The following is a 57,671-nucleotide window of genomic DNA, read 5'->3' as shown; positions in this document are numbered from 1 at the left end:
CTCATGATTTTTGGTGCGTCTAAAACCTGCTCTAAAAAGGTATATAGAATCATATCTCCAAGGGTATCGCCTGTTAATTGACCAGCTCCGCTATATTTTTTTAGTTTAGCCAATGCTGTGAGTCCCACACTTTCAACATCATCCTCTATAACAAATCGCTCTAGCTCGGCCCTTGAGTAGACATATCTTCCAATATTGCGTAGAAGAAATCTTTTTAACTCCCTATCAGAGAATTTATTATTAATCACATTCAAATGAAAAACTCTAAGCTCGTTATTATTTTTTAACGCAAGTGCCTCTGAATGCTTGACCTCATTAAATATCCCATTGAAATTTTTATCTTTGATAGTTTTCTGTATTGAGGCAGTAGATGAAACTTTATTTTTTCTAAGAGAAATACTATCTATCATTGGAGTAAATGAATTTAAATATTCATCTGTTACTTCTTTGATTTCATTTTTCAATTCAGAACTTTTTACATTGGCAACAGTATATAAAAAAACATTAGCTATTAGTTCTGCTGGATCAAATACAGTTTCATTAATGATCTCATCTTTAGTCTTAAAGCTTTCAAGATATATCGGAGTATCCCCTGGAATAGAATTATCATCGGCAAGAATATCCCTCAATGCTAAAATTGCAGTCTTAATCTTCGCTTTATTGAGTAAAGGGATGACATTATCTCTAAAATAATCGACAACGATAGAGACTTCGACATTCCTTGCCTCTGCTCCAGCTTCAGAAGAAACATTTCTATGTCCTGTAGCCATCCTTGATGCAGCATTATCATCTCCAGTCAAATCTTCGTAATCGTCTAATATTAGAAGCATTGTACCATTGATTAAGCTTTGCGAAACATTGTAAGGTTTACAATGATATAGGACTTTTAATAAAGAAGCATAACAAAGCCGTTTCATCTAATTCTCCTTTCTAGAAAACTATCATTTATCTTCGTTTATCACCTCTACAATATCCCCTATATTACAATCTAACGCTTTGCAAATACGTGCCAAAACTTCCATGCTAACTGGTAGGTCCTTTCCCATCTTAGCCATTGTAGATGAAGTTATATTTGTCATAGCCATTAAATCCTTTTTCATTAACTTCTTATCAATTAGCAATTTCCATAATTTATTATAGCTAAATCTCACAATCTCGCCTCCACATAAAACAGATTCAACTAATAATTTCTCGTATTAATTTACATTTTATCATGCAACTATATATCTTACAATCTTTTTTCTGTATTTCTGTATTTGTCCTTTACATTCTCAAAGTTGAATATAGGCTCTTTAAAATTAAAGTGATAGTAAAGTCAAAGTAAAGTCGCAGCCATGTAAACTCAATTTCATAACTTATAAACTGTTATTGTACAAGCCAATAGCAGTTTTTTTATTTCGATTTATTAAAGATTCTTCTGTACTTATAAATCTATGAAAGGAGGAAGCCACCATGCAGGAAGTCAGAAACATCAACAACAAACGTATCTGTGATATCAGTAATGACCAAAAAGTAATAGAAATTCGTCTCAAAAACTGCCTTACAATAATTACTGCAAACCCAGATGGAACTCTAAACATCACTCATGAACTTATAGAGTCTGTGGCATAAAGCCATTTAACAACAACTTAATAACTGGAATCCGCCAGAACGCTAAGACGGCCGTGCGGGACACTTTTATAGGTGTTCCCCCCTGCCGTCTTTTTGTTTTGAGGATTTCAGGGCTCTGGCGGATTTCAAATTTGAAAACCAAAGGAGCCAATCTAATGAAAAACTATCAAAGAGTAAATTACAGAAAATACTATGCACAAGATGAAAATGGAAACTATGTGGAAGTAGACAGGAAAACATGCTTTGCCTCTTCCGAACCACCTACTGAGGACAACCCCTATAAACAAAGATGGTTCTACGATGAAGAGGCTGGTTATGTAGTTAGGCTTAGCAGGACCAAAGAAAGTGAAGATATTCATAGATTCAATAGTACCTCACTAAAAAGGGAAGAACGATATCGTAATAGAAAATTCGCCTGCATCTATAAAGACACGAATAAATGTAACCAAGACTGCGATAGATGCAAATGTAAAAACACTAGCCGTACTGTAGAGCTAGATAAGAATTGGGCTAATGACAATGATGAAAAGGACAGCTTTTTCACTCCAGCTGATGATAGCCAGGATATTCTTAACATTTTAGAAGATAAAGAATTAAGGAGTATTTTACAGTCAGCTTTTGAAAGTCTGTCCTTTGAAGATCAGCTACTATTTAATTGCCTCATTGAAAAGAAGGCTAAAAAAGTAGTAGCTAAACTCTTAGGCATCACAGTTGATGGTGTTCGATACAGAGAACTTCAGCTTCGTAAAAAACTCCTTTCCAACAAAAATTTAAAAGATTTTTTAGAGAAATAAAAAGTTTTACTACGGATTTTGCCCTTCGATGTCCTTTAGATATTGAAGGGCAAAAAAAATTATGAAAGGAGTAAATCTATATGAGTAAAATGAACGAACTATCCCAAACCGTAGACGAGTTAAAGAGTGCTGCTAATTTACTTTTGTCTGTAGCTGATTCACTTCTAGACTTATTTTCTGGAACTGGTGAATCCCCAGAAGAAGCGAAAGAAGCTAAAAAGCAACCTGCAGCAACTAAAGAAAATCTTACCCTCGAATCGGTTAGAGCTGTTCTAGCAGAAAAATCTCGTAGTGGTTATACAGATGAAATTAAAGCTTTATTAGAAAAACATGGTGCTAGTAAGTTAAGTGAGATTGACCCAAAAAAGTATAAGAAACTACTGGAAGAAGTGAAGGTATTAGGTGATGGGTAAACATGCTCTCCTCTCACCTTCTTCAAGTCATCGCTGGTTGAACTGCCCTCCGTCTTTAAGACTTGGCCAGCAATATGAAGATACAACAAGTTCTTATGCCGCTGAAGGAACGGAAGCTCATACCCTATGTGAATATAAACTAAAAACTATTTTAGGTATGAAGGCTAAAGACCCTACTGCTAATCTTGAGTATTACAATGAAGAAATGGAAGAATGTGCAACAGATTATGCAACCTATATTCTAGAACTTTTAGAAGATGCAAAAGCCAAATGCTCTGACCCTTTAATTCTAATAGAGCAAAGACTAGATTATTCAAAATATGCTGAAGGTGGCTTTGGAACTGGTGACTGCATCATTGTTTCAGATGACACTCTTCGTGTAGTAGATTACAAGCATGGGACTGGCATTTTAGTTGATGCCAATGACAACTCGCAGATGAAATTATATGGACTTGGGGCATTGGAGCTTTTCGATGGTATTTATGATATTGAAACTGTAGCTATGACCATCTATCAGCCTAGAAGAAACAATATCAGCACCTTTACTCTTTCAAAAGATGAACTTTATAAATGGGCTAATGCAGTTTTAAAGCCTACTGCAAAACTAGCACTTGAAGGTGAAGGCGAGTTTAGATGTGGCGACTGGTGTACTTTTTGCAAGATTAAACATGAGTGCAGACATAGAGCTGATCATAATCTTGAACTTGCAAAATATGAGTTTAAACTCCCACCTCTATTAGAAGATGAAGATATAGAAGAAATCCTTGGAAAAATTGATGAACTCACATCTTGGGCTTCTAATATTAAGGACTATGCTCTTCAATCAGCACTTCAAGGAAAGAAGTGGCACGGTTTTAAGCTAGTCGAAGGAAGAAGTAATAGAAAATATATCAACCCAGAAAAAGTGATTGAAGTTGTTACATTGAACGGCTATGACCCCTACGAACATAAAATCAAAGGGATCACAGCCATGGAAAAAACTCTAGGAAAAGCTAGGTTTTCAGAACTTCTATCTGATTTAGTCGAGAAACCTCAAGGCAAACCTACTCTCGTTCCAGAGAGTGATAAACGTCCAGCTATTAATACAGCTGTAGATGATTTTAAAGAAAATTAAGGAGGACAAACATATGTCTAAAAATGCAAATCCAATGAAAGTTATAACAGGACCAGATACAAGGTGGTCTTATGCAAATGTGTGGGAAGCAAAATCAATTAATGGTGGTACACCAAAGTTTTCAGTATCACTCATTATCCCAAAATCTGATACTAGAACTCTTAATAAGATTAAAGCTGCTATTGAGGCTGCTTATAAAGAAGGCGAAGGCAAACTAAAAGGCAATGGTAAAACCGTACCGCCTCTATCTTCTATTAAGCAACCTTTAAGAGACGGGGATATTGAAAGACCTGATGACGAAGCTTATGCTAATGCCTATTTTGTTAACGCAAATTCAGCAACTGCCCCAGGCATTGTAGATAGCAATCTAGACCCTATTCTTGAACGTTCTGAAGTTTACAGTGGTGTATATGGTAGAGCAAGTATAAACTTCTATGCTTTTAATAGTAACGGAAATAAGGGAATTGCTTGTGGTCTTAATAACCTACAAAAAATAAGAGATGGTGAATCACTTGGAGGTAAATCAAGAGCCGAGGATGATTTTGCAACAGATGTAGATGATGATTTCCTTTCATAAAAACTTTAGGGGCAGCAGGATTAAATCTTGCTGCTCTATTTCTATCTAGGAAAGGAGAATTTAATGAAAACATTAGAAATTGATATTGAAACCTTTAGTAGTGTAAATCTTTCTAAGTCTGGAGTCTATCGCTACTGTGAGTCACCCGATTTTGAAATCTTACTATTTGCCTATTCCGTTGATGGCGGAGATGTTAAAGTTGTGGATTTAGCTATGGAAGAAAAATTACCTCAAAATATATTAAATGCTTTATCCGACCCACATATTATCAAATGGGCTTTTAATGCTAACTTTGAACGGATATGCCTATCAAGGTTTTTAGGATACCCTACTGGAAAATATCTAGATCCCAAATCATTTAGGTGCAGTATGATTTGGTCTGCCTATATGGGCCTTCCTCTATCTCTTGACAGTGTCGGTACGGTTTTAGGACTAGAAAAACAAAAGCTTAAGGAAGGAAAAGATTTGATTAGATACTTTTGTACTCCTTGTAAGCCTACTATCTCTAATGGAAAAAGAACTAGAAACTTCCCCTACCATGACCTTGATAAATGGTCAGCATTTAAAGAATATAACAAACGTGATGTGGAGACTGAATTAGAAATACAGATGAAACTATCAAAGTTCCCTGTTCCAGAACAAATATGGAATGAATATCACCTAGATCAAGAAATTAATGATAGAGGCGTTCTTCTTGATTTAGATTTTATAAAAAACGCAATTGAAATAGACGACTACTCTCGCACTAAGTTAATTGATGAAATGAAGGCACTAACAAATCTTGATAACCCCAATTCAGTGCAACAATTAAAAGGCTGGCTCTCTTATAATGGCCTTGAAACTGAAAGCCTTGGAAAAAAGATTGTTTCCGAGTTATTAGAAACAGCCACAGGAGATTTATCAAAAGTACTAACTCTTAGGCAGCAGATATCAAAATCATCTGTAAAGAAATATCAGACCATGAAAAATGCCATAGGTTCTGATAATCGTGCTAGAGGAATGTTCCAGTTTTATGGTGCAAATAGGACAGGACGATTTGCAGGGAGGATTTTGCAACCTCAGAATCTCCCAAGAAACAATATCCCTGATTTATCTGAAGCTAGAGAATTAGTTCTTAATAAAGACACTAAGGCCTTAGATATGCTTTATGATTCCACACCAGAAGTCTTGTCCCAGCTTATTCGTACATCATTTATTCCAAAAGCCAATCATAAGTTGATAGTCGCAGACTTTTCTTCAATAGAAAGAGTTGTCCTAGCTTGGCTTGCAAATGAAAAATGGGTTCTTGATGCCTACGGAAGAAAAGAAGATTTATATATTGCTACAGCAAGTCAAATGTTTGATGTACCTATTGAGAAGATAGATAAAAGAGATCCTTTAAGAGATAAAGGAAAAGTTGCTGATTTAGCATGTGGTTATGGTGGTTCTGTCGGTGCTTTAATTTCAATGGGTGCTCTTGATATGGGGCTTACTGAAGAAGAATTAAAACCCTTAGTTAATTCCTGGAGAGCTGCCAATTCTAAAATTGTCGAATTTTGGTGGAGCGTTGATAGAGCTGCCCTTAAAACTGTTAGGGAAAGAACTACTACCGATACTCATGGTATTGAGTTTTCTTACAGAAGTGGAATGCTCTTTATTACTCTTCCATCTGGCAGAAAATTATCCTATGTAAAACCTCGTATTGGTCTAAATCAGTTTGGCTCAGATTGTGTTACTTATGAAGGCCTTGGCGGGACTAAAAAATGGGAAAGAATACAGTCCTATGGTCCAAAATTTGTGGAGAATATTGTTCAAGCGATTAGTAGGGATGTTCTTGTTTTTTCTATGGAGAAATTAAGACACTTTCCTATCGTCATGCATATTCATGATGAGATAGTTATTGAGGCAGAAAAGCATATTACTGTAGATGAGATATGTGAAATTATGAGTCAAGCTCCTCCTTGGGCTGGTGACTTGAAGCTACGTGCTGAAGGCTTTGAGGGAAGTTTTTATAAAAAAGATTAAAAAACACTACGGATTTTGGCAGGTGCTGTCCTTTAGATAATAAGGGCAGTACCTGCCTATTAAATTTTGGAGGTGTTTTTATGTTTTATGTAAAGGAAAAAGTAAGTCCCAGTCTTGATGTCACTGTAGAGATTCATGATGATAATGTCTTTTGTACCTGTCCTGAATGTGGTTGTGAAGTTGAAATAGACCTAGCCCAGCTTTTTAGCGATGGTGAAGGCGATCTTTATGGTACTTCTGTCTTTTGTCGTGATTGTAGTAAATCCAAGCTAGAAGCTTTAAGAAAGTAAAGGAGGTTGTTTAGATGAAGCTTGAAGTTTATAAAAATCCAGAGTTCGGTTCTATCCGCACTGCCCTTGTTAATGAACAAATCTATTTTGTAGGCAAAGATGTAGCTGAAAGTCTAGGCTATTCAAATACAAAGGATGCCCTTTTAACCCATGTTGATAAGGAAGATAAGACAATACTTCAAAGGTCGGAAAACACGACCTTTGCTATTCCAAATAGAGGTCTGACAATAATTAATGAATCTGGTCTATACAGCCTTATTCTTTCTAGCAAGATGCCCAAAGCTAAGGAATTTAAACATTGGGTAACCAGCGAAGTCCTCCCTTCTATTCGCAAACATGGTTTGTATGCAACAGATGAATTATTAAATGACCCTGATCTCGCTATTGCAGCTTTTACTGCACTAAAAAAAGAAAGAGAAAAGGCAAAAGCACTTGAAGAAACTATTGCCATTCAAAATCAACAGATTGTGGAGATGAAACCAAAGGCATCTTATTATGATTTAGTTCTTAACTGCAAGGATTTAGTAGCCATTTCTGTTATTGCTAAGGATTATGGCTGGAGTGCTAAAAGAATGAATAGTTACCTAAAAGAAAAAGGAGTCCAGTTTAAGCAGAGTTCTATATGGCTCTTATATCAAAAGTATGCCCAGATGGGATACACCAGTACAAAGACTCATTCCTATAACGGGAACGATGGAACAATACACACTAGGCCACATACCTATTGGACACAAAAAGGAAGATTGTTTATTTACAGTCTCTTAAAGGAAGATGGGATTTTCCCAATTATAGAGAAGGAGGAAGCCTAATGACTATAAATAAATTCAACGGAGATGGTTATTATGACCCTACTCCCTACGAAGCTTTAAAGAAGAAGTACAGACCTCTTGTTTACATTGCTTCTCCCTTCTCTGGTGATATGGAAAGAAACACAAGAAAAGCACAGGGCTATTGCAGATTTGCAGTTAGTGAAGGATATCTCCCTCTAGCACCTCACCTGCACTACCCTCAATTTTTAGATGATGAGGATATTAAGGAAAGAGAACTTGGACTTCACTTTGCCCTTGTCCTACTTGGTAAATGTGAAGAACTGTGGGTCTTTGACAAAGTTTCTGAGGGAATGGCTGAAGAAATTGCTAAAGCAAAAAGAAGGAACATGCCAATAAGATATTTCGATTCTAAATGCGAGGAGGTGCTTGAATGATTAGATTTACTCTATATACATCAAACACCTCAGGGAATCTTTCAAACTGTATCTATCCCAAAGAAATTATAGTTACAGATAAATCATCGATGATAGACGCAATTAAATATGATCATGTTTCAGCTAAATTTGAAAATAACTATCGAAGCACAAGTAATTTTATCAAATCAGATAATGCTGTACTTGATTGTGATAACGATCATTCAGATGACCCAAAGGATTGGGTCACTGTGGCTGATGTGGCTACAACATTTGAAGATATTCCTTTTGTTGCTGCCTACAGTAGAAACCATATGAAACAAAAAGGGGTAAGAACACCAAGGCCGAGGTTTCATGTATATTTCATGATTAAGGAAATAACTGACCCAGCCGAATATGCAAAGTTAAAACAAAAAATAGCGACCGCTTTCCCCTACTTTGATAACAACGCCCTTGATAGTGCAAGGTTCATCTTTGGTACTAGCACTCCCAACATAGAAATTCATGATGGTACTAAAAGTATTGAAGATTATTTAGATGCTGCAAGCTTTGAAGATTGGGATAGTTCTACTGAGGAAGTTCCTGAAGGAACAAGAAATAGCACCATGTCCCGATATGCTGGACGAGTTATAGTTCGTCTTGGAAATACAGATGAAGCCTATGCCCTCTTCCTTAAAGAGGCTGAAAAATGCAATCCGCCCCTAGACGAGGATGAATTAAATCTTATATGGCATAGTGCTGTTAATTTTGGTAAAAGAGTATCTTCTCAAAAGGATTACATTCCCCCAGAAGATTATGGTGGAGAACTTCAGTTAAAGCCAGAAGATTTCTCAGATGTAGGTCAAGCCATTGTTCTTTCCAATGAATATAAAGAAATTCTTAGGTACTCCCCTGCTACTGATTTTTTAGTATATAACGGTAGCTTTTGGGAGGAATCAAAACCTAAAGCACAAGCTGTTGCACAAGAATTAACCACTAGACAGCTTAAAGAGGCTGAACTCGAAATCAATAATGCTTTAAATGAAATGACTGATAACGGTGCTCTTGACATTGTTATGGAAAAAGGTGCAAAAAAGGCTGCACAAGACTTTGGCGAGGACCAAGATGAGTCTTTTAAAAGGTATGAATCTGCTATTGCCTATAAAAAATATGTCATCGCTAGAAGAGATTCCAAAAAGATATCTTCCGCACTAAAAGAAGCACAGCCTATGCTTGAGATTCTCCCTAAGGATCTGGACACAGATGGCTTTCTACTGAACACACCAGAGGCTACTTTTGATTTAAGACAAGGTATCCAATCAAAAATGGAATCAAACTACTCCCACTTTATAACAAAGCAAACATCTGTAAGTCCAGATGATGTAGGAATGGATAAGTGGCTTGATGCCCTTGATGTGTTTTTTAGCAAAGATAAAGCTCTCATTGAATATGTGCAAAGGATTGTGGGGCTTGCTGCTATAGGAAAAGTTTATGTTGAGGCTTTAATCATAGCCTACGGTGAAGGCCGTAATGGTAAATCTACGTTTTGGAATGCCATCGCCAGGGTTTTAGGAAGCTATAGTGGTAATATTTCAGCCGACATTCTTACTGTTGGCTGCAGAAGAAATGTTAAGCCAGAGCTTGCCGAGGCAAAAGGAAAAAGACTCCTTATTGCAGCTGAACTTGAAGAAGGTATGAGGCTAAATACTTCTAATATAAAACAGCTTTGTTCTACTGATGAAATCTATGCAGAGAAAAAATATAAAGATCCTTTTAGCTATATCCCGACTCACACATTGGTTTTATATACGAACCACCTGCCAAAGGTTGGAGCTATTGATGAGGGAACTTGGAGAAGACTTATTGTGATTCCTTTTGAGGCAAAGATTGAAGGAAATAATGATATAAAAAATTACACGGACTATCTCATTGAAAATGCTGGTGGTGCAATTCTTACATGGATAATTGAAGGGGCCAAGAAAGTAATTGATGATAATTACAACATAACTCCACCTAAGAAAGTTCAAGATGCCATTGATATTTATAGAGAAAATAATAACTGGTTAGCACACTTTCTAAATGAGTGTTGTGAAGTTGATGGAAGCTACACAGCCAAGTCGGGTGAAATCTATGATGAGTACCGTGCTTTTTGTTTAAGGGTTGGTGAATTTACAAGAAGTACAGCAGATTTCTATACAGCTCTTGAATCAGAAAACTTTGAAAGAAAGCGAACTAATAAAGGCGTTATCGTTAAGGGTTTAAGGCTAAAATCAGAGTTTATTTAAGTAAGTATTTTGTAATTAGTGTAGGTCGGTGTATGTCTATATTACAACTTTTTCATATAGACAAAAATAAATTTAAAAAAATATATAAAAGTTATATAGACAGCCTACACCGACCTACACTCCCCCTAAAATTCTGATGAATCTATTTGCCAAAAAAGCCGATGAATAAAGGCTTTATAGCTAAAAACGATTTCTTGGATTCATTAACTAAAATATGTAGCAAGGTGAAGGTCAATGCGTGAAAAACAAATTGAGCAAAAACTTGTAAAAGAAATTAAAAAGTTGAATGGTCTTTGTCTTAAACTTACCTGTCCAGGTTTTGCTGGGATGCCCGATAGACTTATCCTTCTTCCTACAGGAAGGATTGGATTTGTAGAAGTGAAAAGGAAAGGTGAAAAACCTAGACCAATCCAAATTACAAGGCATAAACTTCTTAAATCCTTAGGTTTTAAAGTATATGTTCTTGATGATGAAAAACAAATAAAAGAAGTAATTAGAAATATTCTAGGAGGTGATGCCTGATGAAGTTCATACCCCATGATTATCAGAGATATGCTACTGAATATATTGAAAGAAATCCTATCTCAGCTATCTTTTTGGATATGGGCTTAGGTTAGGAAAAACAGTCTTAACTCTTACAGCTTTAAACAATTTATTATTTGATAGCTTTGATGCACATAAGATTTTAGTTATCGCACCACTTCGAGTTGCTAGAGATACATGGCCAACAGAGATTGAAAAATGGAATCACCTAAAAGATTTAAAATATTCTGTTGCTGTAGGAAGTGAAAAGATAAGGAAATCAGCTTTTATGCAAAAAGCAGATATTTATATTATAAATCGTGAAAATGTAAAATGGCTTATAGAAGATAGCTCTCTTCCCTTTGACTTTGACACAGTAATTATAGACGAGCTTTCATCATTTAAAAATCATCAAGCCAAACGCTTTAGATGTCTTATGAAAGTAAGGCCAAAGATAAAAAGAATTGTAGGCTTAACTGGAACTCCTGCAAGTAACGGACTTATGGATTTATGGGCTGAGTTTAGACTTTTAGATATGGGAGAAAGGCTTGGGCGATTCATCGGAAAATATAGAGATGAGTATTTCCTTCCAGATAAACGAAATCAACAGATTATATTTTCTTATAAGCCTAAACCAGGAGCAGAAAAAGCCATATATAAAAAGATTTCAGATATTAGCATAAGCATGAAAGGATCCGATTATCTTAAGCTTCCAAAGCTTACTATAAATGAAGTCGAAGTGAAATTATCTGAAAAAGAGAGTAAAACCTTAGATGCAATGAAAAAGGATTTAGTAGCAACCATTGATGAGGATGAAATCACCGCTTCTAATGCTGCTGCCTTATCTAATAAACTTCTTCAAATGGCAAATGGAGCTGTATATGGAGATGAGAAAAATGTAGTTCATATCCATGATAAAAAACTAGATGCTTTAGAAGATTTAGTAGAAGCGGCCAACGGTAAACCTGTTTTAATCGCTTACTGGTTTAAACATGATTTGCTTCGAATTACTAAAAGATTTAAGGTGGAGAACTTGGATAGTTCCGACTCAATAAAAAAATGGAATAAGGGAGAAATCCCTATAGCAGTTATCCACCCTGCATCTGCTGGACATGGACTCAACCTACAATCTGGTGGTTCTACTCTGATTTGGTTTAGCCTTACATGGAGTTTGGAGCTTTACCAACAAACAAATGCCAGGCTATGGAGACAGGGACAAGAAAAGACAGTTATTATCCATCACCTCATTGCAAAGGACACAATCGACAAGCAAGTGATGAAAGCTTTAAAAAACAAGGATAATACCCAGTCTGCATTAATCGATGCTGTTAAAGTCAACTTGCAAATGGGAGGTAAAAGCAATGAATAAAAAATATGAAGATTTGGCTAATGCCATTGTTCTAGCAGCAGTTAAGGATTACCGTGCTGCACTTAGAAAACTAAATAAACATCCACGAAATCAAGCTGCTTTAAATACAAAAGAAGAAGTTGAACGTTTCTTTCATTCTGGCTGGTATAGACTTCTTACCAGCCTTGACCCAGATATGCTTATAAAACAACTGAATGAGGAGGTAGCATCATGAACGCAAAAGATTATTTAAATAAAGCTTATCGTCTAGACCAAAGAATTAATAGCAAGCTTGAGCAAGTGGAGTCTTTAAATGCACTTGCTACTAAAGCCACTTCTACCCTATCCGATATGCCAAGAAGTCCTAACAGAGCTACCTCCAAAATGGCAGATGCTATAGATAAAATTATTGACCTTCAAGCTGAAATCAATAAAGACATTGATATGCTTATCGATTTGAAAACTGAAATTGTAGCTCTTATAAAGAAAGTAAAGAACCAGGAGTATCAAACCTTACTTGAGAAACGATACCTTTGCTTCGAAACTTGGGAGCAGATTGCAGTTGATATGGATTATAGCATTCAGCATATTTATAGACTTAGAGACAGAGCTTTAGAAGAAACAACCACTCTTTTGAAAAATGATAGGAAATGTTAGTAGATGTTCATAGACTTACTTGATACTATTAAGATAGAAAAACTTTAAACCTTCACAGAAAATCTGTGGGGGTTTTTTCATGCCCAAAAAGGAGGTGCTAGAATGCCAAGGAAACCTAAGAGTCCTTGTTCCTATCCTGGCTGTCCTAAGCTTACTGATGATAGGTACTGTGAAAAACATAAGCGGTTAACAAATAAAAACTATAACAAGTACCAAAGAGATCCTAAGTCCAACAAAAGATACGGCAGGGCTTGGAAACGAATCAGAGACAGATACGTCAAAGAGTATCCCCTTTGTGAGGAATGTAAGAAACACGGAAAGCTTACTCCTGTGGAGGAAGTGCATCACATCGTACCACTGTCCAAAGGTGGTGGCAATGAGTTTAGTAATCTTATGTCTCTTTGCAAGTCTTGTCACTCAAGCATCACAGCTAAAAGTGGTGAGCGGTGGGGGTAGTAAATCTCTAAAACTTTCATAAGCGGACAGCGGCGTGGGGCATCGTGTAAAAAAATGCAGTTTCAAAGGGGGTAATAGGGCAAGTGGAAAGTGAGGTGTTTTAATATATGGCCAAGGACGGCACTAATAGAGGTGGTGCTCGCATAGGAGCAGGAGCCAAAAAGAAAGCATTAGCAGAAAAAATAGCAGAAGGAAATCCTGGTGGAAGACCTCTTACAGTTATGGAATTTCAGAACACCGCAGACTTAAAAGGTGAAGAAATGCCAGAGCCAAACAAAATGTTAGAGGCAGTCCAAAAAGATGGAAAGACTTTAGTTGCTGGAGAAGTCTATAAAGATACATGGAAATGGCTACATGAAAGAGGTTGTTCCTCCCTCGTCTCCCCCCAGCTCTTAGAAAGATATGCTATGAGTGTTGCAAGATGGATTCAATGCGAAGAGGCAATCACTGAATATGGCTTTTTAGCAAAACATCCTACTACAGGAAATGCTATTCAAAGTCCATATGTTGCAATGGGACAAAATTATATGACTCAAACAAATAGACTGTGGTTTGAGATATTTCAAATCGTAAAAGAAAACTCTCTATCAGAATACACAGGAAACAATCCTCAAGATAATGTAATGGAAAGGCTGCTTACTGCCCGCAAAGGAAAATAAATAATTGGAGGTAGAAATGAAAAGACAATTAACAGCTGAAAGTGTGTGTATCGGTCATCCAGATAAGCTATGCGATTTAATCGCTGATAATATTTTAGATGCTGCTTTTAGAAAAGATAAAGCTTCTAGAGTAGCTTGTGAAGTTATGGCGACCAAAGGAAAAATTATCGTGGCGGGCGAAATCACCTGTAGCGAGAAACTAGATATCAGATACATTGTTAGGCAAACTCTAAGGGAAATTGGATACAATCCACTTAAATTTTTAATATATGTGTATGTACAAAAACAAAGTCCCGATATAAAGGCTGGAGTTGATAATGCTATAGAAATGCGAAATGGCACAGATGACCCTTATAACTTAATCGGTGCTGGTGATCAAGGAACTATGTATGGCTATGCTACAAATGAAACTAGAGAAATGCTCCCCCTCCCTCTTGTTTTATCCCATAGAATAACTAAAAGGTTAGATAAAGCAAGAAAAGATAAATTAATAAAAGGGATATTTCCAGATGGTAAGGCACAGGTTACTGTAGAATATGATGGTGATAAACCAGTAAGAGTTAAAACTATAGTTATATCTATTCACCATCATAAAGATAAATCCTATGATGAATTAAAAAGAGAGATTTTAACCTTTGTCCTACTGCCTGCTTTTGAAGTTTTTCCTTTTGATGAGGATACTGAAATTCTTATCAATCCTTCTGGTAGATTTGTTATTGGTGGACCAAGTGCTGATACAGGTTTAACAGGTAGAAAACTTATGGTTGATACTTACGGTGGTCTTGCCTCCCACGGTGGTGGTGCTCTATGTGGCAAAGACCCGACCAAGGTAGATAGAAGTGGTGCTTATATGGCTAGATATATAGCAAAACATATTGTATGGAGCGATTTTGCAGATAAATGCGAGGTCGCTCTTTCTTATGCCATTGGAAAAGCAAATCCAGTGGCTTTTTCTATTAATACTTTTGGAACAGGTAAAGTATCAGATGAAGTATTAACCCTTGCTGCAAAAGAGGTCTTTAATTTAAAACCTGCAGCAATTATTGAAAACCTAAGGCTTAGAGATATCCATTATTCTGACACAGCTACTTATGGTCACTTTAATTCCTCTCTCCTTCCTTGGGAAGATGTAAATAGATATGACGAGTTTAAAAAGGCGGTGAAAAAATATGAAGATAGAAAAGATTAAAATTGAAAAGCTTAATCCTGCCGAGTACAACCCAAGGAAGGATTTAAAACCTGGAGACCCCGAGTATGAAAAGTTGAAAAACTCTATTCTTACCTTTGGATATGTTGAGCCAGTTCTTTGGAATAAAAGAACTGGCAATATTATAGGTGGCCATCAAAGATATAAAGTTCTAGTAGAGCTTGGCGAAAAAGAAATTGATTGTGTCGTTGTAGATATGGATAATGAAAATGAAAAGGCATTAAATATTGCTCTTAATAAAGTCAGTGGTGATTGGGATAAAGATAAACTAATGCTTTTAATCGAAGATTTGCAAGGAGTAGACTTTGATGTCTCCCTTACTGGTTTTGACCCTGCTGAACTTGATGATCTATTTAAAGATTCTCTAAAGGACAATATTAAAGAAGATGATTTTGATGTTGAAGAAGAACTTAAAAAACCAGCCATTTCACAGTTAGGAGATTTGTGGCTGCTTGGCGAACACAGACTTATCTGTGGCGATAGTACTAACCCTAAAACCTATGAAGATTTAATGGATGGAAAGTTGGCTAATTTAACGATTACTGACCCTCCCTATAATGTAAATTATGAAGGTACTGCTGGAAAAATTAAAAATGACAATATGGGAAACCAGGCCTTCTACGACTTCCTCCTTGCTTCCTTTCAAGGAATGGAAACTGTTATGGCTAAGGACGCATCCATTTATGTATTCCATGCAGATACTGAAGGCTTAAACTTTAGAAAGGCATTCTCTGATGCGGGCTTTTATCTTTCAGGTACTTGTATATGGAAAAAGCAATCCTTAGTTTTAGGTCGCTCCCCTTACCAATGGCAACATGAACCCGTTCTCTTCGGCTGGAAAAAGAAAGGCAAGCATAACTGGTACTCTGACAGAAAACAAACCACTATTTGGGAATTTGAAAAACCTAAAAAGAACAAGGATCATCCAACAATGAAACCCGTGGCACTTGTAGCTTATCCTATTTTAAACTCAAGCTTAACTAACTGTATTGTTCTTGATCCCTTTGGCGGTTCGGGAAGTACATTAATTGCCTGTGAGCAAACAGATAGAATTTGCCATATGATTGAGCTTGATGAAAAATACGCGGATGTTATTGTGAAGCGTTATATTGAACAAGTCGGTTCTGATCAAGATGTTTATTTAATTAGAAACGGTAAAAAGACTAAATATGCAAATATCTCAAAGGATTAGTATTATATGAGGCTACTGTTTTCCCTGTATCATCTTTAATAGTTACTTAGAAATAAACCATAAGAATATCTGAAATATAACTTGCATAATACATGCTTTTGAGTGATGTATAGACGTACTACATTACTTGGAGGTATTAAATATGGATAGAAAAGAAAAAGTCAAAATTCTGGGAAAACATCTAGGAATAAAGCCTAAATATTTAGGAGTTCCAAGCTTTGCTTATGAAGTTGGAGATTTTACCATTACAAGGGACGGCACAATAATTAATAAGGCAGGTGATGAAATGGAACTTGATGAAATACTAAATTCTTCAGAAGAAACCACGGAGACTGAATTTGATTCTATTGAAATATCCTTCCCCATGGAAGGTCACGATGAAAGAACTATTAAAAACCTTCTAAACATGATTTATAGCAAACAGTCACTTATTAAAAAGGTTTTTGACTGCTCTGAAAACATAGTAGAAAAAGAATTAATTGATGAAATCTCTACTCTTGAATCCTTGAGTGAAATACTTACAACCATAAACAAGGAAAATTGTAAAGGCATTGATTTTAACGATGAAAAACTAACCTTTAATTTCATAAAGGGAGATATTCAAACTTCATCAGAATTTCTAAGCCTTTTAATTAAAAAAGCTAAAGAGCTACAATATACTTCTTCAAAGCCAATTGTAACAGACAATGATAAATATACTTTTAGAACATGGCTTATAAGACTTGGAATGATTGGTCCAGAATACAAAGCCCACAGAAAGACACTCCTTTCAAGTCTTACTGGAAGCTCTGCATTTAGAAATGGGCTACCAGCCAATAAGGAGGTCAAATAACCATGAAAGAAATACACAGAGAAATATTAGAAAGACTTAAAAAGGAGTTTCCTAGTGGCACAAGAGTTGCTCTTGTAAAAATGGATGACCCCTACTCTACATTAAAAGCTGGTGATAAAGGAACAGTTACGGGAGTTGATGATATCGGTACAATTCATGTTAACTGGGATAAAGGAAGTTCTCTTGGCATAGCTTTTGGCGAAGATATCTGCAGAAAAATTACAGAATAAAAACAGGCATAAACCCTTGATAATACTGTGTTTATTCTGAAAATAGTACTTGCTATTTATCCCCTTCTGAGTGATATATGTATGTAACAAAAAAACACACTGAAAGGGGATAAACCATGCTTAGAAGAAACTTTGGAATTGAAATTGAGCTTACAGGAATCACTAGGGAAAAAACAGCTCGAACCATAGCTACACATTTAGAAGGAATCATGCAAAAACAAGGACGTAACTACAAAGTAGTAGAGCCTAGCGGTAGAATTTGGGAAGTTGTTTATGACGGAAGCATAAAGTGTCAAAGGAAAATAAATGGACAAAAAGCTTCAGCAGGAAGTGAATATAGCGTAGAAATAGTTAGCCCAATCTTAACCTATGAAAGAGACATTAAAAGCCTTCAAGAAATGGTTAGGAAAATTAGGAAAGCTGGAGGTTTTACTAACAAAACTACTGGGATACATATCCACCTTGATGGCGAGGAACATACTCCAAGGAGCCTTAGAAATTTCCTAAACATTATTTACTCAAGAAATGACCTGCTCTACACTAGCCTTGAGATAGAAAGAGAAAGAATGAGATATTGCAAGAAAATGGATAAGAGCTTAGTTCAGAAAATGAATAAGAAAAAACCAACAACCTTTAAAGGAATCGAGGATATTTGGTACGAAGGCTACTATCAAAGTAGGGATAGACATTATCACGACAGCAGGTACCACTTCCTAAACCTTCACAGCTTTTTTAACGGAGTAGGAACAGTTGAACTTAGAGGCTTTAATGGAACACTACACGCTGGGAAAATAAGAACCTATATCCTTTTAAGCCTAGCCATGAACCGACAAGCATTAACACAAAAAAGTGCCAGTAGCAAAAAGCCACAGATTGAAAACCCAAAATTCGCAATGAGAACCTGGCTTAACAGAATCGGCTTTATTGGTGAAGAATTTAAAAACCCAAGAGAGCACCTATGCAAACACTTAGAAGGTTCTGCAGCTTGGAGGTTTCGAGAATCCGCCTAGATAGGCGGTTACTTAAAGCCACGAGGGGTAAATCCCCTCTTAAGCTGGTAGAAGGGTATGAAAGTACCTACTTCAAATAAAAAGCCAACACAGGCGAAACTGTGGCAAGAGAAAGGAAGATTTAGAATGGATAAAAAACTTTATGTAGCTTACGGTTCGAATTTAAACCTACCCCAAATGGCAAACAGATGCCCAACTGCAAAACTTGTAGGAGCTAGTGAACTTAAGGGTTTCAAACTTTTATTTAGAGGTGGTCACGGTAGTGCAGTTGCTACTGTTGAACCTTCTAAAGATAGTAAAGTCCCAGTACTTATCTGGGAAATCACTGCAACCGATGAAAAAGCCCTTGATAGATATGAAGGTTATCCTTTCCTCTATCGAAAGGAAAATGTCAAAGTAAAGCTAAACGGAAGAAATGTAAAAGCAATGGCCTATATTATGAATGAAGGTAAAGCTCTCGGTCAGCCTAGTATGTACTATTATTCAGTTATCTATGATGGGTATAAGGCACAAAACTTTGATATAGAAACACTTCGTACCGCTTTAGAAGATTCTGTAGAAAGGGCTGGAACTACCAATGACCGAGAAGATTAAGGAGCAAATATTATCAATTAGAGATAGTGGAGTTACCAATATGTTTGATATTAATAGAGTTCAATACGAAGCCAATGAACGAAAGTTTTATGAACTAGTTATTTTCCTAGAAGATCATAAGGCTGAATATGTACACTTTATAATGACTGGGGAGTTTAAGAAATAATTCCTACCCCATTTCAAAATTGGAAAACTTTTTTTTAAGGACTATTCAAATCGATAGTCCTTTTTATTTTAGAAAGGAGGCGGCTCTAATTAGAAAACTAAAAAATTATAAGCCAACTAAATTCATGGCCAAAGATTCAGTATATGATGAAGATGCCGCTGATTATGCTGTTTCATTTATTCAAGCACTTACCCACACTAAAGGCAGATGGGCAGGGAAACAGTTTGAATTAATAGACTGGCAAGAAAAAATTATAAGAGACATATTTGGAACTATAAAACCTAATGGTTATCGACAATTTAATACAGCCTATGTTGAGATTCCAAAGAAGATGGGAAAATCAGAACTTGCTGCAGCTATTGCTCTCCTTCTTACCTGTGGTGATGGTGAAGAACGGGCTGAAGTTTATGGCTGTGCTGCAGACAGAAATCAAGCTTCTATTGTTTTTAATGTTGCAGCCGATATGGTTAGAATGTGTCCCCCCTTAGCTAAAAGGGTTAAAATTTTAGATTCGATGAAAAGATTAATCTATCAGCCGACAGGAAGTGTCTATCAAGTCCTGTCTGCTGATGTAAAAAATAAACATGGCTTTAATACCCATGGAGTTGTATTTGATGAGCTTCATACACAGCCTAATAGAAAGCTTTACGATGTTATGACTAAAGGAAGTGGTGATGCTAGAACCCAGCCACTTTATTTTCTTATTACCACTGCTGGAGATAATCAAAATAGCATCTGCTGGGAAGTTCATCAAAAAGCTGTTGATTTACTTGAAGGAAGAAAAACTGACCCTACATTCTACCCTGTTATTTATGGTGCAGATATGGATGATGATTGGACAGACCCAGAGGTTTGGAAAAAGGCTAATCCTTCCCTTGGAATTACTGTTACCATGGATAAAGTTAAAGCAGCTTTTGAATCAGCTAGGCAAAATCCTGCTGAAGAAAATAGTTTTAGGCAATTAAGGTTAAATCAATGGGTAAAACAGGCAGTACGTTGGATGCCTATGGACAAATGGGATGCCTGTGCATTTAAAGTTAACCCCGATGATTTAAAAGGTAGAGTTTGTTATGGCGGCCTTGATCTATCATCTTCTACAGATATAACAGCCTTTGTTTTAGTATTCCCCCCAGAAGATGAGGATGATAAATACAGTATCCTTCCATACTTTTGGATACCAGAAGAAAATATTGATCTCCGAGTTAGAAGGGATCATGTTAATTATGATTTATGGGAAAAGCAAGGTTTTATTAAAACCACTGATGGTAATGTCGTTCACTATGGTTTCATAGAAAACTTTATTGAAGAATTAGGGATGGACTATAACATTAGAGAAATCGCCTTTGACCGCTGGGGTGCTGTTCAGATGACTCAAAACTTAGAAGGTATGGGCTTTACAGTTGTACCTTTTGGTCAAGGCTTTAAAGATATGAGTCCTCCAACTAAAGAATTAATGAAACTTACCTTAGAAGAAAAATTAGCCCATGGTGGCCACCCTGTCCTTAGGTGGATGATGGATAATATATTCGTTAGAACTGACCCTGCTGGAAACATTAAGCCAGACAAGGAAAAGTCTAGTGAAAAAATTGATGGTGCTGTTGCCACAATAATGGCATTAGATAGAGCTTTGAGAAATGATGGAGTTAGTACTGGTAGTGTATATGATGAAAGAGGGATATTGGTCTTTTAATATCGTGAATCATTTGGTATACTTATTGTTGGTTACGAATTAAGTTGATATACGACTTAATACACAAGAAATAAGTGGTTATAATGAATTGATAAATGAAAATTCATTATAACCGTGACAGAGAGGGTTATAATGAATAGAATAAATATAAAATATAGTCAAAATTTTATTACTTCGAAGAGAAATATAAATAAAATCTTGAAAAATATAAATTTAAACGAAGAAGATAACGTATTTGAAATAGGCTCGGGCAAAGGTCATACTACATTAGAATTGGCTAAAATATGTAACCATGTAACTGCAATTGAAATTGACCCTGACTTGTGTCTAGCAACTCAACAGAAATTAGTACATCAAAGGAACTTTCAAATAGTTAACCAGGATATACTAAAATTTAAATTTCCTAAAAATATAAGATATAAAATATACGGTAATATTCCTTACAACATTAGTACAGATATAATACGAAAAATTGTATTTGAAAGTACAGCTGTTGAAAGTTATTTAATCGTGGAATACGGATTTGCTAAAAGGTTATTGGATATAAAGCGAGCATTAGCATTACTTTTGATGACAGAAGTGGATATTTCAATATTAAGAATGGTCCCGAGAGAATATTTTCATCCCCAACCTAAAGTTAATAGCTCATTGATTTTATTAAAAAGGCTTACATCAAAAATATCATACAAGGATAGAAAAATGTATGAAAATTTTGTTAAGAAATGGGTTAACAAAGAATATCGAAAACTATTTACAAAAAATCAATTTAATAAAGCCTTAAAGCATGCAAAAGTAGTTGATTTAAACAATATTAGCTTTGAACAATTCCTATCTATTTTCAATAGCTATAAACTGTTTAATAACCAAAACAATATTAAGGATTATTGACGTATAGTGCATATTGCACGTCTCAACCTTATTTAAAAGCATCTCTACACGAGGTGCTTTTTTCATGCCCAATTTTAGGAGGTGATCATATAAATATATTTTCAAGATTCTTTAAATCAGGGGCTGAACCAAAGAATAGCTTATTTGGATCTACTTATAGTTTTTTCTTTGGCTCTACTAGTAGTGGGAAAACAGTAAACGAAAGAACAGCTATGCAAACCACAGCTGTATATGCTTGTGTTAGAATACTGGCTGAAACGATAGCCTCACTCCCACTCCACACTTATATGAATACTGAAAGTGGAAAGGAAAAAGCAAGGCACCATCCAATATATTACCTTCTATCAGATTCGCCTAACCCTGAGATGACTTCATTCGTGTTTAGAGAAACACTTATGGGTCATCTTTTATTATGGGGAAATTCCTACTCTCAGATAATAAGAAATGGGCATGGAAAAGTAGTGGCTCTATATCCCCTGCTTCCAGACAAGATGAAGGTAGGAAGAAGTGAAAATGGAGAAATTTATTATCTCTATACTAGCGAAGGGAAGGAATATTTACTAAGAAATACAGAGGTCCTTCACATACCAGGCCTTGGCTTTGATGGTCTTATTGGATACTCCCCCATTGCCATGGCTAAAAATGCAATTGGTATGGCTCTAGCAACAGAAGAATACGGAGCTAAGTTCTTCTCAAACGGTGCAAATCCTGGTGGTGTTCTAGAACATCCTGGTGTTGTAAAAGATCCTCATAGAATTAGGGATAGCTGGAATCAAGTGTATCAAGGAACATCAAATGCTCATAGAGTTGCCGTTCTTGAAGAAGGTATGAAGTTCTCTCCCATCGGCATACCACCAGAACAGGCACAGTTTTTAGAAACAAGGAAATATCAAACTGAGGAAATTTGTCGAATATTTAGAGTCCCTCCCCATTTAGTTGGTGATTTAGAAAGAGCTACTTTTTCAAATATTGAACATCAATCTATAAGCTTTGTAGTTCATACTATAAGACCTTGGCTTGTTAGAATAGAGCAATCTATTAATAAAGCCTTGTTTTCTGAGGAAGAAAGGCACAAGTACTTTGTTAGTTTCTTAGTTGAAGGCCTTCTTCGTGGGGACTATGAATCAAGAATGAGAGGTTATTCTATCGGCATTCAAAATGGATTTATGTCTCCTAACGATGTAAGGAGTTTAGAAAACATGAACCCTATACCCTCTGATGAAGGTGGAAACACATACATGGTCAATGGCAATATGCTAAAGCTTAAAGATGTTGGTGCTTATGCGAATAAAAACACTGGAGGTGATGAAAATAAAGAAGTTTTGGAACTGGATAAAGAATGATGATGAAAGGACTTTATTTTTAAATGGTGTGATATCTGATGAAACTTGGTATGGAGATGAAATCACACCTAAACTATTTAAAGATGAGTTAAATAGTGAATCTGGAGATATTGTTGTTTGGATTAATTCCCCTGGTGGCGACTGCATTGCTGCTAGTCAAATCTACAATATGTTAATGGATTATAAAGGCAACGTCACAGTTAAGATTGATGGAATTGCAGCTAGTGCGGCATCCGTTATTGCTATGGCTGGTACTGAAGTACAAATTTCACCTACAGGTCTAATGATGATCCATAATCCGTTGACTATTGCCTTTGGCGATGCAAGTGAAATGGAAAAAGCCAAAGCAATGCTATCAGAAGTTAAAGAAAGCATCATTAATGCTTATGAGTTAAAAACTAGCATACCAAGGAATGAACTCTCTCATCTTATGGATGAGGAAACCTGGTTCAATGCTAGAAAGGCTGTGGACTTGGGGTTTGCAGATAAAATAATGTTTGCACAGGGTGATGAAGATAAAAACCTAGAAGGATTAGCTTTCAGTAATATGGTAGCTGTCAATTCTATATTAAGTAAACTACCCAAAAAGGAAAAGCCTCCTGCTGGCACTTCCTATAAAGAACTAAGTACAAGATTAAATCTAATTAAATAAATGGAGGTATATTCAATGAATAAAATATTAGAATTAAGAGAAAAAAGAGCGAAGCTTTGGGAAAGTGCCAAAGCTTTTTTAGATGCAAGAAGAGATGACAAAGGGCTTGTTTCAGCTGAAGATACTGCTACCTATGAAAGAATGGAACAAGATGTAGTTGATTTAGGTAAAGAGATAGACAGGTTAGAAAAACAAGCCGTTCTCGATTTAGAACTATCAAAGCCTACTTCCACTCCCCTCTCTAATAAACCTAACAATAGTATGGGGGAAACGAAAGAAGGTCGTGCATCTGATGAGTATAAGAAAGCCTTCTGGAATGTTATGAGAACCAAAAATCCAAAGTCAGATGTATTTAATTCTCTATCCATAGGTGATGATACAGAAGGAGGTTACCTTGTTCCCGATGAATTTGAAAGAACTTTAATTCAAACCCTTGAAGAAGAGAATATCTTCCGTAAACTTGCTAAAGTCATCCAAACCTCAAGCGGCGACAAAAAGATCCCTGTTGTAGTGACTAAAGGAACTGCATCTTGGCTTGATGAAGGCGAAGAATATGAAGAAAGTGATTCTGTATTTGGGCAAACTTCCATCGGAGCTTATAAGCTAGGTACTATGATTAAAGTATCTGATGAACTTTTGAATGACAGTATATTTAACATTGAAAGCTATATCTCTACTGAGTTTGCAAGAAGAATCGGTGCTAAGGAAGAAGAAGCTTTCCTAGTTGGCGATGGGATTGGAAAACCTACAGGGATCTTTAATTCTACAGGTGGTGCTGAACTTGGAATAACAGCTGGCTCTGCTACTGCAATTACAGCAGATGAGATTATTGATTTAGTATATTCTCTTAAAGCTCCCTACAGAAAAAATGCGTCTTTTATCATGAATGATGCAACTATAAAGGCTATTCGTAAATTAAAGGACGGTCAAGGTCAATATTTATGGCAGCCATCACTTACAGCAGGAACACCAGATACTTTGCTTAATCGTCCAGTATATACATCTGCTTATGCTCCTATTCTTGAGGCTGGTGCTAAGACCATCGCCTTTGGTGATTTTGGATACTACTGGATTGCTGACAGACAAGGTCGTTCTTTCAAAAGACTAAATGAGCTTTTTGCAACTAGTGGTCAAGTAGGTTTCTTAGGTAGCCAAAGAGTGGACGGAAAACTTATCCTTCCAGAAGCAATTAAAGTCCTACAACAAAAAGCTTAATAAGGGGTGTAAATAGATGACTTATAATACTAAAAATTATACGGAACAAGGCGGAGAGAAAACCGTTATAGGCGGTACATTGGAAATCAAAGATGAGGCCACAGTAGTTGGCCTCTCTCTTATTGAAAACCAATCTAAAAGCACTGCTACTACAATAGAAGATTTGGTCACAGATTTTAATGATCTGCTTTCTAAGTTAAAAACTGCAGGGCTAATGGTAGATGATACTCCATAAAGAAAGGAAGGTGGCGGCTAATGACACTAATTGAAAAGGTTAAAGCAAATCTAATACTTGAACACGATAAAGATGATGAGCTTTTGGAAATGTATATTGACGCCGCTATATCCTATGCTGAGAGCTATCAACATTTAAAAGAAGGATACTACAGTGAAAACACAATGTCTCCAGTCACTGAGCAAGCTATCATTATGCTATCCTCTCACTTTTATGAAAGCCGTGATGGTAGTACAGGTGGCTTCTTTGCTGATACCGCTATTGCAGGTCATCAAGCAAGAGAAACGATTAATAATCTTTTACGCCTTGATAAAGATTGGAAGGTGTAGGTTATGGGACTTGGAAAAATCAATACTTTTATAGATATTATTCTTGTTGAAAGAATTAAAGATGATGAAGGATTTAGTAAGGTTAATGATAATATCCTAGCCACCATAAGAGCCTATAAAGAAGAAAGGCATGCTAGTGAAAAATGGGCAAACAGAGCCTTGTTTTCAGAAGCTAGTGCCCTTTTTAGGTTTCGTAAAATTCCAGATGTGGATATTACATCAAAGATGATAATTGGCTGTAGTGGTGACCGTTATGAAATTATAAGTGTAGAGGACATAAAAAACCGTGGAATGTATGTTGAAGTTCTAGCAAAAAAGGTGGTGGTATCAGATGGCTAAAGTATCTATGAGAATGCCTGAAGATTTTCTATTGAAGATTTCAAAACTTGGTGATAAAACGGATGAAATTATCCCTAAGGTACTTGAGTCTGGTGGTGAAGTTGTCCTCGAACACGTAAAATCTAATCTTAAGTCCTCCATTGGAAAAGGAACAAAAGTAAAAAGTCGCTCTACTGGAGAGCTTGTATCCTCCCTTGGCCTCTCCCCTGCCCTATTAGATAGAAATGGAAATCATAATGTTAAGGTAGGTTTTAAAGAGCCAAGAAAAGATGGTGATAGTAATGCTAAAATTGCAAATATCCTTGAGTATGGAAAATCTAATCAACCAGCAAAGCCATTTTTGAAGCCTGCTAGAAGAACTTCGAGAAAACCTTGTATTGATGCTATGAGGGAAAGATTTGATCGGGAGGTAAAAAATATATGAGTATTCTAAGTGAAATAAATACTCTCTCAAACATATGTGACATTCCCATAGAAACAGGAGTATTTTCAGATAACCCTCCCGATATCTATCTTGTTGCAACTCCTCTTGTAGATTTATTTGAGGTTTATGCAGATAATCTTCCAGAGTATGAAGTACAAGAATTAAGACTTTCCTTATTTTCTAAAGGAAATTATATAAAGATTAAAAACACACTAACCCGTACCCTTTTAGGTGCGGGTTTTACAATAACTGATATGAGATATTTAGGGCATGAGGACGATACTGGATATCACCACTATGCTCTAGATGTAGCAAAATCTTATAAATTTAAGTTAGATAAGGAGGATTAACATATGGCAACAATCGGTCTTGATAGACTTTATTATGCAAAAATAACAGAAGATTCAAACGGTGATGAAACCTATGATACCCCTATTCCTCTAGCAAAAGCAATTAGTGCGGAGCTTTCAGTCGAACTTGCAGAAGCAACCCTTTATGCAGATGACGGTGCTGCAGAAATCATTAAGGAATTTCAAAATGGTACACTCTCTCTTGGAATCGATGATATTGGTGTAGAAGCTGCCAGTGATTTAACAGGGGCAACAATTGATGATAACAAAGTATTAATCTCAACAAGTGAAGATGGAGGCGATCCTGTAGCAATAGGTTTTAGAGCTAAAAAAGCAAACGGAAAATATCGTTACTTTTGGCTATACCGTGTGAAGTTTGGCATCCCAGCTACGAACCTTGCTACTAAAGGAGATAGTATTACTTTCTCAACACCTACCATTGAAGGGACTGTCATTCGTAGAAATAAACTTGACGGTCAAGGAAAGCATCCATGGAAGGCTGAAGTTAGTGAGGGTGATGAGGGTGTGTCCTCTGAAATAATAACTGGGTGGTATAACGAAGTTTATGAACCTCTCTTCACTGCTAATGGAACAGAGGAATAAGGAGGAATATTATGGACAAGGAACGTAGCAGTCTGATAACTATAGGTGGCAAAGAATATCGCCTTATTTTAACTACAAAGGCAACAAAGGAAATAGCAAAACGCTATGGTGGTCTTGAAAATCTTGGTGAAAAGTTAATGAAGGCAGAGAATTTTGAGATGGCACTAGAAGAAATTGTCTGGCTTATTGCACTTTTGGCTAATCAAAGCATCTTAATCAACAACAGACTTAATGGAGAAAAGGAAGAATTATTAACTGAAGATGATGTAGAACTTCTAACTTCCCCTCATGAACTGGCAACATATAAAGATGCGATTATGGAGGCTATGTTTAAAGGAACTAAAAGACATATAGAATCAGAGGACGAAAACTCAAAAAACGAGCAAGTCGAGTAAGCGATGAAGAATTGTTTGCTCGACTTATTTATTATGGAGTAACTCAGCTTCATAGACCAGAGCCAGATGTTTGGCTTATGGCAATAGGGGAGCTTTTGGATCAATGGGAAATTCACAAGCAATTTACTGGAATGGCAAAGCCTAAAAGAGAAGTTTCTATTGATGACATTATCCCTATGGGAATCTAAGGAGGTGGTAAGGTGTCAGACTTTGGATTTAAAATTGGTATTGAGGGTGAAAAGCAGTTTAAAAATGCCCTTAGAGAAATCAATCAAAGCTTTAGGGTCTTAGGCTCAGAAATGAAACTTGTATCCTCTGAGTTTGATAAAAACGACAAATCCATTCAAGCCATTACAGCTAGAAACAACCAGCTTAATAAAGAAATAGATGCACAAAAAGAAAAAGTCTCTACTTTAGAAAAAGCATTAGCTAATGCTGCCGCCTCCTTTGGTGAAAATGATAGAAGAACTCTCTCTTGGCAGACACAGCTTAACAATGCCAATGCCGAACTAAATAATATGGAACGTGAATTAAAAGAATCTCAAGAAGAAGTAAAAAGGCTCAATAGAGAAAAGCTTGATAAACTTGTAGGTGGCTTAAAACAGGCTGGAGAGATTGCTGGTAAAACCCTAGTTGCAGGACTAAAAGCGGCTGCAGCAGCTATGGCTGCAATAGGTGCAGGTGCTGTAGCTACAGGCAAATGGATAAAGGATTCTTTGAATGTTTACGCTGACTATGAAGATTCCATGAAACAAGTACAAGCAACTATGGGACTTACAGGCGTGGAAGGCGAAGAGGCATTTAAAAAACTTTCAGAGGCAGCTAAAGAAGCTGGTGCTAGTACAAGATTTTCTGCTTCTGAATCGGCTGATGCCTTAAACTACCTAGCCCTCGCTGGTTATGATGCTGAACAGGCCATTGATGCACTTCCAGGAGTTTTAACCCTAGCAGCTGCAGGTGGCATGGATTTAGCCAAAGCATCAGATCTTGTTACTGACTCTATGGCAACCTTAGGACTTGAGATTTCAGATATGGATTCCTATATGGATATGATGGCTAAAACTTCTCAAAAGTCCAATACCGATGTTCAGCAATTAGGTGAAGGTATCTTAGTAGCTGGTGCCACCATGAAAAATGCAGGACAAGAACTTGATACCTTAAATGTCATGCTTGGTGTTCTAGCTAACCGTGGTATCAAGGGATCAGAAGGTGGAACAAAACTTAGAAATGTTATTATGTCACTTACTTCTCCGACTTCTGCAGCAGCAAAAGAGCTAGATTCTTTAGGGATTAGTGTGACAGACTCATCGGGTAATATTCGTGAAATGAATGAAATCTTTGAAGACCTAAATGAAAAACTTGGTGGTCTATCCGAATCAGATAAAATGAATGCACTGAGTAATATCTTTAACAAACAAGACCTTGCAGCAGTTAACGCACTTTTATCTGGTACTGGCGATGAGATGAACAACCTCTATAACGAACTTGCCAATGCTGAAGGTGCAGCCCTGCAAATGTCTGAAACTATGGAAAGTGGGCTTGCAGGTTCTGTTCGAAGTTTAAAATCAGCCTATGAAGGCTTGCAAATAACAATTGGAGAGCAATTTTCTGATATGGCTGGTGAGGTTGTTGGAGATGTGACATCCCTTGTAAGAGATGTAACAGCAATTTTAAATGATGGTTTTGGGGAAGGTGATATTACTGCCATTGGCGAGAGAATATCATCTTTTTTAATGGATGGAATTAAAAGAATCAGTGAATACCTTCCTGAAGTTATTGAAATGGTATCCATCATGCTAACTGAACTTGTGAATGTATTAGTAGCTTTACTGCCTACTCTCTTACCTCCACTTTTAGAAGGGGCTATTGCACTTCTAACAGGTATTATTGATGCCATAGTAGGAAATATTGCTCCCTTAATTGATATGGTAGTTTATCTTGTAACCACTGTAGCAGAATTTATTATTGAGAACTTACCTCTACTTATTGAGGCAGCTATACAAATAGTTGTAGCCCTTGCTCTAGGAATTGCAGATGCCTTGCCAGAATTAATTCCATCAATTGTTGAGGCTATAATTTTAATAGTTGATACCTTATTAAATAATATGGATCAGATACTTAACGCAGCTTTACAAATAATCATGGGACTGGCTAAGGGATTAGTTGATGCTCTGCCAAGGTTAATAGAAGCACTACCAAAGATAATTAGTGGGATAATTAATTTTATTACTAGCAACCTTCCTCTTATTATTGATATGGGAATTAAGATTATACTTCAGCTTGCCGTTGGATTAATAAAAGCAATACCACAGCTTGTAGCAGCAATCCCTCAAATTATAACAGCTATTATTACTGGCATTGGAAAAGCAGCAATTTCAATAGTTCAAGTAGGTAAAAATATAGTAACTGGTTTATGGAATGGTATCTCCTCAATGGTATCTTGGATTAAGGATAAGATTAGTGGTTTCGTAGGTGGAATTGTAAGTGGTGTTAAAGGAGTTCTTGGTATTAAATCACCTTCTACTGTCTTTGCAGGTATTGGTGATAATATGGCCATTGGTCTTGGTGAAGGTTTTGATAAGGCCATGAACAAGGTTTCAGATGATATTGAAGGAGCAATACCTAGGGATTTTGATGTGGATTCGAATGTAAATGTAAATGGAACTGGTGGACTTGCTCCATCCATGAATACTGGACCACTTGTTACAGTTCATCAAATGATTGTAAGAAGTGAAGATGATATTAGAAAGGTTTCACAAGAATTATATAATCTAATGCAAACAGGCTCTAGAGCTCAAGGAAGATTTATCACAGTATAAGGAGGTTGATGTATGGGCTTTATGTATAATGGTATTCATTCTAAAAACATGAAACTAAAAGCGAGACTTACAAGCTGGCAAGCATCTCCTCCCCTTAGAAATTCTTATGAGATTGTTCCTGGTAAAGTAGGTATTGCTGATTTTGGATGTGACAGCTCTGAAAGATATATTAAGGTTTCTTGCAATATTTATCCTCAAAGAACTTTTGAAAACCTAGTAAAAGTACTAGATGATATATCTGCATGGTTAAATCCTATGGAAGGGCTAAAACAATTAGTTCTAGATGATGTGCCTGATAGATTCTTTTTAGCAAGATTAAATACAGAAATAGATTGTGAAAGAATATTAAGTAGTGCAGGCTCCTTTGAATTAACATTTATTTGCCCAAACCCTAATGGCTATGCAATAACAGATGAGCAATTTACTTTTTCTACAACAGGCTCTCATGAATTAGTGCGAAATATAGGAAATATTAATTCTTACCCTATTTATCAGCTAAAAGGAAATATTGATAGTTCATCATCGTCTTTTGTGACAATCACTACAAATGGTGAAGAATTAAAGCTTATAGGAAGACTAGCTTCAAATGAAATTTTAGTCATAGATAGTTTATTGCTGACTGCAAAAGTTACTGACTTAAACGGCAATACACTAAGAAATGGATTGCCTATTTTAGATGAACTTAATTTCCCAATTCTAAATAAAGGAAGTAATGAAATTATAATAAACACCAATAATGCAACCTTTTCAGAATTAAACATTTTAGCAAATAGCTGTTGGAGGTGATGACTTTGGCTATAAAATCAGTATTGACTTCACAAGTAGATTTTACAGGAGAATTTCCTGTTAGCAATAAAACTGTGGCTCTTTGGAGATTCAACGAAACCGCACCAGATAGTAATAATATGATTGCAGATGCCTCTGGATTTAACAGAGACTTTTATGTATCAGCTTGGTCAGGAACATCTGCATCTTTTCCTGCAAGTAGACTAGGCAGGTTTTTTAGGCAAAACATCATTAATCCAACAAGTGAAAAAACTCATTTAGTAGCTACCAATGATGGTGGCTTTTTTACTGATTTAGGAGAAAAAATAGTTGTAGGTGGTTGGATAAACCCTACTACTTATTCCATTGGTCAGACCTTTATCCCCATTTTTAATACTAGACAGGGTCCTGGTCAGCCAATCTTTTATGTATCTTTATATCAAGGGCGACCACGACTAATGCTATATAATGCTTCGGGAACACTGATTTATGATCAATCAGAAACACCTCCCATCACTCTAAAGAATAACGGTTGGTACTTCTTTGCTTCCATTATCGAAGTAAATAATAAACAAGTACAAAACTTACTTTGTGATCGTAGTGATGGGGCTGTTTGGCAATCTCCAATTAGGAGCTTTACTGGTGAATTAAATAAATCTTGCACCGCAGATATTGTAATGGGGATGCATGCAAATACTTATTATTACGCTGGTGGTTTTGATGATTGGTTTTATGAAAAAGATTCTGATTTAAATATGGATGATCTTATTTTTTATTTTAAATCTTCACTGCTTGCTAATGGTGGAGATAGTTCCTCAGATGTAGATGCTATCAAAGAAGCAGGAGCTGTTTTATTAAAAGAAACTGATGGCTCTTATCCTTCAAGTGGAATCTTATATACAACAGCGGCTCTTTGTAATCTTTCTGGAACTGGCAGGGTTTCTGTAACAAGTGAATATACTGCAGGAATAACTTCTATAAGTTTAGTTGAAACTTCTACTTCAGATGATTTGGATAGCTGGACTGCATGGCAGACCATTGGTTCAAGTGGTGAGTTGCAATCACCAAATAAAGCTTATATTCGTTACAGAATCACATTAACAACACAGGATTCAAGTAAGACTCCTAAACTTTTAGAAATACAGCTTCATGATATCCCAAGACCACCTTATGAAAAATTAGGTTTTGCAAGGCCAGTAGTATTAAATTCTGATGGAGCATGGGAATCGGTACTTGATAATGCTTTTGATATTTTAGTTACAAGTGAAGTAAACGGTGCTGATATTTTAGAATTTAAACTTCCCTTCCATGACCCTAAAAGGGAAACATTAGATAATGAAAAGCAAGTTCAAATTGTAAATGATGTCTATCGTATAAGGACTATAAAAGATGAAAAGAGTTCTGATGGCAAAGTAGTAACTATTGTTTATGCAGAAGCCGCCTTTTATGATTTATCATTTAGTACAGAAAAAGAAGCAAGAGACTTTATTGCTGAAACTCCTGATGCTCCTATGAATTATGCCTTACTTGGAACAGGCTGGTCAGTAGGAAATGTCACGGTAACTACAAAGAGAACTTGGCAATCTACAGAAAAGAACGCTTTATCTATCCTTAGGGCTACTCAAAATATTCATGGTGGTGATTTAATTTTTGATAGTGCTAATCGCCTCGTCCACCTTTTGACCTTTGGTGGGACTGATAGCGGAGCACTATTTTCATATAAAAAGAATATGAAAAGTATAGAGCGAGTCGTAGATACAAGAAGTCTTGTTACTAGGCTTTATGTTTATGGTAAAGACGGGATGACTTTTGCATCGATTAATGGAAATAAGGAGTATGTAGAAGACTTTTCTTATTCACCTGAAGTAAGGGTGGGAACTCTGGATGCCTCCTCCTTTACTAACCCCTATCAGATGCTTGAGTTTGCCAATATGCGTCTAGGTCAGTATGCTAAGCCTAGAATTTCCTATGTCCTATCAGCTATGGACTTATCCGTTCTAACAGGATATGAACATGAAACTTGGAAACTAGGAGATATTGTAACTGTTCATGATAAAGAATTGAATCTATTAGTAAAAACAAGAGTTATTCGCAGGCAATATAATTTACAAGAACCGTGGAAGACGGTGCTGGAATTATCAACTAAATTAAGAGAACTAGGTGATTCCTCAGCCCAATGGGATAAAGCGGCAGACATACTTTCTTCCACTGATGTTCTTGATAGACAAGAAGTGAAAGATTTAGTTCCATTTAATCACCTAAGAAACTCAAGAGCTGATGATGGTATGACCTACTGGCTTAATTCTGGGTTTACTGTTGATCCTAATAATGGAGTGTCGGGAGATGCTTCATTTATGGCTGAGGGAGTTCTAGGTATGACAAAGAGTTTATCTCAGACTGTTTATCCTGCAAATAGAAGAAGTTATACAATATCTGCTCAAATAGCATCAGAGAATCTTCAAAAAGGTACGAATGGTCAAGTAGGAATTGAAGTCCTTATTGAATATGAAGATGGGACAACTGAAACTAGACTTATTGAACTATTTTAGGAAGGAGCATTGTAATGGTGTTTTTTACTCAAACAGCCCATAATATTTCATCTAGTAAAAGAATTAAATCTCTGACTATCCGATTATTTGTTTCTGATTGTACTGGGGCTGTTTATTTTACAGATTTGTTTTTACAAGGCGGCTCCATTGCTACTGGTTGGTCTGGTCATGTTTCAGAAATCAAATGGACACTTGACGGGTAGGTGAAGAAATGGCAGCTATTTTTACAAGGTTTTCTGAGACTATTAATTTAAAAGAAAATAAAAAGATATTTAGTATAGCTATAAAACCCTTTATTGCTGATTGCACAGGAAAGGTATACTTTACGGATATTCAAGTCCAAGAAGGTGATAAATTAACAGGCTATACTCCTAATACAGAAACAATGCTTAAAAAATATCGTGTGAATGGGACTATTGTTCCTGCTAGATTTTATAACGGAATTGTGAGAAGTAAAGAAACACTTGTCCTTTTTAATTTAGGCAGTACATCAGCAGGTCTTGATTGTCATATATATCCTATTCAAAACATAACTAGTGGTAATATTGAATTATCTCAAGGTGCTGGTGCTCACAGATTAAAGCTTAAATCCTCTGTTAATAAAGATGATGAGATTTCAATAAAAGCATCAACACGAGAGTGTCTAAAAAATGGTAGCCCTACTGAGAAAGAGGGCTTTTTTCAATATACAGCAGCAGGTGATAGTAAGCATATAGTAACGCTTGAGGATGGTAAATCTGCAAGGGTTTTATTTGAGTTTCAAGAAATGCAAGAAGGAAGTGAACGCCTATGAATTATCTTCAAGGTAAAAAGTGCATGGTATGGTCTTTCATGGGCAATGCCCGTATGTATGAGGCACTAAGAGATTATGGTGACCGTTTAGATACAGTAGGCATTTTCACTTTTGAAGTAGATATTACAGGAACAATAACTGAAACAGGAACAAGTATTTCAAGTATGCTACCTTATATTAATAGATGGCCACATATTAAATGGCTCTTAACTATTATGAATCACGGTACAGCATCAATTTTTACAGCCCTTAGAAATAATACTAATGGAGCAAAAGACAAGTTTTTAACTGAGATTATACGTATTATGAATAAATACCCTTGGTGTGACGGAGTTGATATTGATTTAGAACGTGGCGGCGGATATGAAAATAAAGATGCTGCCAATATTCTATTTCGTGATATTTATAATACTGTTAAAGCTTATAATTCATCAAAACTAGTTAATATTTGCTTACCAGGAATGACAAGTGTTCAAGGTTCTGTTGGTGGCGAGAACTGGTGTGTTTATGAGGACTTAGATCCGTATTGTGATACTGCAGCCATTATGAGTTATGGTATGGCATGGGCAGGTTCTGCTCCTGGCCCTGTATCCCCTAGGGACTGGCTAGAAGGCATATATAATTATGCATCTAAGGTTATGACACCAGAAAAGATATTTTTAGGGCTACCTGCATATGGTTGGAACTGGCGAATTCATGATTCACCTGCAAATTTAGGTAATGTTTATCGTGGAGTTTCTAATACCTATTATGCGGCACAGCTTTGGATGACTGGAGGATATAATTTTACAGACGATGGTCCACCACAGCCCATGATTCCAATTATCGCTTATTGGGATGATTATGATAAAGTGCCATGGGCTTTACCCCATGTATACGATTATATGGAAGGGCCAGATGCAACAGGTAGAACATATCCCCTCCTTGGAGAAAGTTATAACCGACGTAGATATTTAACTGCTTATAGTAAAGAGCAAGAAGTAGAATTTGGTACGGTCTATATTGACCGTGATGGGGCAAACCCTGATACCTATTCAGAAGGAGTCATTCTATCCTCTAGCTCAGCAACCCTTGGTGAAGATGGTGAGGCTGAATATGAATTTAATATTGCTAACTCTGGAACATATGATGTGGCTGTTCGCATCTTATTTCCCTTTTGGGATAAGAATAGCATCAATATATCCCTTGATGGGTTAAGTAAAAACTTTACTGAAAATAGATTGTGGTGGCCATATTGGCGAACTACCTGTTGGCTCTCTTTATCATCTAGTGTCTTTCTTTCAGCTGGTACTCATACTGTAAGCATAACTACTGGGGTTCCTGGAGTACTGTTTTATGGATTTCGTGTCTGCTCTAATTTTAAAGAACAGCCCTTCGCTGGTGAGGCTGAGTTTACCTTATCACCTAGAAAGTTTAAGGACGTTAATGGTGTAATGGCTGAGCCAGATAGGGGCTTTAAATTAACAACGGAGGTTCTAAGAAGAAAACCAGATTCAGCACTTGTTTGGTATGAAGATTTTAGAGACCCTAATCCACTCCTCCCTAGCTATTGGAAAACATTAAGTGGTGAGTGGAATGTATGGAAAAACCCTAATGATACTTCAAATAGGCCTTATTCTCAGCTTGACGGTTATGGACAACTTGCATGGAATTACACTAACTTCTCTGATATCCACCTAAGAGCTAGAATAGCTTTTACTGAAGAAGCTAGTGGCAGGGCAGGGGTATTTTGTGGTGATGTTTTCTGCTGCTTAAATTATGATACTCAGCGAATCGAGCTATATAAAGGATCATCCCTACTTGCTAGTTATAATACGGAAATTGCAAAAACGCCAACATCAGAACTTCGCTCTAGCCCAAGGATGTATACCATCGAAATGAGGATACGAGGTAATAGAGTTAGAGTTTATTCAGGAGCAAGTAATATCCTTCGTTTCACAGCAAATCTTAGTGGTTTTATTGGAGGTTATGCTGGAGTTCGCTCTGATGGTCGAATTCTTTCTGAACTATTAAGAATGGGCGATTCATGGACTTATGAGCCATATGAAAGATTTGATGTGGTATTTCCAGATGGGAGTAAAACTGAGTATGGAAGACTTAATAGAACTGGTGTAACTTGGGATAATGAGTTTCAAGTTTTTACTGTTAATAGTGATGTAGAAGAATCTGCAACGAGAAGCGAAGACATTTCTATGGACTACGACTTCTTCCATTCGGATCTTTTACCTCTTAGCTGTGGAAATGATTATACATTAAAGGTTATTCCAAAGGATATCAATATTTGGTTATCAAGACTTTTCCTTGGTGATGCTGATGGCTTTTCTATTCTCTATTATCAAGATGTAGATAGTCTTGTTTACTGGTCAAACGAAGCAGCTTATAGGTGGAAGCTTAGAGGAATTGCCATCTGGTCTTTAGGACAAGAGGATATGAGGATTTGGGAGGCACTCCCTAAACAAATATAACAATAAATATATATTTAGGAGTATTTGCAAGTTCTGCAGATGCTCCTTTTTTATGTGCAAAATTATTTTTAGGAGGTCGTATGTATGAAGGAAATTTGGAACTGGGTACAAGTTGCTCTCACAGCCCTCGGTGGCTTTTTAGGCTGGTTTCTCGGAGGTTTTGATGGGTTTTTATATGCTTTAGTTGCTTTGATGGTGGCTGATTATATCACTGGGGTTATGTGTGCCATTGTAGATAAAACTCTATCCAGCGAAGTTGGATTTAGAGGAATATTTAAGAAGGTGCTCATCTTTGTTTTAGTTGGGATTGGCCATATCATCGATACAAACCTTATCGGGGACGGAAATGTGCTTAGGACTGCTATTATCTTTTTCTACTGCTCTAATGAGGGAGTTTCCATGCTTGAAAATGCGTCAAGACTTGGACTTCCAATACCAGAGAAATTAAAGGATATCTTAGCTCAGCTACACAATAAAGGGGGAAATAATTAATGAATTTAAGAAAACTTATTTTTACTAATAATGCTTGTTATAAAGCTGGAAGAAAGATTAAGCCTAAAGGGATTATGGTTCATTCTACTGGTGCAAATAATCCAAACCTTAGAAGGTATGTCGGTCCAGATGATGGTCTACTTGGTAAAAATCAATATAATAATCACTGGAATCAAGATAGACCAGATGGCAGGCAAGTCTGCGTTCATGCTTTTATTGGGAAACTTAAAGATGGGTCTATTGCCACTTATCAAACCCTGCCTTGGGATCATAGGGGATGGCATGCAGGTGGTGATGCTAACAATACTCATATAGGTTTTGAAATCTGTGAAGATAATCATACTGATGCTACCTATTTTAATAAGGTATATAAAGAAGCTGTCGAACTATGTGTGCATCTTTGCAAGCTCTATAATCTTACTGAAAAAGATATCATTGGTCACTATGAAGGACATCAAAAAGGAATAGCCAGTAACCACAGCGACCCTAGAAATTGGTTTCCAAAACACGGTAAAAGTATGGATGCTTTTAGGGCGGATGTTAAAGCAACACTATGTTGCAAAAATGATTCAAAAAAGACACCTGCATCTCCCCCATCATCCTCCCCTACTAAACTATATAGAATTCAAGTAGGAGCATATGCTGTTAAAGCTAATGCTGATGCTATGTTAAAAAAGGTTAAGGCTGCAGGTTTTACTGATGCCTTTATAAAAACTGAATAATTAAATTTTTACTACGGATTTTCCCCCTCACTGTCCTTTAGATAGTGAGGGGTTTTTCTTTTTCCCTTAATACTTTTAAAGGAGAAAATACATGAAAGAGAATCCAAATCTAGAATTTACTCAATTATCAAACAAACAACTAGAAGATGAAGTCAGCTATTTTATTGCTCAGAAACTATTATCCTCTTTGCTGGATAAAGGACTAATAAGTACTACAGAATACCAAAAAATCACTTTTCTAAACAGATCCTCCTTCTCTCCTATTTTAGCTGCAATAATGCCTGAAACCCTTGATATAAGTGAACTGTAGAGTTAACATGTGACACTGACAAGGAGGTGAAAACTTGAGAAAAGTAAAAATAATCGAGCCCTTAGCTAATGAAACAAGGAATATAGAGAAATTAAACGTTGCAGCCTACTGCAGAGTATCTACTGACAATGCAAAGCAACTAGATAGTCTAGGTGCTCAAATAAGACATTATGAAAGTTATATTAAATCAAATAATAAGTGGACGTTAGCTGGAGTTTATTATGATGAAGGGATGACAGGAACAAGCAAGGACAAAAGAACTGGGCTTCTTAATCTAATTAAGGACTGCAAAGAAGGTAAAGTTAATTTAATTATTACAAAGTCTATCAGTAGATTAGCAAGAAATACAGCCGACTGCTTAGAACTAGTTCGGAGCTTTACAGAACTTGGGGTTTATTTATATTTTGAAAAAGAGAATATAAATACTCAGTCTATGGAAAGTGAACTCATGCTCTCCATCCTAGCTGGACTGGCCGAGAATGAATCGTTATCTATTTCTGAAAATACTAAATGGTCTATTAGACGTAGATTTCAAAATGGAACTTATAAAGTTTCTGATCCACCCTACGGCTATGATGCACAAAATGGAAAACTTGTTATCAATGAAGAAGAAGCTAATATAGTTCGACATATTTTCTCTGAAACCTTGGCAGGCAAAGGTGGTCAAAAAATAGCTAACGAATTAAATAAAAGAAATATAAAAAGTAAAAGAAACTCAAAATGGACTGCTAATACAATACTTGGCATGTTACAGAATGAACGATACATCGGCGATGCTCTTTACCAGAAAACTTATATGGACAGTAATTATAAGCGACATACAAATTATGGGGAAAGGGATATGTACTATATTAGGGATAATCACTCCCCTATCATTAGCCGTGAGGACTTTGAAGCCACTGCCTTAATTTTAGAACAAAGAGCCAAAGAAAAAAACATTACTAAAGAAGATAGTAAATACCTAAATCGATACGCCTTTTCTGGAAAGATTAATTGCAAACATTGTGGGGCTAATTTTAGAAGAAGAACTCACACAAGTGGCCGACACCCTATCGCTTGGTGTTGTTTCACCCATATTAGTAACATAAAAGCTTGTCCTATGAAGTATATACCTGATTCCTCTTTTAAACATGCATTTATAACCATGTTTAACAAGCTAGTTTTTGGATACGAAAAAATCTTAATTCCTCTTTATACTAGTTTGCAAAACTTTAATAACGAGGATAATTTAATACTTCTTGAAGATATAGAAATTCAACTTAAGGAAAACCATCAACAAAGGGATGTCTTAGTTGAGCTTCTAGCAAAAAATTATCTTGATCCTGCAATTTATAGAGAAAGTAATAACAAACTCCTTCAGGAGGCTAAAAAACTACAAGAGGAAAAAAACACTTTAAACCGCATGATAACTAGTAGCTCTGAGGAACTCAAGGAACTGAATAAACTATTACTTTTCTTAGCTAAGGCTGATATGATAAACAATTTTGAAGATAAACTTTTTAATGATTTTGTAAAAGACATTTCAGTTTTTTCAAGAGAAGAAATAAATATAAATCTAAAATGTGGACTAAGTCTTAAAGAAAGGCTGGTGATATAAATGAGCCACACACCCATTGGCTATCAAATAAAAGATGGAAAAGCCATTATTGACAAAGATAAGGCTAAACAGGTCCAACTTTTATATGACGTCTATTTAACAGGTGCATCTTTAACATCAACTGCAAAATCAGTAGGTTTGAATCTAACTCATTCTAGTGTAGGCAGAATACTTCAAAACATTTCTTATTTAGGTGATGACTATTATCCGCAGATTATTAAAAAAGATACTTTTGATGCCGTTCAACTAGAGCGGAAAAAAAGAGCCAAAAAATTAGGCAGAATCTTTCCTAAAAAAGAAAATGTGCCTGTCTGCTACCCAAAGACATTTAGATTAGAAAAGCAAGAAAAAAAGTACAAAGACCCCTTTAAACAGGCTGAATATGTTTATAGCTTAGTTCAAATAAAGGAGTGATTAAATGGTAAGTGACAAGAAAGTTACGGTTATTCCTGCAAGGAAAACAAAGGAAAGAACAAAAGACAATAAAAAACCTAAGCTTAGAGTTGCTGCTTACTGCCGTGTTTCTACTGAAAATGAAGAACAAGCATCAAGTTATGAAACTCAAATCAGTCATTATACTTCTTATATTAAGAATAGACCCAATTGGAAACTGGCAGGTATTTTTGCTGATGATGGTATCTCAGGAACAAATACTAAAAACAGAGAAGGCTTTAATAAAATGATAGACGACTGTATGGCTGGGAAAATAGACATGATTATCACCAAGTCTATTAGTAGATTTGCTAGAAATACTTTAGACTGCTTAAAATATATAAGAATGCTTAAAGATAAAAACATAGCAGTATTCTTTGAGAAAGAAAATATCAACTCAATGGACTCTAAAGGTGAAGTTATGCTAACCATTATGGCTTCTTTAGCCCAGCAAGAGAGTCAGTCCTTAAGCCAAAATGTTAAAATGGGCATACAATACAGATATCAGCAAGGCGAAGTTAGAGTAAATTGCTCCAGGTTTCTTGGTTACACTAAAGATGAAAATACAAAACTTGTAATTGTACCTGAAGAAGCTGAGGTTGTTAAACGCATATATCGTGAATACTTAGAAGGCAACTCTATGCTTAAAATTAAAAGAGGCCTAGAGGCTGATGGAATATTAAACGGAGCAGGTAATAAGATATGGCATACTAGTAATATTTCTAAAATACTGCGAAATGAAAAATATATCGGTGATGCTCTTTTACAAAAAACCTATACTGTTGACTTCTTAACTAAAAAACGGGTCAAGAACAATGGTTTAATACCCCAATACTATGTAGAAAATAACCATGAACCTATTATCCCAAAAGATATTTATATGCAGGTACAAGAGGAATTAGCCAAAAGAAGATCTCCCTATACCAGCCCTAGCGGGAATAAAAGAACTTACAGTAGCAATCATTGTTTTGCTAACATAGTTATTTGTGGAACTTGTAAAGAAATCTACCGCAGAGTCCACTGGAATAATCGTGGAAAGAAATCCATTGTATGGAGATGTGTTAGTAGGCTAGAAAACACTGGACAGTTTTGTGATGCTAGAACAGTCCACGAGAAAGATATAGAAGAATCTATTATAAAAGCCATCAATAACATTTTAAATAAAAAGGATTGCTACCTCCCTATCTTGAAAAATAATATAGCTTCTGTTTTAAATAATGAGAAGAACAAAGAACTAGATAATATAGAAAACAAGCTAAATGATTTGCAGCAAAAACTGTTAAGCTTAGTTCATTCCAGCTCCAACTACGATGACATAGCAGAGGAAATTCATCAGTTGAGGGATAAGAAGCAAGACCTTCTTCTGAAAAACGCAAGGCAGGAAGAAGTCAATAAAAGAATTGAAGAAATGACAAACTTCCTAAATGAACAAGATACCACCCTCATAGAACATGATGAAACTCTTGTAAGACGAATTGTTGAAAAAGTCTGGATTTATGAAGATAAATTTACAATAGAATTTAAGTCTAACGTGATGGTGGAGGTAAACGAATAAGGTTGAAACAAGTAAGGCACTCTACGAATTTTAATGTAGGGTGCCTGCTCTTTTTCTGGTATACCCACTAAGCAAGTTAATTCATTTAACAGTAACTTAGCTATTTTTACAAACATCCCTGCACCACTATAGTATATTAACAGTCGTGTCATTTACAGAACAATTAAATATCATTTTTATAGTATTTCCACCTATTGGATTGTATTCAACGTATTTCCCAATCAAATTACGATTGTCCTCTCCAAATATAGACTTTACAGATTCTGGCATCACGCTATAAATCGGGCAAGTAATTATAAACTCATAAATCCCATCTATTAAAAATTGATTACAATTTGAAAAACCTCCAAAAACAGCTTCTTTATTAACTACAATACTTTTTGATTGAGCACGATAGTTTCTTCCCTTTAATGTAGAAATTAAAGGTGTATCATCAGGTATGTTAGATGACAGTGTAAAATACAACTTGTTATTATCTACATTGCAAGTTATATCACCTTCTATTTGTATCTCCTTATCTTGTTCTGGTAATTTCCGTTGCATACTTGGTGGTAAAGGAGGTATTTCACCCATTCTAATTTGCCGTCCATTATAATACCAAGTATGGCTTTCATCAAAGGTAAAGAACTTTTCACCTCGTGAAAAGCCTAAAAATGATACTAATTTCGCTTCTGTTTCAGAAAGTTCAGGTAGATTTATGCCTTTGTCCTTGCAAATTTTATTATCGACTTTCTTAAACATCCAAATTGCATCAAGTAAGCCTATGTTAAAGTACTGAGCCGCATCAATAAAAATTAAATCATCTCCATGGAAATAGCCATATTTATCGGTATACTCATCCCCATATTTTTCAATAAAGTCATATACCTGCTTATCGATATTACTATAATTTAGTTCTGAATGAAGAACTACTTTATCTAATAACGCATTTACACTTGGAGGGATTTGAGTATAGTGTTTGTTAAAAACATTTTGCCTTACTCTGGTGAATAGAGTATCAACATCTATATTAGGTGTTAATATCTCGTCGCAAATAGCCTCAGTAAACCAACTAAGCCCACCTTTTACCCCAATCGATTCTGCTTGAAACATCGTCCCATAAGCGATATAAACATTTTCCGATGATGCCATTTCAGAATAATACCCCTTGGATAATCCAAAATCGCTTCTACAAGCATCTAAAATTAAGATTAGCCTTCCTTTGCCCTTGAATACAGAAATAATATCTTCAATGTTAATACTTGCAGCATCCAAATCTTTTGATTCATCATATCGCACAGCAAAATCTGCGGGATAAATATAATTCTTACCGTTGTAATGGCCACCATGCCCTGAGAAATACACAATGTGAACAGCATCTGTTGGTACTCTTTCTACACTTTGTTGTAATAACGGGATGTAATCGTCTTTAAATGCATTCTCTTTCTTTTCTACACTGAAACCAATTTGATTTAGTCTCTTTTCAATAGCTAAAATATCATACCTTACTCCTGACAAGTCAAGTGTAGGCTTCGGATAAGCAAGAGAATCAAGATATTCACTTGCTGAAAAAAGTACTGCTTTCTTTTGCATAAAGATACCCTCCTCAAATCATCTTTTACATCCAACCTGACCACACAACCTCGAATAATACAGAAAAACATCTAAACTATACTCTCTAATAATTTTTTCATCTAAACTGTACTCTCACTACTTATTTTTATGATTTTCCTCTCTACTATTTTCTCTCCTTCTTACAAGAATTTAGAAGTAATTAAACAGTCTAAAGTCCTATATATAGGGCTTTGCAGCCTTTTAATCTTCCACCCTTGACATCAATGCTACCAACTCAACATGTGTCGTCTGCGGAAACAAATCTACCGGCTGGACTTTTGCTACATGATACGCACCGTCGGCAAACAAACGCAAATCTCTGGCAAGTGTTGCTGGATTACAGGAGATATATACGATTTTTTTCGGCGCCATCTCCAGTACATGCGCAATGAAACCAGCATCCAGTCCCTTTCTTGGAGGGTCCACAACCAGCACATCGGCCGTGATTCCTTCTGACACCCACTTGTCAAAAACTGTTTCAGCTTTACCAGCTTCAAACACTGCATTCGTCACTTGATTGCGGGCTGCATTTTTGCGGGCATCTGCAACTGCTTCGGGAATAACTTCGACACCATACACTTTTTTGACATAGTCTGCCAGCGACAGAGCAATCGTACCGATACCGCAATAAGCATCAACGACAATATCATCGGGGGTGAACTCAGCAAAATCAATGGCAGTTTGATACAATACCTCAGCTTGGCTCGTATTTACCTGATAAAATGAGTTGGCAGAAATTTGATACGTTTTTCCTAGCAGCATATCTTCAATCACATCTTTTCCGTACAATGTGCGGTTCTCTTTTCCCATGATGACATTTGTCTGTCGAGGGTTGATGTTTTGGATAATAGAGACCACTTCAGGTACCCTTTCGACAATCTCACGGCTGATTTTGTCATGATTGAACAGTTTTTCCTTGCGTGTAACTAAAACGACCATGATTTCCCCAGAGTAATGCCCGCGCCTGACGATGATGTGCCGTAAATTGCCGGTATGCTCTGTTTCGTCGTAAGGTTTGACCTGATATTTTTTGACGATTTCTTTCACATGGTGAATGGTCGTATCAATTGTTTTGTTTTGAATAAAAAAATCAGTGATGGGCACGAGGTCATGGCTGTTCTTTCTGAAAAAACCTGTTTCCAATATACCGTTTACTTTACGAACTGGTATTTGAGCTTTGTTGCGGTACGCAACCGGGTTTTCCATGCCAATCGTCGGCAGCACAGGAACGTCCGGCAATTTACCGATACGGGTCAGTGTATTGGCGACTTGTTTTTGTTTAAAAGCAAGCTGTGCTTCGTACACCAAATGATGCAGAGGCGCTATCCCCGTTCGGATGAGTACATCGCTCGTTTCCGGCACTCTGTCCTTGCTGGTTGAATGGCGTGTCAAACATTTAGCGTACCCGAATGTTCGGCCTGCCTTCAAGACGAGGACAGTCATTTTTTCTGTCGGCAGGGCATTTTCGATAAAAAGCGGGTAGCCGTCTACTTTTCCTACGCCTAATCCCTCATGTGTCAAATCTTCGATGACCACATCGACTGTCTGATTTTTAGCAACTGGTATATGTTTTTTTGTCATGTTTTCTCTCTTTTTCTCTATATTTTCTCCATTATCTTAGCGGATTATCGTCGATAAAGCAATCATTCCCCGCCAAAGTTACATGCTAAGCTATAAATGTCGTTCGAATAAGACTACATCCAGCCAGTTGCCGAATTTATAGCCGACTTTTTCCAGCTTGCCTTTGAACTCAAACCCCATTTTTTCATGCAAATGGATGCTTCCGCTATTTTGGCTGTCAATGACACCAATCATGGCGCGCATCCCATTTTCTGTCGCTGCATCGATTAATTCCTGCATCAGCCGGCTGGCAATGCCTTTATTTCGATGTGTCGGATGGACGTAGATGGAATGCTCCACTGTAAAACGATAGGCAGAAGGTGCGCGAAAAGCACCATATGTCGCAAATCCAGTCACTTCGCCTGCCGTTATACAGACAAAAAAAGGGATGCCTTGAACCTGTTTGTCCTTGATTCGCCGTGTCATTTCGTGAAACGTCACTTCCTGCTCCGTGTAGTTATCTGTTGTCCGGCGTATTGCCCGGTTATAAATCGCCAAGACTTGCCGGACTTCAAGCCCATTGTCCTGATTGATTTGTCGAATCATCCCATCACTCTCCCGCTTGTTTAAGTAAAGTTATTTTAACAAAAACAGCGGGAAATGAAAAACAGATCTGCTTAACGAGCAAATCTGTTTCACGTCATTATAATTCTGTCATACTGATTAGCTGCTGGTCGACCTCCAACTGAGAATACAGCAGGCCGCCATCTTCATACTCAACTTCTCCGCGCTGGTTATCAATCGGGTCGGCTCGAATAAATTGCTTAGGCGGCACAAACTCCGATTGAATTTCACTGTTGGCTACCATGCGGTAAATATCCAAGTTGCCGAAATAATAATTCCAGCGGTCCAAGTGTCCGCTGCGGTAGGCGCTGCCTGCAAAGGATAAATCTGCAAATACCCAGCCATATGGCGCCACATAAAACTGTGCCCAGTCGTGACAGCCGGTATAATATTCCGAGACATACAGGCCGGACTGCCATTTGGCGGGAATGCCCGCCATGCGGCAAAGCGTGATAAACAACAGCGCCTGAACCCCGCAATCGCCTTTGAGATTGACAGCTGCATATTCTGAAATATTGTCGATTGCAACATACTCGCGCATAAACGAATAGTTCACACGTGTGGTGATAAAATCAAAAATAGCACGTGCCTGCTTCACCGGGTTCGTTTCATCTCCGATGATTTCCTGTAAAAGCAGCTGCAAATACGGTGTGAATTGAATATGCGGTGCCTGCGGCAAAACATCGCAAGCATAGTTTCGCGTCACAGCCTTTTCCGGATCGAGCGCCACATAAGATACCTTGTTTGTGTAGGCATATTCCACACTGAATACTTGATCTGGTTCGAGTTCCGTTTCAAAACAAATCGTCCGCTGTTCGCTATCGATATCAGCAATCGTTGCTTCTTGCGGTTCATAGCGGATAATTTCGATGTCGCTGATTTGCAGACAGTTTTTCGGCAAAGGCAAATGGACTTTGACCTTGTCACCCACCCGTTCAAATTCTTTTTTTATTTTGATTGTACTCTTCAGATGAATGCGTGCCGCTCTTTCGCCTTTTTCTTTCATCAGCTGGACATTCTCTTGCAGCTGGTGCCGCCTGTCCTTGTCCACTTGCGAGTCTTCCTGTACATATAAGCGGTCGGCATAAACAGGTTGTGTTTTGACCAGTGTATCCAAAAAACGGCGCTGATAGTGGACTATGCCGTTGACGAACAGCCAGTCGACTTTTCCTTGTTCACGCAAATCCAGCAGTTCTTGTTCGCTAAAGTCCTTCAATTTCTCTGACATGAGCTGACACGCTCCCTCATGGTCATACGGGTATTCATCACTATTCAATACGTTTAAAATATCTTTTTCAATGGCCAGTCGTATTGCCAGTGCATCTGGTAATTTTACATTGTTTAACAAATAATCTATTTGCTTAGAAGCTCCTTTAAAATCCCCATAATGTTTCATTTTTAAAATATCTTCCGGTAAAGGCACACTTAGATAAGCTAGTGAATGATACATCTTATCCCTCCCTTATGTTATATCAAAACCCAAACCTGAAATGCTGCTGTCAAGTGTCAGAAGACTTGTCAATTCAGTCGTTATGCCGCCTGTTACCGGCGTATTCTCCAGCGAAAAGACTGCATCCAGATCAGCCCGCGTAATATTTTTGTTGCCGGCAGCCAAATGAGCAGCAGCTGTAACGCCGATGTTCGTTTCTTCCACCATACAGCCAATCATACATTCCACACCGGCCGCCTGACAGACATTGGAAATCCGCAACGCTTCAAAAATACCGCCGCATTTCATCAACTTGATGTTGACAATATCCACTACCCTATCTGCCACCAGCTTCAACGCATCTGCCGAATCAAAACAACTTTCATCTGACATGATCGGCACATCAACATGGCTTGTGACAAATTTCAAGCCGTCAAAATCATTGTATGGTACGGGCTGTTCGACCAGCTCGATGTCATAATCCGCCAATCGGTGAATGAGCGTGACGGCTTCTTTTGGTGACCAGCCTTGATTGGCATCAAGACGCAGTGCCACTCCGCTGCCGACAGCTTCCCTGATGTGCTTGACCCGCAGCAAGTCTGTTGCAAAATCATCGCCCACTTTAATTTTAATTGTATCGAAGCCTTTAGCGACATAATATTTTGCTTTTTCTGCCATGCGTTCCGGGCTCTCGATTCCCACTGTCATGTCTGTCTTGACAACATGGTCATGACCTCCCAGCAGCTGATAAACAGGTAAACCGGCTTTTTTTCCTAAAATATCATAACAGGCAATGTCGATTGCTGCTTTGGCTGACGGCGCGTGGGCCGCGATACGGTCCATGATGTCATGCACTTTTTCGATGTCTAACGGATTAACTCCGATGAGACTTTTGGCAAACAGCTCAATACACGCCACCGTGCCGTCCAGCGTTTCCCCGGTAATTAAAATGCCGGGCGAGCCCTCACCGCAGCCGCTAATCCCTTCATCCGTATGAATATGCACGACAGCGCTGACAGAATGGTCAATCCACCCCAGAGAAATTTTAAACGGCTCTTTTAACAATGTTTTTCTTGGCATCACATCAATTTTTGTAATCTTCATGATACTCTCCTTCATTTTTATCTGCAAAATGACATCTGCAGAAATGGTTTTTCCGGTACTCAGTCAACTCCGGTGTCTGAGTCCTGCACAGTTCCTGTGCAAAGACACAGCGTGTATGAAAACAACAACCGGACGGCGGATCTGCCGGACTAGGCAAATCCCCTTTTAACATCAGTTTTTCTTTTTTTACATGACGATCCGCTACTGGAACAGCTGACAGCAATGCTTTTGTATACGGATGCAACGTACGATGATACAAATCTTCTTTATCGGCCATTTCCATGACTTGTCCCAGATACATCACCATCACTCTGTCGGAAACATGGCGTACTACGCTTAAATCGTGGGAAATAAATATATAAGCCAGTCCCATTTCCGCTTGCAGGTCTTTCAGTAAATTAATCACTTGCGCCTGAATCGAAACATCCAAAGCCGAAACGGGTTCGTCGCAAACGATGACACTCGGTTCCAAAATAATGGCGCGGGCAATCCCGATACGCTGCCTCTGACCACCGGAAAATTCATGAGGATAACGATTGATGTAGTTGACATTCAAACCGACCTTCGCCATGATTTCTTTGACTTTCTGCACCTGCTCTTTTTTAGTGAGTTTCCCTTGAATGGCTAGTGGTTCGCCGATAATCTCCCCGACAGTAAAGCGGGGATTCAGCGACGCATACGGATCCTGAAAAATAATTTGTAGCTGTTGGCGCATCTCTCGCAATTCTTTAGGGGACAGCTCCTGAATAACTTTGCCCTGAAAAACAACTTTACCGGCAGAAGGCGGAAGCAAATTCATAATGGTGCGGCCCAATGTCGATTTACCGCATCCGGACTCGCCGACGACCCCCAGTGTCTCATTTTCATGCAGTGTAAAGGAAATACCATCGACTGCTTTAATGTATTTCTTTTCTGAAAACGGCAATGTCTTGAGCGGAAACCATTTCTTAATATCTGCTACTTCAAGCAGCGGTGTCTTAACCGTCTCATCAGCCATTCATCTCCACCTCCCCGTATGCTGCTGTGTATTTATGGCACCTCACGAGATGCCCTTCTATGTCAATCAAATGCGGCTGTTTCAACTGACAGATTTCTTTGGCAAACGGACAGCGGGGATAAAACGAACAGCCTTCTGGCATATCATTATAGCCGGGTACCATGCCGGGTATTGTGTTCAGATTGTCCTGTGAACTGTCAACTTTCGGAATACATGACAAAAGCCCCTGCGTATAGGGATGTAAAGGCGCATCGAACAAACTGTCCGCATCTGTCTGCTCCACGACTTTGCCGGCATACATGACCATCACATCATCTGCCATTTCCGCAATCACGCCTAAATCATGCGTAATCATCATCACTGACGTGCCGGTTTCTTTTTGAATTGTTTGAATCAACGTCAAAATCTGTGCCTGAATAGTCACATCTAGCGCCGTGGTCGGCTCATCACAAATCAGCAAGTCCGGCTGACAAGACAATGCCATAGCAATCATCACCCGCTGCCGCATGCCTCCTGAAAGCTGATGAGGATACTCATGGATTCTTTTTTCCGGCAAAGGGATATTGACCATTTTTAACAACGAGACAGCTTTGTCGACAGCCTCTTTTTTGCTCAGTGGCTCATGCAGCCGGATCGCCTCTACCAGCTGATTGCCGATCGTGTAAAGAGGATTCAGCGACGTCATCGGCTCTTGAAAAATCATGGCAATCTGATTGCCGCGGATGTGCCGCATTTCCTTTTCCGATTTGGCGAGCAACTCTTCGCCTTTGAATAAAATACTGCCGCCTTCAATTTTTCCAGGAGGTGATTCCACCAGCCTCATGATAGACAGAGATGTGACACTTTTGCCGCAACCGGATTCCCCGACGATGCCGAGTGTTTTGCTTTTTTCCACCGAAAAAGACACTCCATCGACCGATTTGGCCACGCCTCCTTCCAGTGAAAAATACGTTTTCAACTCTTTGACCTCTAAAATCTTGTCTGTCACTGTTGCTCCCTCCTTTGCAATTACTGTTTCAATTTTGGATCAAGGGCATCCCGCAGGCCGTCGCCAAACATGTTAAACGATAGTACTGTAATAATAATCGCCACCCCTGGGAAAATGCTGTAGAAAGGGCGGTAACTAATATAAGACTGTGCCGTGCTGATCATGGAACCCCAGCTTGCTTCCGGCGGCTGTATGCCTAATCCTAAAAAGCTGAGCGAGGCTTCCGCCATAATGGCCCCGGGAATTCCGAGAGAAACCAGCACGATAATTGTCGACAGACAGTTCGGCAATAAGTGTTTGATGACAATTCTGGCACCTGTCGCCCCGCTTGCCTTTGAAGCTTCCACATATTCCATTTCCTTCAGCTGCATCATCTGGCCTCTGATCAATCGTGCCGTGCTGACCCATGACAATAGTGCAAGGGCGATAAATACATTTGAAATGCCCGGTCCTAACACAAACATAATCCCCATCGACAGCAGTAAATCCGGAAAAGCTGAAAAAATCTCCATGATGCGCGAAATCACCGTGTCGACCCAGCCGCCCAAGTAACCGGCCAAAGAACCCATAATCACGCCGATGACCGTTGCCAACAACTGAGTAATCAGCCCAACTGTCAGCGAGACTCTTGCACCGTAAATAATACGGGACAAAATATCACGCCCAAATTCATCCGTTCCTAGCAAGTGCGCCCTTGATGGTGTACTCAATACTAATTGATAATCTTGCTTATTCGGGTCATACGGCGCAATCACGGGAGCCAAAACAGCCAACAGCACAATCAAAATAATCACGACACCGCAAAAAACAGCCACCTTATTTTTTTTCAGGCGATGAATAGCATCTCGGTAGTAACTTGTAAACTTGATGTCCTGTGACACAAGGGCCTCTGCCGCTTTTTTTTGCTTCCCAAAAAGTATCATCTTCCTGTACTACCCCTTTCCATAGCGAATCCGGGGATCGATCAGTGCGTAGGAAAGATCCACCAATAAATTAATCAATACAAACACGGCAGCAATGTAAACAACTGTTCCTTGTATCAGCGGCAAGTCTCTTTTTGACATGCTGTCTACTGCCAAGTAGCCGATACCCGGCAGCGAAAAAATAGTTTCTACCAGCATGGAACCGGCCAGCATGCTGCCCAGCTGGGCGCCAATCATCGTTACAATTGGCACTAACGCATTTTTCAACGCGTGTTTGATGATGACACGCGGCTTGGCTGCCCCTTTCGCCCAAGCTGTCCGGATATAGTCTTGTTTAATCACATCCAGCATACTGGTCCGTGTGATACGGGCGATACTTCCAGCATAGCGTGTTCCCAGTGCAATGCTTGGGAGGAGAAAGTGAGCGGCTGTTTCATAACCGGATAACGGCAAAAGATTTAATCTCAGACCAAAAATCAGCTGGAGGATGATGGCGACCCAAAACACCGGGGCAGAGATACCTGCCATCGAAAAGGTCATGATAAATGAATCCAGCCATCGACCGCGATTGACCGCCGCAATCACGCCGCAGCATATCCCCAGCAAAACGGCAAACACAAAAGATAACGCAGCCAGTTTGATGGTAATGGCAAATGACCTTGTTAAAACAGTAAACACATCTTCATGGGAAAAATAAGACTGCCCGAAATCCAACCGGAAAATCCCTTTTAAAAAATTGAGATACTGAGTCGGCAAAGGGACATCTAACCCCAGTTCCTGCCGGACTCTGGCAATAGTCTCGGGATCAGTCCGCTTTTCAAGCATCAAGGAGACAGGGTCTCCCGGCACCACGTTCAATAACAAAAAGACAATCAGTGTGATGCCAATCAGAACGATTACTGTCTGTAGGAGTCTTTTTAAACTGTAAGAAATCATTTTTCCTGCACTCCTTTTTATCTCGACTGTTGTTTATTTTTTAATAACCGCGTCATGATAGAAAAACCGCTGATTGGACGACAGTTTGAAATTCTCAACGTAATCTTTTTTCAAGTAAAACATCTTCTCGTTATAAATCGGCACAGCAGCAAAATCACGTCGTGTCAACAGTTGTTCCGCTTCTTGATAAATCTGTTGACGTTCTGCTCTATCACTTGTCAGAACGCCATCTTCCAATAATTGTTTAAACTCATCATTGTGGTAAAAACTGGAATTATAATCTGTTCTGCCGTCTCCATACGGATAAAGCATACTGTCCGGGTCGTTATAGTCGACATACCAGCTCCCGACACCGCAAGCCACTTTTCCTTGTTTTTTCATATCTGTCCAAGCCGCACTGTCAACCTTTTCAATGGAAACATTTATGCCGCTTTCTTTTGCCTGTGCCTGTATCGCTGTCGCAATCGAAACAGAGACATCTGTCACTGTGTTAGCGGTAATCGTTAAATCATAACCGTCAGCATAGCCGGCCTCGGCCAGCAGCTCCTTGGCTTTTGCCGGATCATACGGGTACACTTCCGCTTTTTCATCATGTCCGATCAGTCCTTCTGGTAAAAAACTGGTTGCCGGTTTGGCTGTCCCGTGAACGATGCTCTCAGTAATCGCCTCGCGGTCAATAGAAAGGGAAATAGCTTCTCTAACTTTTACATCAGAAATATCCTTAACGTTCAATCCTAGATAAAAACCGCCGACAGGTTGAAAATCATACAATTCGTCTTTCAGTTCACCATTGGCATAAGTCGGGTACAATGCGCTGTCAAGTGCACTGACCACATCGACCGTCCCTTTTTGATATTCCAGTACTTGCGTATTCGGATTGGCAATAAATTTAAACACAATTTTATCCAACCCTGCCTCTTCCCCATGATACTCATCAAACTTGACAACCACAGCTTCCTTACCAGCCGTATAACTGTCTAACTTGAAAGGACCTGTCCCGTACAAAGTTTTTAAGCCCCAAGCATCTCCTGCCTCTTCGGCTGCTTTTTCCGGATAAATCGCACAGTACGGTGTTGACAAAACTGAAAGAAACGGACTGTACGGACTGGTCAAGGTAATCGTAAAATGAGTGTCGTCAATAATCTCAAAGCCTGTCAATTCATCGTTTTTACCATCGGCAAAGTCTTGATAACCTACAACTTTTTCCAATAAACTCGCCATTTTGATTTTTTGAATCATGCGTTCATAGGAATATTTCACATCACTGCTTTTCAAACGTTCGCCATTGTGGAAAGACACATCCTCTTTCAGCTCAAATGTGTATACCAGTTTATCTTCAGACATCTCCGGCATGCCGGTAAGCAGTACCGGTTCCAAATCACCGTCTTCATTCGTCACCAGCAGCGATTCCGTTGTGCTGTCGGTAATCTGCATAATAACTGTATACGTATTTTGCTGCATATCCAAAGGCACTTGCGGGTCTTTCGTTGCAACGGTCAACATTTGCTCACTTGTTCCGGCATTGTCTTTCGCCTGATTGTCCCCGTCTTTCTTTTCACCGCAACCAACTGCCAAAAAAGCAGCCCCCAACAACAAACCAAGTTGCCATAATTTTTTATCCCGTTTCATAAAACTTTTCCTCCTATTTTTATAATCGTGTCAAGCTAGCAACATATATTTAAACCAATTATTTGGTATCACACCATTCACAACCAGCCAACTTTATCATCTGTTTCAGCAAAAACTGGTTGTTGGATAAGTTAAAAACTAATTGAAACCAAACAGCTCAATTATTTTCTGATCGATTGTTATATATTAACTGTTATCTATGGTGCTTATCCCTGTTAAAAGAGCTGAAACAATCTATTTATTAGTCCTATTTATCGTAAGCATTGATTTCCTATCTAATTTTTAACAAATTTTAAATTTTTATTTTTAATCATTTGATTTAACCTATTTTTTACTCATTATAAAATTTACAGGGTCCAAACCATATAACCGAAACTTATTTACTATAATATTAACTTTGAATGAAAAAGTCAATATATTTTTAATCATAAGTTAATTAATATAATGTACGATTGTTGCTTGTAAAAAAGAAGTGTTTTTGAGATAATGTACGAAACAGAGCAGTCATTATGGTATGAGGATGGGTTGGAATGAACTTTAAAAAGCTACGCGAATTAAGAAAAAGCAAACATATTACATTGGAAGAACTTGGTGAAAAAACCGGTTATTCCGCCAGTTTTTTATCACAGATTGAAAGAGGGTTAAATCGTCCTTCAATCGAGGCACTACGAAAAATATCAGAAGCACTTGGCGTCCCAGCGGCTTCACTATTTTCAAATGAAGCAGTCAGCATACAATCTGAGCAACCTAGCGGTGAGGGTTATACTATCGTAAGAAACAACGAACACTTCCGCTACAATCCTTGGGAAAAAAATGCGACTTACTATGAAACATTGTTTAACGTAGGTATCTCTCACAGTAACCTGATCATTTCAAAAATATTCATCGATTCCCAATCTTCAGCAAGCGGGAAAAAAATTGCACATAATTTAACTGAAATAAATTATGTTTTAAAAGGGACAGCAACAATTGAGCTGAGCGAGTCTGACGTTACGTTAAATGAAGGTGATGCGATATACTTAGAACCGTTTACCCAGCATAATATCAGCAACAATACTGAGGATGGCCTGATTTTGCTGACTTTGCAGTTTTAGTGCGGTGTAAGCTATACTTGGCGGCACAGGAGAATTATTGTTTAGTTGTTTGGTAGAAAAAACGCAGAAATGAACTGCCCTCCAAAAATTAGATTTTTGGAGGGCAGTTTGTTATATGTTTTGAAAAGCACCGGAGAAAGAAATCTATTCCTTACTCCGGTGTTCATAGGTGATACTATCAGTCCGATTTGACCAAGTGCGGTGAATTTTAGCGATAAATTTTATCTCATATGATGAAAATTTGACCGTTAATATTTTTTTAAATAATATCCATAGCTGCAAAATAACCCCCATGAACTGCATCTTTGATATTTTTACTCGTAATCGCACTACCCGGCACACAATCTCCAATCGGGAAAAACAGTTTATAGTAGCGGCTGCTTCGCAAATGCTCTACGACATCTTCCTTGCGTTTCGTTCCTACACAATAAATTACTGTGTCTGCATCAACCCGGATATCATTTCCCTTTTTATCTCTGGCAAGGACACCAGTATCTGTAATCTCAACGACTTCCGAGTTCAAGTAATAGGTCGTTTTTTCTTCCATCATTTCCAATACTGCTGCCCGATGAATAACGTTAGCACCAGCTGCTAATTCTTCAGTCATTTCAATCACAGTTACTTCCTTGCCGGAATCTGCAAAGTGCAAACCGACTTCACACCCGCTCAACCCGCCGCCAATCATGACAACTTTATCTCCAATGCTATCTTGATGATAATAGGCATCAATGGCATACATTACATGTTTTTTGTCTATCCCTTTAATATTCGGACGTACCTTCTCTGCTCCAACAGCAACAATTAACGCATAAGGCTCTTCTTGTTCAACGTATGCCTGATTTACGTTCGTATTGTAGCGGACATCTATTCTTTCGTTTTTAACTTGGCGAATCAGATAGTCCTTGTAATCTTTTAATCTGCCTTTATGCAAATCATAATCTGTAAACTTGAGATTTCCGCCCAGCTGATCACTTTTTTCCGCCAAAATAACCTCATGTCCCCGTTGGGCCGCTGTAAGAGCAGCATTCATTCCGCCAGGTCCGCCGCCAACAACTAAAACTTTCCTCTTCTCTTTTACATCTGGCGTCCGAATAGTATATATTTCATTCCCCATAATTGGATTAACATCACATTCATTACGCCCCACATATTTGTTGCCCAGACAATTGATACAGCGAGTACAAGGACGGACTTCTTCCTTGAAACCTGTGAAAATCTTTCTCGGAAACATCGGGTCTGCTGCAATCTGTCTACTGACAGCGACAAAGTCTGCTTTGCCTTCAGCAATTGCCTGATCCATAAGTTCTGGATCCCAAAACGCACCGACACTTGCGATAGGAACCTTAATTCCGCCCTTTTTGAAAGCCTCTGCTAAATGTAGATTACAGCCATGCGGCGTAAAAATTGTCGGGAAAGTATACTGCCGAGAAGCATAGTAGGAACCAGAAGAAATATGCAAAATATCGACATATTCTTCCAACATTTTTCCAAACTCAACAGCTTCATCCAAAGTTGAACCGCCATCAAGATGTTCGTCACCACTCATCCGGTATTCGATGATAAAATCTTCCCCACATCGCTCACGAATTCTTTTCACCACCATTAACGGGAAGCGTGCCCTGTTTTCAAGACTGCCTCCATATTTATCAGTTCGTTTATTAGTTAATTTGGAGAAAAACTGGGCAAGCAGCCAGCCGTGAGCTCCGTGCAGCATTACCATTGGAAAATTAGCAAATTTTGCTTGAAATGCAGCTTCTGCAAATTCATCAGCAACTGTGTTCATCATCTCTTCATCCATTTCCTCTACGGTTACACCATCATCTCGTGTGTAACCGGTCGGACCAATTGGATTCTGACCATGTATCCACTTAGGTTCAGTAGCTTCACCAGCATGAAACAACTGGATGTTTGGTATCGCACCATGTCTGATAATCGAATCTGTCAGTTTGAGCCAGGCTTGTGCCGGATAAATCAATCGCTCTTCATCTGGTACTAGCACATCTCCATCACTTCTTCTCATCGAGCGCGTGCGGCTGACGGCCGTTTCACCCAGTGTCACAACTGCTGCACCACCTCGTGCCCGATCTTCATGATTTAAAATAGTGTGAGCATCCGGCATACTGCTCCACGGATCCGGCCATACAAAACCAACTGGAGCCGCCATGATTCTGTTTTTAAACGTAATCCCTCGAATAGTAATTGGTTTTTCTAGATTTGCAAATTCACGCATAATGATCCTCCTTGTTTTTAGTGAATCACAATCATTCTTTTTCATCGGCTAGTTCTTCTCTTCATTGGCTAACGGCATAATTTTTTCTTTATTGACTATCCCTAATATGAAACCGAAAACAGCAACACCTAATGACCAAATAGCACCCGTTTTAAATGCATTCTCAGCTGATACTTGGGTGTATATCCCTGTCAGACCGTTTATCACATAAGGGGAAATCATTGAACCTAGCGACTGCATAGCCATAAGTATCCCCATTGAACTGGAAATCTGTGACGGTTTAACAATTTGAGATATTGTATCCATTGGTATGGCAACCCCTTTTTTGACAAAATTTATAAGGTGTCGTTCCTTTTATCATGTTATCCGATTGCCCTTGACAGCGAGCCTCCCCGTCTGTGAGTTTTCACGATCAGCTTCCCAGCTTTAAAAAGTCAGGATCGTTTCCGTGACGGTATCACAGACGGGCTCACTATCAA

The 57,671-nt window shown here is 37.9% G+C and carries 61 protein-coding genes and 1 pseudogene (1 of these 62 running past the window's edge); 48 read left to right on the top strand and 14 right to left on the bottom strand.

Translation table 11 applies throughout. The features are described 5' to 3' along the window. Together CBF27_RS03765 and CBF27_RS03760 are read right to left on the bottom strand one after the other, a co-directional pair. Positions 1–917 carry the 5' portion of a HamA C-terminal domain-containing protein gene (locus tag CBF27_RS03765; protein WP_126812593.1) on the bottom strand. Its footprint begins 559 nt before the window's first position, so the window shows 917 of its 1,476 coding nt (coding positions 1–917); it begins with the start codon at positions 915–917; its stop codon lies beyond the left edge, outside the window. Positions 918–941: 24 nt separating this feature from the next. Continuing rightward, a complete protein-coding gene (locus CBF27_RS03760; protein WP_126812591.1) occupies positions 942–1,151 on the bottom strand; it encodes a helix-turn-helix domain-containing protein in 210 nt (69 codons plus the stop codon). Positions 1,152–1,452: 301 nt separating this feature from the next. Here CBF27_RS03760 and CBF27_RS14095 point away from each other — a divergent pair, with 301 nt between their 5' ends. The 47 genes and pseudogenes from CBF27_RS14095 to CBF27_RS03525 all read left to right on the top strand — a co-directional run bounded on the left by CBF27_RS14095 (position 1,453) and on the right by CBF27_RS03525 (position 42,085). Continuing rightward, positions 1,453–1,611 carry a hypothetical protein gene (locus CBF27_RS14095; protein ID WP_170174996.1) on the top strand — a complete coding sequence of 53 codons (159 nt, stop codon included), beginning with the start codon at positions 1,453–1,455 and terminating at the stop codon, positions 1,609–1,611. A gap of 155 nt (positions 1,612–1,766) precedes the next feature. Next, complete coding sequence (locus tag CBF27_RS03755; RefSeq protein WP_126812588.1) at positions 1,767–2,405, top strand: hypothetical protein; 639 nt, start codon at positions 1,767–1,769, stop codon at positions 2,403–2,405. An 80-nt stretch (positions 2,406–2,485) separates the two neighbouring features. Further along, positions 2,486–2,818 carry a DNA ligase gene (locus CBF27_RS03750; protein ID WP_126812586.1) on the top strand — a complete coding sequence of 111 codons (333 nt, stop codon included), beginning with the start codon at positions 2,486–2,488 and terminating at the stop codon, positions 2,816–2,818. Then, positions 2,811–3,932 carry a DUF2800 domain-containing protein gene (locus CBF27_RS03745; RefSeq protein WP_211334614.1) on the top strand — a complete coding sequence of 374 codons (1,122 nt, stop codon included), beginning with the start codon at positions 2,811–2,813 and terminating at the stop codon, positions 3,930–3,932. The genes CBF27_RS03750 and CBF27_RS03745 overlap by 8 nt, the downstream gene beginning before the upstream one ends. 13 nt (positions 3,933–3,945) lie before the next feature. Beyond that, positions 3,946–4,509, top strand: a complete 564-nt coding sequence (locus CBF27_RS03740; protein WP_126812582.1) for a DUF2815 family protein — start codon at positions 3,946–3,948, stop codon at positions 4,507–4,509. Between the two features lie 63 nt (positions 4,510–4,572). Further along, positions 4,573–6,513: a DNA polymerase gene (locus tag CBF27_RS03735; protein WP_126812580.1), complete on the top strand. Its 1,941-nt coding sequence runs from the start codon at positions 4,573–4,575 to the stop codon at positions 6,511–6,513. 80 nt (positions 6,514–6,593) lie between these two features. Further along, positions 6,594–6,803 (top strand): hypothetical protein, encoded by a 210-nt coding sequence (locus CBF27_RS03730; protein ID WP_126812578.1) that lies wholly within the window; start codon positions 6,594–6,596, stop codon positions 6,801–6,803. Between the two features lie 14 nt (positions 6,804–6,817). Beyond that, positions 6,818–7,612 (top strand): phage antirepressor KilAC domain-containing protein, encoded by a 795-nt coding sequence (locus CBF27_RS03725; protein WP_126812576.1) that lies wholly within the window; start codon positions 6,818–6,820, stop codon positions 7,610–7,612. Then, entirely contained in the window at positions 7,612–8,007 is a 396-nt protein-coding gene (locus CBF27_RS03720; RefSeq protein ID WP_126812574.1) for a DUF7768 domain-containing protein, read from the top strand. Before CBF27_RS03725 ends, CBF27_RS03720 begins: the two co-directional genes overlap by 1 nt. Further along, on the top strand, positions 8,004–10,250 hold the full coding sequence (locus CBF27_RS03715; RefSeq protein WP_126812572.1) for a phage/plasmid primase, P4 family: 2,247 nt from the start codon (positions 8,004–8,006) through the stop codon (positions 10,248–10,250). Before CBF27_RS03720 ends, CBF27_RS03715 begins: the two co-directional genes overlap by 4 nt. A 234-nt stretch (positions 10,251–10,484) precedes the next feature. Further along, positions 10,485–10,772 (top strand): VRR-NUC domain-containing protein, encoded by a 288-nt coding sequence (locus CBF27_RS03710; protein WP_126812570.1) that lies wholly within the window; start codon positions 10,485–10,487, stop codon positions 10,770–10,772. Then, positions 10,772–12,141, top strand: a pseudogene (locus CBF27_RS03705) (SNF2-related protein). The gene CBF27_RS03710 and the pseudogene CBF27_RS03705 overlap by 1 nt, the downstream one beginning before the upstream one ends. Then, complete coding sequence (locus CBF27_RS03700; protein WP_126812567.1) at positions 12,134–12,355, top strand: hypothetical protein; 222 nt, start codon at positions 12,134–12,136, stop codon at positions 12,353–12,355. The pseudogene CBF27_RS03705 and the gene CBF27_RS03700 overlap by 8 nt, the downstream one beginning before the upstream one ends. Continuing rightward, complete coding sequence (locus CBF27_RS03695) at positions 12,352–12,777, top strand: DUF1492 domain-containing protein (RefSeq protein ID WP_126812565.1); 426 nt, start codon at positions 12,352–12,354, stop codon at positions 12,775–12,777. The genes CBF27_RS03700 and CBF27_RS03695 overlap by 4 nt, the downstream gene beginning before the upstream one ends. A 102-nt stretch (positions 12,778–12,879) precedes the next feature. Then, positions 12,880–13,233, top strand: coding sequence for an HNH endonuclease (locus CBF27_RS03690; RefSeq protein ID WP_126812563.1), 354 nt, complete (start codon positions 12,880–12,882; stop codon positions 13,231–13,233). Between the two features lie 107 nt (positions 13,234–13,340). After that, a complete protein-coding gene (locus tag CBF27_RS03685; protein ID WP_126812561.1) occupies positions 13,341–13,892 on the top strand; it encodes a P27 family phage terminase small subunit in 552 nt (183 codons plus the stop codon). A 16-nt stretch (positions 13,893–13,908) separates the two neighbouring features. Continuing rightward, complete coding sequence (metK, locus tag CBF27_RS03680) at positions 13,909–15,081, top strand: methionine adenosyltransferase (RefSeq protein ID WP_126812559.1); 1,173 nt, start codon at positions 13,909–13,911, stop codon at positions 15,079–15,081. Then, positions 15,062–16,291, top strand: coding sequence for a site-specific DNA-methyltransferase (locus CBF27_RS03675; RefSeq protein ID WP_126812557.1), 1,230 nt, complete (start codon positions 15,062–15,064; stop codon positions 16,289–16,291). The genes metK and CBF27_RS03675 overlap by 20 nt, the downstream gene beginning before the upstream one ends. A 142-nt stretch (positions 16,292–16,433) precedes the next feature. Next, positions 16,434–17,123 (top strand): virulence-related protein, encoded by a 690-nt coding sequence (locus tag CBF27_RS03670; protein ID WP_126812555.1) that lies wholly within the window; start codon positions 16,434–16,436, stop codon positions 17,121–17,123. A 2-nt stretch (positions 17,124–17,125) separates the two neighbouring features. Then, positions 17,126–17,353 carry a DUF4314 domain-containing protein gene (locus tag CBF27_RS03665; RefSeq protein ID WP_126812553.1) on the top strand — a complete coding sequence of 76 codons (228 nt, stop codon included), beginning with the start codon at positions 17,126–17,128 and terminating at the stop codon, positions 17,351–17,353. Positions 17,354–17,469: 116 nt separating this feature from the next. Further along, the gene (locus tag CBF27_RS03660) at positions 17,470–18,363 is read left to right on the top strand and encodes an amidoligase family protein (protein WP_126812551.1); all 894 of its coding nucleotides are present in this window, start codon (positions 17,470–17,472) and stop codon (positions 18,361–18,363) included. Between the two features lie 126 nt (positions 18,364–18,489). Continuing rightward, positions 18,490–18,957: a gamma-glutamylcyclotransferase family protein gene (locus CBF27_RS03655; protein WP_053963201.1), complete on the top strand. Its 468-nt coding sequence runs from the start codon at positions 18,490–18,492 to the stop codon at positions 18,955–18,957. After that, positions 18,941–19,123, top strand: coding sequence for a DUF5049 domain-containing protein (locus tag CBF27_RS03650; RefSeq protein ID WP_053963062.1), 183 nt, complete (start codon positions 18,941–18,943; stop codon positions 19,121–19,123). The genes CBF27_RS03655 and CBF27_RS03650 overlap by 17 nt, the downstream gene beginning before the upstream one ends. A gap of 88 nt (positions 19,124–19,211) precedes the next feature. Next, positions 19,212–20,813, top strand: a complete 1,602-nt coding sequence (locus CBF27_RS03645) for a terminase large subunit (protein ID WP_126812837.1) — start codon at positions 19,212–19,214, stop codon at positions 20,811–20,813. Between the two features lie 132 nt (positions 20,814–20,945). After that, entirely contained in the window at positions 20,946–21,701 is a 756-nt protein-coding gene (gene erm, locus CBF27_RS03640; protein ID WP_126812549.1) for a 23S ribosomal RNA methyltransferase Erm, read from the top strand. 89 nt (positions 21,702–21,790) lie between these two features. Beyond that, entirely contained in the window at positions 21,791–23,044 is a 1,254-nt protein-coding gene (locus tag CBF27_RS03635) for a phage portal protein (RefSeq protein ID WP_126812835.1), read from the top strand. Beyond that, complete coding sequence (locus CBF27_RS03630) at positions 23,013–23,696, top strand: head maturation protease, ClpP-related (RefSeq protein ID WP_211334612.1); 684 nt, start codon at positions 23,013–23,015, stop codon at positions 23,694–23,696. Before CBF27_RS03635 ends, CBF27_RS03630 begins: the two co-directional genes overlap by 32 nt. A gap of 15 nt (positions 23,697–23,711) precedes the next feature. Continuing rightward, on the top strand, positions 23,712–24,911 hold the full coding sequence (locus CBF27_RS03625; protein ID WP_126812545.1) for a phage major capsid protein: 1,200 nt from the start codon (positions 23,712–23,714) through the stop codon (positions 24,909–24,911). Between the two features lie 16 nt (positions 24,912–24,927). Then, positions 24,928–25,146, top strand: coding sequence for a Head fiber protein (locus tag CBF27_RS03620; RefSeq protein WP_126812543.1), 219 nt, complete (start codon positions 24,928–24,930; stop codon positions 25,144–25,146). Positions 25,147–25,166: 20 nt separating this feature from the next. Beyond that, a complete protein-coding gene (locus tag CBF27_RS03615; RefSeq protein WP_126812541.1) occupies positions 25,167–25,475 on the top strand; it encodes a head-tail connector protein in 309 nt (102 codons plus the stop codon). A 3-nt stretch (positions 25,476–25,478) separates the two neighbouring features. Next, complete coding sequence (locus CBF27_RS03610) at positions 25,479–25,814, top strand: head-tail adaptor protein (protein ID WP_126812539.1); 336 nt, start codon at positions 25,479–25,481, stop codon at positions 25,812–25,814. Then, positions 25,807–26,238, top strand: a complete 432-nt coding sequence (locus tag CBF27_RS03605; RefSeq protein ID WP_126812537.1) for an HK97-gp10 family putative phage morphogenesis protein — start codon at positions 25,807–25,809, stop codon at positions 26,236–26,238. The genes CBF27_RS03610 and CBF27_RS03605 overlap by 8 nt, the downstream gene beginning before the upstream one ends. Next, positions 26,235–26,588, top strand: coding sequence for a hypothetical protein (locus CBF27_RS03600; RefSeq protein WP_126812535.1), 354 nt, complete (start codon positions 26,235–26,237; stop codon positions 26,586–26,588). Before CBF27_RS03605 ends, CBF27_RS03600 begins: the two co-directional genes overlap by 4 nt. A 3-nt stretch (positions 26,589–26,591) precedes the next feature. Next, complete coding sequence (locus CBF27_RS03595; protein ID WP_126812533.1) at positions 26,592–27,191, top strand: major tail protein; 600 nt, start codon at positions 26,592–26,594, stop codon at positions 27,189–27,191. An 11-nt stretch (positions 27,192–27,202) separates the two neighbouring features. Continuing rightward, entirely contained in the window at positions 27,203–27,586 is a 384-nt protein-coding gene (locus CBF27_RS03590; RefSeq protein WP_126812531.1) for a hypothetical protein, read from the top strand. 200 nt (positions 27,587–27,786) lie between these two features. Next, on the top strand, positions 27,787–30,405 hold the full coding sequence (locus CBF27_RS03580; RefSeq protein WP_126812529.1) for a phage tail tape measure protein: 2,619 nt from the start codon (positions 27,787–27,789) through the stop codon (positions 30,403–30,405). Between the two features lie 12 nt (positions 30,406–30,417). Continuing rightward, positions 30,418–31,191, top strand: a complete 774-nt coding sequence (locus CBF27_RS03575) for a distal tail protein Dit (protein WP_126812527.1) — start codon at positions 30,418–30,420, stop codon at positions 31,189–31,191. Between the two features lie 5 nt (positions 31,192–31,196). After that, positions 31,197–33,719: a phage tail spike protein gene (locus CBF27_RS03570; protein ID WP_126812525.1), complete on the top strand. Its 2,523-nt coding sequence runs from the start codon at positions 31,197–31,199 to the stop codon at positions 33,717–33,719. A 14-nt stretch (positions 33,720–33,733) separates the two neighbouring features. Continuing rightward, a complete protein-coding gene (locus tag CBF27_RS03565) occupies positions 33,734–33,922 on the top strand; it encodes a hypothetical protein (protein WP_126812523.1) in 189 nt (62 codons plus the stop codon). 8 nt (positions 33,923–33,930) lie between these two features. Next, positions 33,931–34,512, top strand: coding sequence for a hypothetical protein (locus CBF27_RS03560; RefSeq protein WP_126812521.1), 582 nt, complete (start codon positions 33,931–33,933; stop codon positions 34,510–34,512). Beyond that, positions 34,509–36,977, top strand: a complete 2,469-nt coding sequence (locus CBF27_RS03555) for a glycosyl hydrolase family 18 protein (protein ID WP_126812518.1) — start codon at positions 34,509–34,511, stop codon at positions 36,975–36,977. Before CBF27_RS03560 ends, CBF27_RS03555 begins: the two co-directional genes overlap by 4 nt. A gap of 84 nt (positions 36,978–37,061) precedes the next feature. Continuing rightward, on the top strand, positions 37,062–37,469 hold the full coding sequence (locus CBF27_RS03550) for a phage holin family protein (RefSeq protein WP_126812516.1): 408 nt from the start codon (positions 37,062–37,064) through the stop codon (positions 37,467–37,469). Continuing rightward, positions 37,469–38,191: an N-acetylmuramoyl-L-alanine amidase gene (locus CBF27_RS03545; RefSeq protein WP_126812514.1), complete on the top strand. Its 723-nt coding sequence runs from the start codon at positions 37,469–37,471 to the stop codon at positions 38,189–38,191. Before CBF27_RS03550 ends, CBF27_RS03545 begins: the two co-directional genes overlap by 1 nt. A gap of 91 nt (positions 38,192–38,282) precedes the next feature. Then, positions 38,283–38,501, top strand: coding sequence for an SHOCT domain-containing protein (locus CBF27_RS03540; RefSeq protein ID WP_058258305.1), 219 nt, complete (start codon positions 38,283–38,285; stop codon positions 38,499–38,501). A 34-nt stretch (positions 38,502–38,535) separates the two neighbouring features. Further along, a complete protein-coding gene (locus tag CBF27_RS03535; protein WP_126812512.1) occupies positions 38,536–40,098 on the top strand; it encodes a recombinase family protein in 1,563 nt (520 codons plus the stop codon). Then, positions 40,099–40,512: a recombinase family protein gene (locus tag CBF27_RS03530; protein ID WP_070110040.1), complete on the top strand. Its 414-nt coding sequence runs from the start codon at positions 40,099–40,101 to the stop codon at positions 40,510–40,512. Positions 40,513–40,516: 4 nt separating this feature from the next. Further along, complete coding sequence (locus tag CBF27_RS03525; protein ID WP_126812510.1) at positions 40,517–42,085, top strand: recombinase family protein; 1,569 nt, start codon at positions 40,517–40,519, stop codon at positions 42,083–42,085. A gap of 126 nt (positions 42,086–42,211) precedes the next feature. On the opposite strand, the gene CBF27_RS03520 is transcribed toward CBF27_RS03525, so the two are convergent. The 10 genes from CBF27_RS03520 to CBF27_RS03475 all read right to left on the bottom strand — a co-directional run bounded on the left by CBF27_RS03520 (position 42,212) and on the right by CBF27_RS03475 (position 53,868). Then, positions 42,212–43,657, bottom strand: a complete 1,446-nt coding sequence (locus tag CBF27_RS03520; protein ID WP_126812508.1) for a caspase family protein — start codon at positions 43,655–43,657, stop codon at positions 42,212–42,214. 222 nt (positions 43,658–43,879) lie between these two features. Beyond that, positions 43,880–45,259 carry a 23S rRNA (uracil(1939)-C(5))-methyltransferase RlmD gene (gene rlmD / locus CBF27_RS03515; protein WP_126812506.1) on the bottom strand — a complete coding sequence of 460 codons (1,380 nt, stop codon included), beginning with the start codon at positions 45,257–45,259 and terminating at the stop codon, positions 43,880–43,882. 90 nt (positions 45,260–45,349) lie between these two features. Continuing rightward, entirely contained in the window at positions 45,350–45,844 is a 495-nt protein-coding gene (locus tag CBF27_RS03510) for a GNAT family N-acetyltransferase (protein WP_126812503.1), read from the bottom strand. Between the two features lie 97 nt (positions 45,845–45,941). Continuing rightward, complete coding sequence (locus tag CBF27_RS03505) at positions 45,942–47,312, bottom strand: transglutaminase-like domain-containing protein (RefSeq protein ID WP_126812501.1); 1,371 nt, start codon at positions 47,310–47,312, stop codon at positions 45,942–45,944. Positions 47,313–47,324: 12 nt separating this feature from the next. Next, positions 47,325–48,395, bottom strand: coding sequence for a dipeptide epimerase (locus CBF27_RS03500; protein WP_126812499.1), 1,071 nt, complete (start codon positions 48,393–48,395; stop codon positions 47,325–47,327). Then, positions 48,376–49,392, bottom strand: coding sequence for an ABC transporter ATP-binding protein (locus CBF27_RS03495; RefSeq protein WP_126812497.1), 1,017 nt, complete (start codon positions 49,390–49,392; stop codon positions 48,376–48,378). Before CBF27_RS03495 ends, CBF27_RS03500 begins: the two co-directional genes overlap by 20 nt. Then, positions 49,385–50,380: an ABC transporter ATP-binding protein gene (locus CBF27_RS03490; RefSeq protein WP_126812495.1), complete on the bottom strand. Its 996-nt coding sequence runs from the start codon at positions 50,378–50,380 to the stop codon at positions 49,385–49,387. The genes CBF27_RS03495 and CBF27_RS03490 overlap by 8 nt, the downstream gene beginning before the upstream one ends. Before the next feature lie 20 nt (positions 50,381–50,400). Next, positions 50,401–51,303: an ABC transporter permease gene (locus CBF27_RS03485; protein WP_126812493.1), complete on the bottom strand. Its 903-nt coding sequence runs from the start codon at positions 51,301–51,303 to the stop codon at positions 50,401–50,403. 9 nt (positions 51,304–51,312) lie between these two features. Continuing rightward, positions 51,313–52,239, bottom strand: a complete 927-nt coding sequence (locus CBF27_RS03480; RefSeq protein ID WP_126812490.1) for an ABC transporter permease — start codon at positions 52,237–52,239, stop codon at positions 51,313–51,315. 33 nt (positions 52,240–52,272) lie between these two features. Continuing rightward, positions 52,273–53,868, bottom strand: coding sequence for an ABC transporter substrate-binding protein (locus CBF27_RS03475; RefSeq protein ID WP_126812488.1), 1,596 nt, complete (start codon positions 53,866–53,868; stop codon positions 52,273–52,275). Between the two features lie 530 nt (positions 53,869–54,398). Between CBF27_RS03475 and CBF27_RS03470 the strand changes: the two genes are divergently transcribed. Next, on the top strand, positions 54,399–54,962 hold the full coding sequence (locus tag CBF27_RS03470) for a helix-turn-helix domain-containing protein (RefSeq protein ID WP_126812486.1): 564 nt from the start codon (positions 54,399–54,401) through the stop codon (positions 54,960–54,962). A gap of 259 nt (positions 54,963–55,221) precedes the next feature. On the opposite strand, the gene CBF27_RS03465 is transcribed toward CBF27_RS03470, so the two are convergent. Both CBF27_RS03465 and CBF27_RS03460 read right to left on the bottom strand, forming a co-directional pair. Continuing rightward, entirely contained in the window at positions 55,222–57,192 is a 1,971-nt protein-coding gene (locus tag CBF27_RS03465; RefSeq protein WP_170174995.1) for an oxidoreductase, read from the bottom strand. Positions 57,193–57,240: 48 nt separating this feature from the next. Continuing rightward, positions 57,241–57,498: a hypothetical protein gene (locus CBF27_RS03460; RefSeq protein ID WP_126812482.1), complete on the bottom strand. Its 258-nt coding sequence runs from the start codon at positions 57,496–57,498 to the stop codon at positions 57,241–57,243. Between the last annotated feature and the right edge of the window lie 173 nt (positions 57,499–57,671).

This window comes from Vagococcus acidifermentans, from assembly GCF_003987655.1.
GTDB lineage: Bacteria > Bacillota > Bacilli > Lactobacillales > Vagococcaceae > Vagococcus_B > Vagococcus_B acidifermentans.
This window is presented reverse-complemented; position numbering and strand designations above follow the sequence as displayed.

Excerpts from the sequence above, each read along its gene's own strand:
- CBF27_RS14095 (WP_170174996.1), top strand. The coding sequence starts at position 1,453 with ATGCAGGAAGTCAGAAACATCAACAACAAACGTATCTGTGATATCAGT.
- CBF27_RS03755 (WP_126812588.1), top strand. The coding sequence starts at position 1,767 with ATGAAAAACTATCAAAGAGTAAATTACAGAAAATACTATGCACAAGAT.
- CBF27_RS03750 (WP_126812586.1), top strand. The coding sequence starts at position 2,486 with ATGAGTAAAATGAACGAACTATCCCAAACCGTAGACGAGTTAAAGAGT.
- CBF27_RS03745 (WP_211334614.1), top strand. The coding sequence starts at position 2,811 with ATGGGTAAACATGCTCTCCTCTCACCTTCTTCAAGTCATCGCTGGTTG.
- CBF27_RS03740 (WP_126812582.1), top strand. The coding sequence starts at position 3,946 with ATGTCTAAAAATGCAAATCCAATGAAAGTTATAACAGGACCAGATACA.
- CBF27_RS03735 (WP_126812580.1), top strand. The coding sequence starts at position 4,573 with ATGAAAACATTAGAAATTGATATTGAAACCTTTAGTAGTGTAAATCTT.
- CBF27_RS03730 (WP_126812578.1), top strand. The coding sequence starts at position 6,594 with ATGTTTTATGTAAAGGAAAAAGTAAGTCCCAGTCTTGATGTCACTGTA.
- CBF27_RS03725 (WP_126812576.1), top strand. The coding sequence starts at position 6,818 with ATGAAGCTTGAAGTTTATAAAAATCCAGAGTTCGGTTCTATCCGCACT.
- CBF27_RS03720 (WP_126812574.1), top strand. The coding sequence starts at position 7,612 with ATGACTATAAATAAATTCAACGGAGATGGTTATTATGACCCTACTCCC.
- CBF27_RS03715 (WP_126812572.1), top strand. The coding sequence starts at position 8,004 with ATGATTAGATTTACTCTATATACATCAAACACCTCAGGGAATCTTTCA.
- CBF27_RS03710 (WP_126812570.1), top strand. The coding sequence starts at position 10,485 with ATGCGTGAAAAACAAATTGAGCAAAAACTTGTAAAAGAAATTAAAAAG.
- CBF27_RS03700 (WP_126812567.1), top strand. The coding sequence starts at position 12,134 with ATGAATAAAAAATATGAAGATTTGGCTAATGCCATTGTTCTAGCAGCA.
- CBF27_RS03695 (WP_126812565.1), top strand. The coding sequence starts at position 12,352 with ATGAACGCAAAAGATTATTTAAATAAAGCTTATCGTCTAGACCAAAGA.
- CBF27_RS03690 (WP_126812563.1), top strand. The coding sequence starts at position 12,880 with ATGCCAAGGAAACCTAAGAGTCCTTGTTCCTATCCTGGCTGTCCTAAG.
- CBF27_RS03685 (WP_126812561.1), top strand. The coding sequence starts at position 13,341 with ATGGCCAAGGACGGCACTAATAGAGGTGGTGCTCGCATAGGAGCAGGA.
- metK (WP_126812559.1), top strand. The coding sequence starts at position 13,909 with ATGAAAAGACAATTAACAGCTGAAAGTGTGTGTATCGGTCATCCAGAT.
- CBF27_RS03675 (WP_126812557.1), top strand. The coding sequence starts at position 15,062 with ATGAAGATAGAAAAGATTAAAATTGAAAAGCTTAATCCTGCCGAGTAC.
- CBF27_RS03670 (WP_126812555.1), top strand. The coding sequence starts at position 16,434 with ATGGATAGAAAAGAAAAAGTCAAAATTCTGGGAAAACATCTAGGAATA.
- CBF27_RS03665 (WP_126812553.1), top strand. The coding sequence starts at position 17,126 with ATGAAAGAAATACACAGAGAAATATTAGAAAGACTTAAAAAGGAGTTT.
- CBF27_RS03660 (WP_126812551.1), top strand. The coding sequence starts at position 17,470 with ATGCTTAGAAGAAACTTTGGAATTGAAATTGAGCTTACAGGAATCACT.
- CBF27_RS03655 (WP_053963201.1), top strand. The coding sequence starts at position 18,490 with ATGGATAAAAAACTTTATGTAGCTTACGGTTCGAATTTAAACCTACCC.
- CBF27_RS03650 (WP_053963062.1), top strand. The coding sequence starts at position 18,941 with ATGACCGAGAAGATTAAGGAGCAAATATTATCAATTAGAGATAGTGGA.
- erm (WP_126812549.1), top strand. The coding sequence starts at position 20,946 with ATGAATAGAATAAATATAAAATATAGTCAAAATTTTATTACTTCGAAG.
- CBF27_RS03625 (WP_126812545.1), top strand. The coding sequence starts at position 23,712 with ATGAATAAAATATTAGAATTAAGAGAAAAAAGAGCGAAGCTTTGGGAA.
- CBF27_RS03620 (WP_126812543.1), top strand. The coding sequence starts at position 24,928 with ATGACTTATAATACTAAAAATTATACGGAACAAGGCGGAGAGAAAACC.
- CBF27_RS03615 (WP_126812541.1), top strand. The coding sequence starts at position 25,167 with ATGACACTAATTGAAAAGGTTAAAGCAAATCTAATACTTGAACACGAT.
- CBF27_RS03610 (WP_126812539.1), top strand. The coding sequence starts at position 25,479 with ATGGGACTTGGAAAAATCAATACTTTTATAGATATTATTCTTGTTGAA.
- CBF27_RS03605 (WP_126812537.1), top strand. The coding sequence starts at position 25,807 with ATGGCTAAAGTATCTATGAGAATGCCTGAAGATTTTCTATTGAAGATT.
- CBF27_RS03600 (WP_126812535.1), top strand. The coding sequence starts at position 26,235 with ATGAGTATTCTAAGTGAAATAAATACTCTCTCAAACATATGTGACATT.
- CBF27_RS03595 (WP_126812533.1), top strand. The coding sequence starts at position 26,592 with ATGGCAACAATCGGTCTTGATAGACTTTATTATGCAAAAATAACAGAA.
- CBF27_RS03590 (WP_126812531.1), top strand. The coding sequence starts at position 27,203 with ATGGACAAGGAACGTAGCAGTCTGATAACTATAGGTGGCAAAGAATAT.
- CBF27_RS03575 (WP_126812527.1), top strand. The coding sequence starts at position 30,418 with ATGGGCTTTATGTATAATGGTATTCATTCTAAAAACATGAAACTAAAA.
- CBF27_RS03565 (WP_126812523.1), top strand. The coding sequence starts at position 33,734 with ATGGTGTTTTTTACTCAAACAGCCCATAATATTTCATCTAGTAAAAGA.
- CBF27_RS03560 (WP_126812521.1), top strand. The coding sequence starts at position 33,931 with ATGGCAGCTATTTTTACAAGGTTTTCTGAGACTATTAATTTAAAAGAA.
- CBF27_RS03555 (WP_126812518.1), top strand. The coding sequence starts at position 34,509 with ATGAATTATCTTCAAGGTAAAAAGTGCATGGTATGGTCTTTCATGGGC.
- CBF27_RS03550 (WP_126812516.1), top strand. The coding sequence starts at position 37,062 with ATGAAGGAAATTTGGAACTGGGTACAAGTTGCTCTCACAGCCCTCGGT.
- CBF27_RS03545 (WP_126812514.1), top strand. The coding sequence starts at position 37,469 with ATGAATTTAAGAAAACTTATTTTTACTAATAATGCTTGTTATAAAGCT.
- CBF27_RS03540 (WP_058258305.1), top strand. The coding sequence starts at position 38,283 with ATGAAAGAGAATCCAAATCTAGAATTTACTCAATTATCAAACAAACAA.
- CBF27_RS03530 (WP_070110040.1), top strand. The coding sequence starts at position 40,099 with ATGAGCCACACACCCATTGGCTATCAAATAAAAGATGGAAAAGCCATT.
- CBF27_RS03525 (WP_126812510.1), top strand. The coding sequence starts at position 40,517 with ATGGTAAGTGACAAGAAAGTTACGGTTATTCCTGCAAGGAAAACAAAG.
- CBF27_RS03520 (WP_126812508.1), bottom strand. The coding sequence starts at position 43,657 with ATGCAAAAGAAAGCAGTACTTTTTTCAGCAAGTGAATATCTTGATTCT.
- rlmD (WP_126812506.1), bottom strand. The coding sequence starts at position 45,259 with ATGACAAAAAAACATATACCAGTTGCTAAAAATCAGACAGTCGATGTG.
- CBF27_RS03510 (WP_126812503.1), bottom strand. The coding sequence starts at position 45,844 with ATGATTCGACAAATCAATCAGGACAATGGGCTTGAAGTCCGGCAAGTC.
- CBF27_RS03505 (WP_126812501.1), bottom strand. The coding sequence starts at position 47,312 with ATGTATCATTCACTAGCTTATCTAAGTGTGCCTTTACCGGAAGATATT.
- CBF27_RS03500 (WP_126812499.1), bottom strand. The coding sequence starts at position 48,395 with ATGAAGATTACAAAAATTGATGTGATGCCAAGAAAAACATTGTTAAAA.
- CBF27_RS03495 (WP_126812497.1), bottom strand. The coding sequence starts at position 49,392 with ATGGCTGATGAGACGGTTAAGACACCGCTGCTTGAAGTAGCAGATATT.
- CBF27_RS03485 (WP_126812493.1), bottom strand. The coding sequence starts at position 51,303 with ATGATACTTTTTGGGAAGCAAAAAAAAGCGGCAGAGGCCCTTGTGTCA.
- CBF27_RS03480 (WP_126812490.1), bottom strand. The coding sequence starts at position 52,239 with ATGATTTCTTACAGTTTAAAAAGACTCCTACAGACAGTAATCGTTCTG.
- CBF27_RS03475 (WP_126812488.1), bottom strand. The coding sequence starts at position 53,868 with ATGAAACGGGATAAAAAATTATGGCAACTTGGTTTGTTGTTGGGGGCT.
- CBF27_RS03470 (WP_126812486.1), top strand. The coding sequence starts at position 54,399 with ATGAACTTTAAAAAGCTACGCGAATTAAGAAAAAGCAAACATATTACA.
- CBF27_RS03465 (WP_170174995.1), bottom strand. The coding sequence starts at position 57,192 with ATGCGTGAATTTGCAAATCTAGAAAAACCAATTACTATTCGAGGGATT.
- CBF27_RS03460 (WP_126812482.1), bottom strand. The coding sequence starts at position 57,498 with ATGGATACAATATCTCAAATTGTTAAACCGTCACAGATTTCCAGTTCA.